At 41.7% G+C, this 41,909-nt stretch carries 39 protein-coding genes and 1 pseudogene (1 of these 40 only partly in view); 23 read left to right on the top strand and 17 right to left on the bottom strand.

Going from position 1 to position 41,909, the window contains the following annotated elements; genetic code table 11:
• Positions 1-266: 266 nt before the first annotated feature.
• From V7K61_RS18685 to thrB, 4 genes are all read right to left on the bottom strand, one after another.
• Entirely contained in the window at positions 267-632 is a 366-nt protein-coding gene (locus V7K61_RS18685; protein WP_335055442.1) for a DOPA 4,5-dioxygenase family protein, read from the bottom strand.
• Positions 633-921: 289 nt separating this feature from the next.
• The gene (locus tag V7K61_RS18680; RefSeq protein ID WP_335055458.1) at positions 922-1,461 is read right to left on the bottom strand and encodes a universal stress protein; all 540 of its coding nucleotides are present in this window, start codon (positions 1,459-1,461) and stop codon (positions 922-924) included.
• A 475-nt stretch (positions 1,462-1,936) separates the two neighbouring features.
• The gene (locus tag V7K61_RS18675) at positions 1,937-2,449 is read right to left on the bottom strand and encodes a hypothetical protein (protein WP_335055440.1); all 513 of its coding nucleotides are present in this window, start codon (positions 2,447-2,449) and stop codon (positions 1,937-1,939) included.
• Between the two features lie 29 nt (positions 2,450-2,478).
• Positions 2,479-3,393, bottom strand: a complete 915-nt coding sequence (thrB, locus tag V7K61_RS18670; protein ID WP_335055439.1) for a homoserine kinase — start codon at positions 3,391-3,393, stop codon at positions 2,479-2,481.
• A 308-nt stretch (positions 3,394-3,701) separates the two neighbouring features.
• On the opposite strand from thrB, the gene V7K61_RS18665 reads away from it, so the two are divergent.
• Entirely contained in the window at positions 3,702-4,478 is a 777-nt protein-coding gene (locus tag V7K61_RS18665; RefSeq protein WP_335055438.1) for a DUF5131 family protein, read from the top strand.
• Here V7K61_RS18665 and V7K61_RS18660 read toward each other — a convergent pair.
• The 3 genes from V7K61_RS18660 to V7K61_RS18650 form a co-directional block, all read right to left on the bottom strand.
• Positions 4,468-5,604, bottom strand: a complete 1,137-nt coding sequence (locus tag V7K61_RS18660) for a three-Cys-motif partner protein TcmP (protein ID WP_335055437.1) — start codon at positions 5,602-5,604, stop codon at positions 4,468-4,470. The two genes, V7K61_RS18665 and V7K61_RS18660, sit on opposite strands and share 11 nt — an antisense overlap.
• A 144-nt stretch (positions 5,605-5,748) precedes the next feature.
• Positions 5,749-7,437, bottom strand: coding sequence for an NAD(P)H-quinone oxidoreductase subunit 4 (locus tag V7K61_RS18655; RefSeq protein WP_335055435.1), 1,689 nt, complete (start codon positions 7,435-7,437; stop codon positions 5,749-5,751).
• 186 nt (positions 7,438-7,623) lie between these two features.
• Complete coding sequence (locus tag V7K61_RS18650; protein WP_335055433.1) at positions 7,624-8,343, bottom strand: response regulator transcription factor; 720 nt, start codon at positions 8,341-8,343, stop codon at positions 7,624-7,626.
• Between the two features lie 587 nt (positions 8,344-8,930).
• On the opposite strand from V7K61_RS18650, the gene V7K61_RS18645 reads away from it, so the two are divergent.
• Positions 8,931-10,025, top strand: a complete 1,095-nt coding sequence (locus tag V7K61_RS18645) for a hybrid sensor histidine kinase/response regulator (protein ID WP_335055431.1) — start codon at positions 8,931-8,933, stop codon at positions 10,023-10,025.
• A gap of 145 nt (positions 10,026-10,170) precedes the next feature.
• Here the strand turns inward: V7K61_RS18645 and V7K61_RS18640 are convergent, their stop codons facing one another.
• Entirely contained in the window at positions 10,171-10,353 is a 183-nt protein-coding gene (locus V7K61_RS18640) for a CsbD family protein (protein ID WP_292713664.1), read from the bottom strand.
• A 481-nt stretch (positions 10,354-10,834) separates the two neighbouring features.
• Here V7K61_RS18640 and V7K61_RS18635 point away from each other — a divergent pair, with 481 nt between their 5' ends.
• The 7 genes from V7K61_RS18635 to V7K61_RS18605 all read left to right on the top strand — a co-directional run bounded on the left by V7K61_RS18635 (position 10,835) and on the right by V7K61_RS18605 (position 18,892).
• The gene (locus V7K61_RS18635) at positions 10,835-11,458 is read left to right on the top strand and encodes an SMI1/KNR4 family protein (RefSeq protein WP_335055429.1); all 624 of its coding nucleotides are present in this window, start codon (positions 10,835-10,837) and stop codon (positions 11,456-11,458) included.
• A gap of 107 nt (positions 11,459-11,565) precedes the next feature.
• A complete protein-coding gene (locus V7K61_RS18630; RefSeq protein ID WP_335055427.1) occupies positions 11,566-13,224 on the top strand; it encodes a tetratricopeptide repeat protein in 1,659 nt (552 codons plus the stop codon).
• Positions 13,225-13,889: 665 nt separating this feature from the next.
• Entirely contained in the window at positions 13,890-14,222 is a 333-nt protein-coding gene (locus tag V7K61_RS18625) for an RNA recognition motif domain-containing protein (RefSeq protein ID WP_094351322.1), read from the top strand.
• A gap of 116 nt (positions 14,223-14,338) precedes the next feature.
• Positions 14,339-14,527, top strand: a complete 189-nt coding sequence (gene rpsU, locus V7K61_RS18620; protein WP_012407716.1) for a 30S ribosomal protein S21 — start codon at positions 14,339-14,341, stop codon at positions 14,525-14,527.
• A 242-nt stretch (positions 14,528-14,769) separates the two neighbouring features.
• The gene (locus tag V7K61_RS18615; RefSeq protein ID WP_335055425.1) at positions 14,770-16,530 is read left to right on the top strand and encodes a serine/threonine protein kinase; all 1,761 of its coding nucleotides are present in this window, start codon (positions 14,770-14,772) and stop codon (positions 16,528-16,530) included.
• 414 nt (positions 16,531-16,944) lie between these two features.
• On the top strand, positions 16,945-17,508 hold the full coding sequence (locus V7K61_RS18610; RefSeq protein WP_335055423.1) for a pentapeptide repeat-containing protein: 564 nt from the start codon (positions 16,945-16,947) through the stop codon (positions 17,506-17,508).
• Between the two features lie 199 nt (positions 17,509-17,707).
• Positions 17,708-18,892 (top strand): M20 family metallopeptidase, encoded by a 1,185-nt coding sequence (locus tag V7K61_RS18605; protein WP_335055456.1) that lies wholly within the window; start codon positions 17,708-17,710, stop codon positions 18,890-18,892.
• 81 nt (positions 18,893-18,973) lie between these two features.
• Here V7K61_RS18605 and V7K61_RS18600 read toward each other — a convergent pair whose 3' ends face one another.
• The 3 genes from V7K61_RS18600 to V7K61_RS18590 all read right to left on the bottom strand — a co-directional run bounded on the left by V7K61_RS18600 (position 18,974) and on the right by V7K61_RS18590 (position 23,199).
• Positions 18,974-20,026 (bottom strand): hemerythrin domain-containing protein, encoded by a 1,053-nt coding sequence (locus V7K61_RS18600; protein WP_335055421.1) that lies wholly within the window; start codon positions 20,024-20,026, stop codon positions 18,974-18,976.
• Positions 20,027-20,289: 263 nt separating this feature from the next.
• Positions 20,290-21,753, bottom strand: a complete 1,464-nt coding sequence (locus V7K61_RS18595) for an ABC transporter substrate-binding protein (protein WP_335055419.1) — start codon at positions 21,751-21,753, stop codon at positions 20,290-20,292.
• Between the two features lie 75 nt (positions 21,754-21,828).
• Positions 21,829-23,199, bottom strand: a complete 1,371-nt coding sequence (locus V7K61_RS18590) for a serine/threonine-protein kinase (RefSeq protein ID WP_335055417.1) — start codon at positions 23,197-23,199, stop codon at positions 21,829-21,831.
• A 635-nt stretch (positions 23,200-23,834) separates the two neighbouring features.
• On the opposite strand from V7K61_RS18590, the gene typA reads away from it, so the two are divergent.
• Both typA and V7K61_RS18580 read left to right on the top strand, forming a co-directional pair.
• Positions 23,835-25,625 carry a translational GTPase TypA gene (typA, locus tag V7K61_RS18585; protein WP_335055415.1) on the top strand — a complete coding sequence of 597 codons (1,791 nt, stop codon included), beginning with the start codon at positions 23,835-23,837 and terminating at the stop codon, positions 25,623-25,625.
• Positions 25,626-25,763: 138 nt separating this feature from the next.
• Positions 25,764-26,900, top strand: coding sequence for an AAA family ATPase (locus tag V7K61_RS18580; protein ID WP_335055413.1), 1,137 nt, complete (start codon positions 25,764-25,766; stop codon positions 26,898-26,900).
• A 296-nt stretch (positions 26,901-27,196) separates the two neighbouring features.
• Here V7K61_RS18580 and V7K61_RS18575 read toward each other — a convergent pair whose 3' ends face one another.
• Positions 27,197-27,640 carry a DUF29 domain-containing protein gene (locus tag V7K61_RS18575; protein ID WP_335055411.1) on the bottom strand — a complete coding sequence of 148 codons (444 nt, stop codon included), beginning with the start codon at positions 27,638-27,640 and terminating at the stop codon, positions 27,197-27,199.
• Positions 27,641-27,912: 272 nt separating this feature from the next.
• On the opposite strand from V7K61_RS18575, the gene V7K61_RS18570 reads away from it, so the two are divergent.
• The 8 genes from V7K61_RS18570 (at position 27,913) to V7K61_RS18535 (ending at position 34,071) form a co-directional block, all read left to right on the top strand.
• Complete coding sequence (locus tag V7K61_RS18570; protein WP_335055454.1) at positions 27,913-27,966, top strand: hypothetical protein; 54 nt, start codon at positions 27,913-27,915, stop codon at positions 27,964-27,966.
• A complete protein-coding gene (locus V7K61_RS18565; RefSeq protein ID WP_335055409.1) occupies positions 27,963-28,394 on the top strand; it encodes a type II toxin-antitoxin system VapC family toxin in 432 nt (143 codons plus the stop codon). The genes V7K61_RS18570 and V7K61_RS18565 overlap by 4 nt, the downstream gene beginning before the upstream one ends.
• Positions 28,395-28,482: 88 nt before the next feature.
• Entirely contained in the window at positions 28,483-29,643 is a 1,161-nt protein-coding gene (locus V7K61_RS18560) for a DUF58 domain-containing protein (RefSeq protein ID WP_335055407.1), read from the top strand.
• Between the two features lie 206 nt (positions 29,644-29,849).
• Complete coding sequence (locus tag V7K61_RS18555; RefSeq protein WP_099100573.1) at positions 29,850-30,215, top strand: ferredoxin thioredoxin reductase catalytic beta subunit; 366 nt, start codon at positions 29,850-29,852, stop codon at positions 30,213-30,215.
• Positions 30,212-30,604 (top strand): DUF309 domain-containing protein, encoded by a 393-nt coding sequence (locus V7K61_RS18550; RefSeq protein WP_335055405.1) that lies wholly within the window; start codon positions 30,212-30,214, stop codon positions 30,602-30,604. The genes V7K61_RS18555 and V7K61_RS18550 overlap by 4 nt, the downstream gene beginning before the upstream one ends.
• A gap of 867 nt (positions 30,605-31,471) precedes the next feature.
• Entirely contained in the window at positions 31,472-31,969 is a 498-nt protein-coding gene (locus V7K61_RS18545; protein ID WP_335055403.1) for an LptA/OstA family protein, read from the top strand.
• A 30-nt stretch (positions 31,970-31,999) separates the two neighbouring features.
• Complete coding sequence (gene lptB / locus V7K61_RS18540; protein ID WP_094351303.1) at positions 32,000-32,728, top strand: LPS export ABC transporter ATP-binding protein; 729 nt, start codon at positions 32,000-32,002, stop codon at positions 32,726-32,728.
• Between the two features lie 227 nt (positions 32,729-32,955).
• On the top strand, positions 32,956-34,071 hold the full coding sequence (locus V7K61_RS18535) for an LptF/LptG family permease (RefSeq protein WP_335055401.1): 1,116 nt from the start codon (positions 32,956-32,958) through the stop codon (positions 34,069-34,071).
• Positions 34,072-34,261: 190 nt separating this feature from the next.
• On the opposite strand, the gene V7K61_RS18530 is transcribed toward V7K61_RS18535, so the two are convergent.
• The 5 genes from V7K61_RS18530 to V7K61_RS18510 form a co-directional block, all read right to left on the bottom strand.
• Positions 34,262-34,882 carry a CP12 domain-containing protein gene (locus V7K61_RS18530; RefSeq protein ID WP_335055452.1) on the bottom strand — a complete coding sequence of 207 codons (621 nt, stop codon included), beginning with the start codon at positions 34,880-34,882 and terminating at the stop codon, positions 34,262-34,264.
• Positions 34,883-35,105: 223 nt separating this feature from the next.
• Complete coding sequence (locus V7K61_RS18525) at positions 35,106-35,702, bottom strand: CPBP family intramembrane glutamic endopeptidase (RefSeq protein WP_335055399.1); 597 nt, start codon at positions 35,700-35,702, stop codon at positions 35,106-35,108.
• A gap of 242 nt (positions 35,703-35,944) precedes the next feature.
• Positions 35,945-37,009 carry a DUF3326 domain-containing protein gene (locus V7K61_RS18520; RefSeq protein ID WP_335055397.1) on the bottom strand — a complete coding sequence of 355 codons (1,065 nt, stop codon included), beginning with the start codon at positions 37,007-37,009 and terminating at the stop codon, positions 35,945-35,947.
• Positions 37,010-37,154: 145 nt separating this feature from the next.
• Positions 37,155-37,334, bottom strand: a complete 180-nt coding sequence (locus V7K61_RS18515) for a hypothetical protein (RefSeq protein ID WP_323234590.1) — start codon at positions 37,332-37,334, stop codon at positions 37,155-37,157.
• Positions 37,335-37,481: 147 nt separating this feature from the next.
• On the bottom strand, positions 37,482-37,802 hold the full coding sequence (locus tag V7K61_RS18510) for a 2Fe-2S iron-sulfur cluster-binding protein (protein WP_334930887.1): 321 nt from the start codon (positions 37,800-37,802) through the stop codon (positions 37,482-37,484).
• 273 nt (positions 37,803-38,075) lie between these two features.
• On the opposite strand from V7K61_RS18510, the pseudogene V7K61_RS18505 reads away from it, so the two are divergent.
• The 4 genes and pseudogenes from V7K61_RS18505 to acnB form a co-directional block, all read left to right on the top strand.
• Positions 38,076-38,364 (top strand): annotated as a pseudogene (locus V7K61_RS18505) (hypothetical protein); the annotation flags it as partial.
• A gap of 688 nt (positions 38,365-39,052) precedes the next feature.
• Positions 39,053-39,448, top strand: coding sequence for a hypothetical protein (locus V7K61_RS18500; protein ID WP_335055394.1), 396 nt, complete (start codon positions 39,053-39,055; stop codon positions 39,446-39,448).
• A 380-nt stretch (positions 39,449-39,828) separates the two neighbouring features.
• On the top strand, positions 39,829-40,725 hold the full coding sequence (locus V7K61_RS18495) for a DUF4351 domain-containing protein (protein WP_335055392.1): 897 nt from the start codon (positions 39,829-39,831) through the stop codon (positions 40,723-40,725).
• A gap of 387 nt (positions 40,726-41,112) precedes the next feature.
• Positions 41,113-41,909, top strand: the 5' portion of a protein-coding gene (gene acnB / locus V7K61_RS18490; RefSeq protein WP_335055450.1) for a bifunctional aconitate hydratase 2/2-methylisocitrate dehydratase. 1,834 nt of this gene lie beyond the right edge of the window; 797 of the gene's 2,631 nt are visible here — the first part of the coding sequence; it begins with the start codon at positions 41,113-41,115; the stop codon falls past the right edge of the window.

Raw genomic sequence — 41,909 nt, 5'->3', positions numbered from 1 at the left:
CAAGCTGAGAACATCGGAAGCTGGGTGCGGTGAAAGTCGCACGCCCAGATTTAACTGAGAGATGCGGGGAATAATATCCCCCATCGACTCAACCTAATTTTTCCCTCAGCAATCAAGGGTTTAAAGCCCCTAAATTTATTTATGAAAAAAAGAAAAAATATGTATTTCGAGACGCACAGCGCATATTTACTGCGTCCCTATTGAATCCCCTAAATTTATTTATGGGGTTTCCTTTCTGCCTACTGCCTTCTGCCTTCTCAATTTCCTTAATTGGATAAAGTCGGACTAAGCTGTTGAAGAAACTCAATATTTAAATCTAGCTTTTCTCCTAACCATAGGGAATGAACTGCGTGGTCTGCCACAGCATTCCCTGTCTCAGGATGGACGAGAATATCCAATCCCTCACGATTGAGCATTAACCAAGGAACAACTTTATCAAACTGATTCGGTAAGAAAGCAACTTGATACATCGCTTTTGGATGGGGCCCGATGGGCTTGTCAAACCAGCGTCCGAGTTGCACGTCAAACCTAGCGCCTAATCCTTCGCGTACACGCGCAGCTGCATCCCGACTCGCAGGATCGAAGTAAACATGAGCATGAAAACCAGCGATCTCGATAGTATCTTCTTCCATAGATCCACTTTTCGCTCTCAACTCTAATTTTGGGTAGCGGACTTTTTATTTCTTACTAAAAAAGCCATATCTACGATGGGCTACGCCTACGCTCAATTTTAGCCCAATACAGTGTAGTTAGAGATCGGTTGTTGGAGATTCAATTTACAGAGATCATTGATTGAGATAACTAACTTTTATGGGGTAGGCAGCACACTGAGCGTTATCGTTAGCATAGCCTCTCGCACAGAAGTAGCGATCGCGCCGAAGTTTTGCCCACCCTAATTATGCAAGTTAAATGTGGAATAGCTTAGTGGTTAGTTGACGCTGAAAGCGCTTGTAGTTTGACAACTTCATCTATTTTAGGAGTAACTGAAAGATGCACAACATGCACTGAACAAGGAGCATGGTGAAGAACGTAGTTACTCACACTACCGAGAAATAGTTCCATCAGCCGAGAATGACCCCGACGCCCCATAACAATTAGGTCAGCGTTACAACTATGGGCTAAATCACAAATAATGCGACCAGGATTACCAACATTTTGTGTAAATTCCGTAGTCACACCTGCTGTGTTTGCTTGGGCACAGAAAGATTGCAACATCTGGATTCCTAAATTTTTAAAGGTATCCCACTGTTGTTGGTATAACTCAAAGCTTTGACTGGTCAATCCTGGATAGTAGTCCATATTAGACAGCATAGGAGCATAAGGACTACCCTCTTCTTCGGAAGATAGGACATGAAGTAACATTAAGCTAGCTTGTGTTAACTTTGCTAAATCTAATGCTTCCTCAAAAACCTGTTGCCCTATTTCCGAGCGATCTAATGCAACTAGAATCTTTTTAAACATCATAATAGACCTCCGATTTCATTGGTAATTGGTCTTTACGGTTTCGGTTTTCCAGATGCTGGATTGTCAAAAATGACTAATCCCTCAACTATGTTTAGCGACTTTTGAATTTTAAATCTCTTAAAGGTTTTCGCCCTATATTTATATTTATAGCAAAACAATTTGAGGAACTTGTGAGGAAAGCCAGCATTTATCTTTGAGGATCGGGGAGCATCTCATTTTAGAATAAATATCTTTGGGCCCTGAGCCTAAATCCCTTTCTCAAAGTTACTATGGGACTTCCAAATAAAAAAATGTCCTAAAAACTGACCCAAAAACCCTCTCTCTTTCTTCTCTCTCTGTGTTCTCTGCGCGGCAGCAGAGGACACAGAGAGAGAAGAAAGAGAAGAAAAAAATTGCTTAACTGAACTGTATTGATGGATAGCCTAAAAGGAGAGAAGTCAATATATTGCATACAAACGCAAAGGCTAAAGTATTAAACAATCCGGTTGACAATTGTCCACACTTCTCCATCAGAGCGGACATAGGGAACGGAGATTGTCTTAAAGCCAGTAATGAACGGCTTGTAATAAATCTGCCAATACATTGGACTCAGTTGATTGGCACAAGCCTTAAGAAAACGAACTTCTGCGGCCAGTTCACTTGCTAGTTGATTAATGCGTTCAGCATGAACCTGAGCCACTTCTTTGGCTTCCTCTAGCTGCTGCTGTTGGATAAGTTGTTTGGATTCACCTTGCGATCGCACTAACTTACCTTGTTTTTGTTTTATCTTGCCTTCCAAGGCGGTGATCGCTGCATCTATGCCCTGGAGTTCAACTGATAATTGGGCATTTTCTCTGGCTTGACGGCGGTAAGCTTCCACCATCGCCTGGGGTGAATCATTCTCGCCAGAGATGACATTATTTTTTATAGTGAGTGCAGCGCGTTCTTCTAAAAGAGCCTGAATTTGAGAGTTAAGTGCGGCTATTTCAGCCTGAGTTTGCTCCATAAATCGAGTTTTAAATGCTGAGTAAAATATTAAAAGCTTTTTGCGCCTTGGGTATCGAGAGAAAGCGATCGCACCTCGGCTGTAATTCCTTCTTCTTGCCAAGCAGCTAACATCGCCGCCTCCACAGCCTTTGAGTGTAACTGATCCGCCAAAGCTAACAGTGTCGGCCCCGCACCACTAATCACCATACCATAAGCACCAGCACTAACAGCTGCGATGTTGAGAGCATCATAACCAGGAATCAAAGCTTTGCGATAGGGCTGATGCAACTTATCTTGTAAAGCTGTCTTTAACCATTGTCCGTTACCAGTTTCCAAGCCACGCAACAATAAGCCTAAATGTGCCGTATTGAAAATCGCATCCGCACGACTCACCTCAGTGGGGAGAACGCCCCGCGCCTTGGAAGTAGAAAGTTCAAAATTAGGAATAGCCACAACTGGTACAACATCTTTATGCCAGGGAACATCACAAATTTCCCAACCTGCGCCACTGGTAGCAGCGAGACGACATCCTCCCAAGAAAGCTGGAACTACATTATCAGGATGTCCTTCCATTGCGATCGCTAACTCCATCACCTGCGACTGAGACAGAGTTGCACCCTCAAGTTGATTAGCTGCAACCAATCCACCAACAATTGCTGTCGCCGAACTACCCAAACCCCTGGACAACGGGACACCTAACTTAATCTCTATTTTCACAATCGGCGGTGTCTGCTCTATGTGTTGATAGAACTTGACAAACGCTTGGTAAAGGAGATTGCTCTCATCAGTTTGAACTCGTTCAGCTTCTGTACCAGTTACATGAATAGTTAGCCCACCCTCTTCTAGGCGAGTGAACTTGAACTCGTTGTACAGCTTTAATGCTGCACCGATGCAATCAAAACCTGGCCCCAAATTCGCAGTTGTGGCGGGAACGGTAACAGTGATGCTAGAAACAACAGACATTGGTAAAACTCAGTAATCATCAACTAGCATCCCATGTATTGGTAGCAGTTTGGGGCGAGTTTTTAAGCGTTACTGGGGATACTTTGATTTACTGTTCCTTAATCCATCCTCCGAGCCTTGAGTTTCAGTGCTTGTGGCTCTAGCAAAATTCTATTATGGGAATTTAAATGCTTGGATTGTGCGATCGCTCCACCCCATCTACATTGATGAGATTATCGTGAGTTCTGTTATAGTACAGATACACTATAAAAAACACAGATCCCAAAAAGTATAATTTGCAGAATTTGTAATTTACAAGGTTATGTAATATGTCTAGTGCGCACACAGGTATTGAGTGGACAGATAAAACTTGGAACCCAACTACTGGTTGTAACAAGATTAGTCCAGGTTGTTTGCATTGCTATGCAGAAGCTCTCACTAAACGTTTTCCTAATAACTTCAAGAATGGATTTGATTTAACTTTACACCCGGAAAGGTTAGCAGAACCTTTAAAGTGGCGTACTCCAAGTAGAATATTTGTGAATTCAATGAGCGACCTTTTTCATGAAGATGTACCTCTTGATTTCATTAAAAAGGTCTTTAAAGTTATTCATGAAACGCCTTGGCACATATATCAAATATTAACCAAACGACCGGAACGGTTAGTTGAGTTGGCTTCTGAACTAGAATTTCGTGAAAATATCTGGTTAGGTGTGTCAGTCGAAAATCAAAACTATGTTCATCGTGTTAACTTTCTTCGCCAAGTTCCCGCGACTGTCCGCTTTCTTTCGTGTGAACCACTTTTAGGTGAATTGAATCTTGAATTAACAGATATTCACTGGGTTATTGTTGGTGGAGAGTCTGGACAAAAACATCGCCCTCTAAAAACTGAGTGGGTAAAAGATATTCATGACCAGTGTCAAGCAGCACAAGTTGCATTCTTTTTCAAGCAGATTGGCGGCAGAACTTCTAAGGCTGGAGGTAGGTTGCTGGATGGTCAAATATGGGATGAAATGCCTGATGCTTGGAAGCAGCATCAAAAGGTATGGGGGAATACTCCACTGAAATTAGCAGGTAAAAAAGAAAGTTTGGTAATTACTGCTTAGATGGAAATGTAACTTTAACCGAATCTGCAAATTGATTCTTTCTTCTTTTATTAGCAGGTGGATCTGCTGTAATGTTACCCTTAGCTTCAAGATTATTAAGAGCAGCTTTATAGTTTTTGCTAATATAACGCCTGCCAACATGATGCTGATCGTAAATTTCTAGCATGGTTATTGTTTGACCTGCAAATGTATCCAAGAGCATTTCTTCTAAGTCATCAAGAGGACGATAAAATTCAAAAAGTAACGGTTGTCTACAGGTGGCTGGATTGTATTCAAAAGAAGGCACACCTTGATTTTGTTCAGAACTCTCTTTTGCCATTATGTCTTTCATGATTTTATAGCCTTTCACGTGCTTACTCACGAAGATTAAATGATGACTAGTTCGTTTCCCATTCTCATGTTTGAAGCGAAAAGGTAGAACATACTCTCCACCCATTTCTTTGAGAGCTTCACAAATTGCCTCTACAACTGTTAACTCTCGTTCTTCTGGTTTAAGTGTTTTTAGTTGTTGGCGTACTTGATCGGCTCGTATTTTTCCAAATAGCGCATTCATGTGTTCTTCAACAACTGCGTTCCCTAAACCCATATTGATGCGGTTGTAATTAAAAAAGAAAATACAATCACACCCCCAGTTCTTTACAACTGAGTTAATAAGTTTTAGCGATAATCCCTTATATCCCCACGGATCTACAAAAAACAATGTAGGGACTAACTTTCGCTCGTTAAATGTGTTGACAATATTTTCCCCAACTTCATGATTGATTACTTGAGGCTTATATTTAAAATCTTCAATACCAGGAATTAAATTTATAGCTTCATGAAGAGAACTGATATTTTCTGCATCAACATCATTAAATACTGTCACGAGCCTATTTTGCATATCTGGGTTAGAAATCCCAGTTTCTAAAACTTTTATTGGTGTTGATTTTGAACCATCTTTGTATCGACCTGGTCCTGCAAAAAGGTCTATGTAGGCAATTCTTGGATCAACTTCTCTACCTTCACTTTCAAGCTTTTTAATAGTTCCGATTATTACTTTTGCCCAAGCCCAAAAATATTTCTCAACAATTCTAGCTTTTATTAAAGATTGCTCTTTCTGTTCATCAAAGAAGGAAGTAGTACTCATACGCAACCTACGTGTATATAATCTAATACACTAATTGTAGGCTGCGTAAAGTGTTTGGTCAAAGTTATCTGCTAATAAAAGAGCTAGGCGCGTGGTGACTCTACTATATATCGCTCTTTTCGACAAGTTTAGTGGTCAAAAAGCTTACTTCAAAGTTCCCAAAACGGGCGCTACCTCAACCTCGGAAATTTGCGGAACCAAGAGTCCCTTAGCATAAATCTGAGGATTGCTTTGCGACACTATGGCATAAGACTGGCGAAGATTAGTATTGACTGCAACGGTCTTCACATCGTACATCTGCATCGCCATCTTGGGATAGAAACCAATACCAATAATCATCAACAGAAAACAGGCGGCGATAAATACCTCACGGGGTCTAGCATCCTCGTAGACTGCATCTTCTGGCACGAAGCAGTCTGTACCAAAACAAACTGTTCCGTCATCTTCTTGATTTTCCAAGCTTGCATTATTAATGTCGCATAGCAGTGCTGCATCTTTACCATAAAACACCTCTCGCAGCATGGAAAGTAGATAAATCGGTGTGAGGATAACTCCAACTGCGGCGAGAAAAACTGTGACGGTGCAGAAAGTTGAACTGTAAACGTCACTGCTTGTCATCCCAACAAATACCGAGAGTTCGCCAGCAAAGCCGCTCATACCGGGAAGTGCCAGAGATGCCATCGCGCCGATTGTAAACAGGGCAAAGACTTTGGGCATGGCTTGACCAATACCGCCCATATCTTTCATTACCATTGTGTGGGTGCGATCGTAAGTAACACCTGCTAAGAAGAACAGCACCGATGCAATTAAACCATGCGAAATCATCTGCAACATCGCGCCGTTGATTCCCAAATCAGTGAAGGAGGCAATCCCAAGCAATACAAACCCCATGTGAGAAATCGACGAATAAGCCAAACGCCGCTTCATATTGGTCTGAGCAAAGGAGTTCAATGCACCATAGATAATATTGACAACACCGAGAATGGCTAGAACCGGCGCAAAATAAATGTGTGCATCGGGAAGTAGTTCCAGATTCAGGCGAATCAGTCCATATCCGCCCATCTTCAGCAACACACCAGCTAATATCATCGATACAGGAGAGGATGCTTCGCCGTGGGCATCAGGCAACCAAGTATGCATGGGGAAAACAGCAAGCTTGACACCAAATGCAATCAACAATCCTGCATAAAGTAGCAATTGTAGACCAAGGGGATATTCTTTGCTGGCGAGGGCGGTGATGTCAAATGTCATATCACCGCCGCCGTATAGCCCCATTGCCAGGGCTGCCACTAAAATAAATATAGAAGCAGCTGCGGTATACAACAAAAATTTCGTAGCCGCATAACGACGCCTTTGCCCACCCCAAATGCAGACTAGTAGATAGACGGGAATCAGTTCTACTTCCCACATGATGAAAAATAGCAGCAAGTCTTTAGCAACAAACACCCCTACCTGTGCCGAATACAGCACTAGCATTAAAAAATAGAAGAGGCGGGGTCGGTGATCGACTTGCCAAGCTGAAAATATCGAGAGTGTGGTGACAAATCCGGCTAAAAGCACAAGTGGCGCTGAAAGCCCATCGACTGATACCGCCCAGTTAAAACCTAACTGAGGTATCCAGGCATAATTTTCCACCATTTGAAAACTAGCACTGCTGGCATCGTAATGCTTCCAAAACGCATAGCACATCAAGGCAAAATCTGCAATACCTACACCCAGTGCATACCACCGCACGCGCTTACCATCTTTATCAGGCAATACAGGGATGAGCAGGGAAGCAACAAGTGGCAGTAAGACAATCGCGGTAAGCCAGGGAAATTGATCCGCTATCATGTATGTATAGAAAAATACTTATTTAGTCAATTATGTCATTCTACTAAACTTTGTAACAATTTCTTAATAAATCTTTGTCCCAGTTAACTGCTTTGACCAAAAAACAATTCACTGGAGACTGGGAAAGAAATATTTTTATTTGTTAAGTGTTCTTGTGTACGCAGTTGATGATGGTTACTTACTTGCTCACGGTACTAATCCCGCCCGCAACGCACGGACAGCAGCTTGTGTCCTATCAGCGACACAGAGTTTATTGAGAATACCTCGAACATGAGTTTTGACAGTACCGACTGTTAAATAGAGCCTTTTCGCAATTTCTGCATTGTCGCAGCCAGCGACAATCAACTCTAAAACATCCATCTCTCTATGAGTTAAAGGATAGCTGACTATACTTTTCTCAGTATCTGCGTCAATACCTTCAATTAAGACTCTTTTTCCAGATGCGCCTCTGTTGCCATCGGGGAAATCTTGACGTATTTGTTGTAGTACAAGGTCTGCGATCGCTGGATCGATCCATGAGCTACCTGCATAAGTCGTTTGCACAGCCTCTACTAGTTTCTCAGTTTCTATATCCTTCATGCAATAAGAATCTGCACCTGCTGCAAATGCTGCTAAAACTGCTTGTTCGCTATTTTGCATCGTTAAAATTAGCAGCTTTGTTGTGTAGTCCTCATTCTCTGCCTGATATTGCCTAAATGTGCGTGTTAGCTCAATACCATCCATGTCAGGCAAACCAATGTCAATAGTAGCAACATCTGGCTTGAGAGTTTTCAGAAGCTTGATGCCGTCGGCTGCATTGGCTGCTTCACCAACAATGTTAAACTCTGGCTGAGTTTGTAAGGCAGACCGCAAGCCGATTCTTGTCAGGTTGTGATCTTCAATCACAAGGATCTTGATTTCACTCATAGTTGCTTAACTTTACTGTTATTTATCTAAAGTACAGATTAAAATAATCTCGTTCTTCTATTCGGGATCTTATACAAAAAGCAATGCGTTTGGTATTATTCCCTGAACTTCATCTACCATTAGACATAGATAACCTTATCTCGTAAGCTTTTCTAAGGCAAGAGTTTCGATATGACAATATAATTCAATCAAAAAATATTTTTATACATTAACCTGAAGCTCGATGTTTTATGCTAAAAAATTTTTCATGAACAATCTGGTAGCAAGTGAAAGTAGGTGATTATTAAGTAGTTATCCTTGCTTTGAGCGGTCTTATGCACATAAAAGCGACTAAAATAACTCACTCTACTACCCAGGCACTCATATTAATTGGATAATTTAGGCGGCTAATATACTTACAAAAAGAATACTCTGTCAAATAAATAGCACATACCACAAAGAAATAATCAGTTTGATTACGTAGATAAAAGGTATTTAACTCAGGAAACTCTAAAAGAAAATGTTAATCCTTAATAATCTCAGCGCTGGTGAAGTAAGCTATTACTAGATTTGCTAGGGATAGCCAAGCACATCTTTTTTATTTAGCCATGTCTTTACCTAAAACTGTCAAAAAAGATAAAATTCTCGTTGTCGATGATGTTTTTGACAATCTACTCGTCTTAGAAGCAGTCCTAGAAGATGAGGACTATGAAATTAGCTTAGTAGAAGATAGTAAGATTGCTCTGGCTATGGTTGAAGAGTCACCGCCAGACATAATTCTCTTAGATGTGATGATGCCGGAGCTAGATGGCTATGAATTTACTCGGCGCATCCGACAGAATCCGGCGTTGCCATTTATCCCGATTCTGCTGCTCACGGCTCACTATGAGTCTAGCGTTGTTGAAGGACTAGACGCTGGTGCAGATGACTTCATTCGCAAACCATTCGATCCTGATGAACTACATGCAAGGGTGCGATCGCTCCTGCGTCTCAAGCATAGTATCGACGAACGAGATCAGATGGCGAACCTCCGGGCAGATTTTGTCTCGCGTTTTACTCACGATTTACGTATACCCTTAGTAGCCTCCAACCGCGTATTAAAATTATTGCTAGAAGGCAGGTTTTGCGATGTTTCGCCACAATTGCAAGAGATAATTGATACCATGATTGGCAGCAATCAAGACCTGCTGGAAATGGTAAATACCTTGCTAGAAGTTTATCGTCATGAAGCGGGCTGTAAAACTTTAAAAATTTCTCCCTGCAATATTCAGGAATTAGTTAGTGAAGTTTCCCAAGAATTAACTCCCTTAGCTGAAGAGAAAGGATTAGCTGTAAATATTGATCGAGGTGAAACTGCAAGCACCATCATGGGCGATCGCATAGAACTGCGGCGAGTTTTGACAAATATTATCGGCAATGCCATCAAGTTTACAGACAAGGGTTCTGTAGATATTCACTGCTATCTAACTCCGGTAGCTGTGACTATTGATATCCAAGATACAGGGCCAGGAATTTCTAAACAAGATCAGGCAATATTATTCGAGCGATTTCGTCAAGGTAAACACCAGCGTTCTGGTAGTGGTTTGGGACTATATCTATCTCGCTGTATTATCGAAGCGCATCAAGGCACAATCGATGTGACATCTGAACCAGGGCAGGGTAGTACATTCACTATACGTCTACCTTTAGCTGGCGAAAACTAAAAGTAGACAGACAAAAATTATTACTTATCAATTTCTGGAACAACATGGGGACAGCTACTATCTCAATTAGTCAGACAAATAGAGGCAATTTATGAATTGCCTCTATTCGAGCAAATTATTAAAGGTAGGGAAATTTTTGCTTGTACTAATCTAAAGTCTTTTTAACTTCATCTTTGATATTCTCAGCAGTGTTGCGGACTTGAGCTTCAGCTTGTTTTGCTTTCCCTTCGGCTTTATCTTTAGGATCGCCAGTTACTTCGCCAATTGCTTCTTGTACTTTTCCTTCGATGTTTTTAGCAAAAGCTTTTGCTTTATCTTCAATACTCATTTTTTTGTTCCTAAAGGATGTTAAGTGGTGATTTGTTGTTGCTCGCTCGAAAAGCGCTGCAATATCTATAGATTACTTTTAGACAACTTTTAATTCTTCTATCTGACGATGTTTTTATGAAGAATATTTGTGTCCGTTGTACATAATTATTTAACCTTCAAATTCATCTTTAGGAATTCAAGTAATATCCAAAAGAAGGAAAGGTAACATTCTATTCTTCCATCTTGAGACAAAATAATTTATAACTTCAGATAGATAGCGATGATAAACCGCAACTTGGCTTATTACCACTGGATATGGTAAATATGTCAACGGGGTGCGGAGGCTTCCAAGTTGGTGATCGATAGTGCAGTATAAAGCCTTCTCTTCTCCCAAGGAGAGACGCGATCGCTTAGAGCGAGTCCGCGGACTCAATTCTGGGTAAATTAGACGAGATGGTTAAAAATACTTTCGTCTTTAATCACTGAATGAGGTTAGTTAGATGTCTGAACTTACGGACGAGCTTCAATATATTTTGAATTGGTTAAAATCTAGCAATCTTGATTTCTTTGATTGTTACAATCCAGGTTTAACTCGCCAGCAGATTGATGAAATTACTAAGGATTTACCATTCCGGTTATCCGAAGAATTATACGAACTTTATCAATGGCGCAATGGAACCGCCGATCTTGGTTATAACAATGGCTATCTACCACTCTATTTTTTGTTTCCTGAGCAATTAAAAGCCGATGTCATTTGTTCTTTTTGTTCCTTGCAAGATTCAGTTTATATTTATAAAAGTATAGGAGAAGCAACTAACTACGATGATGCATATTGGAACCAAAAATGGTTTCCTATTGCTGAATATGAGACTAAAAGAAGGCTTTATGTAGTCGGCGATCTCGATCCATCTCCGGTTTATCTTTGGGATGTTGGTTGCCTTGATGATTCAGTAATAACATATAAAAATCTCATCAGTATGATATCTGTAATTGCAGAGTGTTGTGAGTTTGGTTTATATCAACTTCTACCAGATAAAGATGGAGAAGACGATGACATGATAATCCGAATAGATGAAGAAAAGCTGGAACTTGAAAAAGAGATATATCGAAAATATAACTCATAATTACAGTAAAGATGAAGCTGGATAAAAACAAATTGCTTCCTTAGAGAAACTGTGGTATTTGAATATGAATAAGAAAAGTGCTGAACTTGAAAAAAAGAATATGGACAATGAAGTACTTATTTCTAGTTTGGGTGCTTATACTCTCTTTAGTCGCTCCTAATGCAGCGATGTCTGACAACAAGCCGCTTTCCGTCTACGCTGAAGTAAAACAGCCATACAACTTAATATCTGGACTTGGCACAATCCATCATCCAGTTTCTACTTCTAATCCCCAAGCCCAAGAGTTTTTCGATCAGGGATTAAATTTAATTTACGCTTTTAATCATGATGAGGCGGTGCGTTCTTTTGAATACGCTGCCAAACTCGATCCGCATTTAGCGATCGCATATTGGGGTGTTGCTTTAGCCTTGGGGCCCAACATTAATTCAGAAATAGACCCCAATCGGGAATTAGCTGCTTACCAAGCGGTACAGCAAGCTTTGGCCCTTTCTACTGAAGCTTCCACCCAAGAACGAGACTACATTACCGCCTTAGCAAAACGTTACTCTGAAGATGCCGATGCTGATTTGTATCAGCTAGCGCTTTACTACGCCAAAGCAATGGGAAACCTAGTCAAGCGCTATCCTGATGATTTGGATGCGGCGACACTTTACGCTGAAAGCCTGATGGATCTGCATCCTTGGCAGCACTGGGCTAAAGATGGTAAGCCACAGCCAGATACAGAAGAAATTGTAGCTGTTTTAGAATCAGTTCTCAAACGTAACCCGAATCATGCAGGAGCTAATCATTACTATATCCATGCAGTAGAAGCCTCACCTTCTCCAGAACGGGCCCTTGCCAGCGCTAACCGACTCGGAACTCTAGCGCCAGCGGCAGGACACTTGGTACATATGCCAAGTCATATTTATTTTCGTGTGGGAGATTATGAAGGAGCAATGCAGGCAAACAAGCAGGCGATCGCTCAAGATGATATTTACATCAAAAAATATCAAGTCCAGGGTACTTACCCCATGATGTATTACAACCACAACGTACATTTCCTCATGGTGGCTAGTAGCATGGCAGGAAGATATGAAGATGCTCTGAAATCCGCAGAAAAATTAGTTGCAAATGCTACTGCAATTGACCCGTATGCACCAATGCTTGAGGGATTCCTCGGCAGCAAAATGCTGATTCAGACACGCTTTAGTGATTGGGATGCCATCTTAAAAACTCCTGCTCCCGAAGCTAAATTGCCCACTACCTCAGCACTTTGGCATTTTGCTCGCGGGATGGCAAGCGCAGCCACAGGTAAACTTGAAGATGCAGCAAGTGAAAGTCGGGCATTACTGGCTGCCAAACAGGGAATTTCCACCGCGGCAACCATTGGATTCAGTCCAGCCAGTAGTATTTTAGACATTGCCTCAAAAGTTCTAGACGCCAAAATTGCTAGAGAAAAGCATGATTATGAATCTGCCATTTTATTGCTAGAAAAAGCGGTGGCAGCAGAAGATGCCCTCGATTACGTGGAACCACCAGACTGGTATTTTCCGACGCGGGAATCTTTGGGTGCTGTGCTTTTGGCTAAGGGTGACTATAGAGAAGCTGAGAAAGTCTTTCGTGCCGATTTAAAAAAATATCCCCATAATGGACGTTCTCTATTTGGCTTGCAGGCAAGTTTGCAGGCACTAGGCAAAGATGAGGCCGCTCAACTTGTCAAAGCTGAATTGGAGACAGCTTGGAAAGGTGATGTTCGGCAACTTAAGATTGCAACTTTGGTTAATTAGGGAACTCCAAGAAATAAATTATCCAATATTGTGGGGTGGGCAACATGAGCGCCATATAAACTGGGCGGGCGAGACGCCCACCCCACAAGAGTTAATTGGATATTTTTTTATTTGGAAATCCCTTAGCCGAACATGATGTTACGCCACTTACTCCCCTTTTCTAAAAGGAGGGGCTAGCGCCAAAGAAAAAGACTGCGATGCTTGCCGCTGTAAGCATCGCAGTTGGTTTTATAGCAGGTTCTCCAAAACAGGACAAGTCACAATAGTTTTATATTTGTTGCCTGACTCTGCCTTTCGTATTAAAATTTTGAAGTAATGCTTCATGGTGAATGCAGTCAAACGTTCAATTCGGATATTAAAGATGCGCCCCTGTATGTCTGATTTTCTATATCACCCTACAGAATTTATCTTATTCCATTTCCAACCCCTTTTTGCGGTGGATTGTACTTAGGGTATGTGGGGGCGGGCGATCGCTTAGGTGCGATCGCCTCACCGGTTAACTATCTACTGGGTGCAAAGAGTTGGCTCGTATGTCATCCTAGATTTATGAGAGTTAATTCGGTGATGTCTTTGGTTTTAGTATTGAAAGGCTTTTTCCTTTTAGTATTTACAGACTTCTGAGAGAAATTAAAATCTCTACACAGTGATGATTTTGGAGAGAATCGATGTCAATTTATGTAGGTAACCTCTCTTATGATGTTACACAAGAAGATTTAAGTGGTATTTTTGCAGAATATGGTACTGTAAAGCGCGTTCAAGTACCTACTGACCGTGAAACAGGTCGTCCGCGCGGCTTTGCTTTTGTGGAAATGGGAACTGAAGCTGAAGAAACTGCTGCCATTGAAGCTCTTGACGGTGCTGAGTGGATGGGTCGTGACCTGAAAGTGAATAAGGCTAAACCCAAGGAAGACAGAGGCGATAGAGGTTCCTTTGGTGGTGGTAACAGAGGAGGATACGGCAACCGCGGCGGTGGCGGTGGCGGTGGCGGACGATACTAACCTTGGAAACAAAAACTTACCAAGAGTCTTAAGGTCAGACAAACAAGAGTCTGTCTTTTTTTTGTAATGTTACCGCCTGCATAGCCATTGATGAAGTCAACTTAGTAGGAGAAATAATGACCCAAGTAATTGTAGGTGACAATGAACACATTGAATCAGCCTTACGACGATTTAAACGAGAAGTTTCCAAGGCGGGAATTTTCCCAGACATGAGAAAGCATCGTCATTTTGAAACACCCTTAGAAAAACGCAAGCGCAAAGAAGTTGCCAAGCACAGACAAAGTAAGAGAAGTTTTCGTAATTAAGGGTTGAGATACGGCAGAATTCAGGAGTCAGAATTCAAAATTCAGAATTCAGAATTCAGAAGTCAAACAGGCTTTATACCTTGCTTTGAGACTTAGCTTGTGTACTTTACCTTCCTGGAAATCCGCTGTAAATATGAATGAATTCCCTCATAGATTCTATGAGGGTTTTTCTTTTGTCTATTTTAAAATCAGGAAACCTAAAGAAACGCTAAAATCAAGTCAGCCTTTGTATTGTAGCGGTTGTGTCCCACATCACTCAGAGTGCGGTTCACTGCATAAATCCTGATTGTCAACGTCCTTATCCTCAGCCTTGGGGAAACAAATTTTGCAACAGCTGTGGCGCACCGCTAGAGTTGTTAGACCGCTATGTTCCACTTCAGCCATTAGGATCGGGAGGATTTGCTCAAATCTACACAGTTTGGGATGAAACAACTCAAACCGAGAAAGTATTGAAAGTATTGGTAGAAGATTCGCCCAAGGCACTGGAATTATTTACCCAAGAAGCGGCAGTTTTATCCAGTTTGCAGCATCCGGGTGTCCCCAGAGTCGATGCCGAAGGGTATTTTCAGGTACAACTGTTTAACCCCAAACCGCACCAACTGCCTTGTCTGGTAATGGAAAAAATCAATGGGCGGACTTTAGAGGAGATATTAAAAAAGTTTCCCCAAGGGTGTCCAGAGAGTTTGGTTTTAAACTGGTTTGCCCAAGCTGTGCAGATTTTACAAGAATTACACAAACGTCAGATTCTTCATCGGGATATCAAACCTTCTAATTTAATGCTGGGTACATCTTCACCATCTGTAACCCCGTCTCCAGGGCAAGCAGAGGGCGATCGCTTGGTGTTAATTGATTTTGGCGGGGCAAAACAATTTAGCGCCTCTAAGCTGCGTTCTAAGTCTAGTTCCACACGATTATTTTCTTCTGGCTACAGTCCGCCAGAACAAGTGATTGGAGGTATTGTTGGGCCAAGTGCCGATTTTTATGCCCTTGGTCGAACGGTGATCGAACTATTAACAGGCAAATACCCGCTAGAGTTGGAAGATCAGCAAACGGGTAAATTGCGCTGGCGAACTGCGGTGAATGTCAACCCGCAACTAGCCGATTTGCTGGATGAGATGGTGCAGGAGGATGTGCGATCGCGTCCAGCAAATGCAGCTATAATTCAAAAACGTTTGGCGAAGATTTCTCAACCATTACCGCCGCCAGGGTTATTTGCTCAACTGCAAGACAAGATTAAGCAAGCCTCAACGCAAGTTTCCCAGAGATTTACACTGACAACACAAGCTATTGAACAAGTTTTAGCTAACTTTAGCCTAGCTGTCACCAAAACCGTTATTTTTATCGCTCAGACAATCATTAAAATTTTCCGAGCTTGTTTGGCGACGATTTGGGCGATCGTACTGAGTAGTATCGGCGCTTGTTTTGGTGCGATCGCTGGTTTTATTTTGGCCTATCGTACCAGCTTGGGGCCTCAGATTGTGGAATTGATTGGGAGTCAGCTAAATCAATTAGTGCCAAATACTCAACCCGTCTTCGGGGCAGATATTTTGGTGTTCGTCGCCGCAGGCTGGGGAACCGCATGGGGACTGACTGTATCCGGGTGTTTTGGTCAACGGCGGCGGTTTTTAGTAGCTTCCCTGATGGGCATAATTAGCTATGGCTTCGGCTGGTTAATTTTGCAATTAATCACCCCAAAAGATAGCGGCGAGGGCTTAATGGCAGTGATTTTAGTGTCAGTTTGCCTACTCACCTTGAGTTTAGGACTTCGCAGCCATCATGTAGTGTACGCTGTGTTCGCGGCTTTTGGTAGTGCGATCGCCTATGCAGTTTTAATTCTTTTGAAGTTAGCACCTCCAATTTTCCAATTTACCAGTCAACCAGCCTGGTCAGAGTTATACTTGCCTCTGACTTTTTTTGGCTCTGTAGGCTTCTTTATCAGCTTCTGGTTAGGAGTGAGTTATTACCTAATTGTCCCTGGATTGCGCCTTTTAGGATGGCGATGAAGAAGGCAGGAGGCAGGGGAGCAGCACTTCTCTACGAGACGCTGCGCGAACGGCTACGTTCTGTTACCGAGGAGAAGTTGCAGTAAGTTTTTCCCCTCTGCCCCTCTGCTCCTCTGCCTCTTGTACCCAATGCCCCATTCCCAATCCATAAAAACAAGATCCCCCTAGTCGTATTTTTATCGAGCTAGGGGGATCACATATTTGGTAGTCTATAATTGGTTCGGTATAGTTCCTTACGATTTGATTCTATAGCCTATATTTCCGTTTGAGTAGTCTTACTATCAGAATTTATAGTATTTTTACAGCTTCTTAATCAATGCTTCATCCCTGTACTTCCTTAGAGAAGCAGTATATGTAAGGATGACAGTACGTGATGTTCGTAACTTGTCATTTTTGTAAATATCAGTAAAAAATATGAAACTTAAGATTGTTGCCACCGTCTCCCTGTTAGCTTGTTTAGGGTTTGCAGAGCAGGCTCTTGCGTTAAATCAGCTAGACTTGGATCAGTTGAAGGCAACAAGTGCCTGTCCTCGGTGTAATTTGAGTGGTGCTGACCTAAGTAAGCTGAATCTAACTGGAGCAAATTTGCGAGGGGCTGACTTGAGCGCCGCTACATTATCTCAAGCTAATCTCACAAATGCCGATCTCACCGGTGCAAATTTAGAAGGTGCGATTCTGAATTCGGCGAATCTCAATGGTGCTTCTTTAACAGGAGCAAATTTAAAATCAGCATCCCTGGAAAATGCCGATCTGTCTTTTGCTGGCTTTATCAGTGCCAATTTAGAAGCAGCAAACTTAAAAGATGCCAAATTGCAATTTACTAATTTTCGGGGTGCTAACTACCGATTAACAACTTTAAATAATGGTGTCGTCACCTCCGACAAACCTTATGGCTGGTCGTTAGAGCGTCAAAATCCCAGAGAATGCAATGAGTTCAAACCCGAAAATACTTTAGGCACAACCTGCTACTCAAAATAAACTGAGCATTAGGGACTGGGGACTGGGGACTGGGGACTGGGGACTGGGGACTGGGCAATAATCAATAGTTTTTCTTCCTCTGCTTCCCCTACTCCCCTGCTCCCCATGCTTCCCCTGCTACTCTGCTTGTATAGCAAAAGCATTTTGTTTGTTAACAGTTCTTTATCATGGGAAAAAAGCCTATAGATTAATTGAATCGATGCTTACCCATATAAAAGACTTAGCAGCAAAACTAGCGCCCCGCTTAATTGAAATTCGCCGCCACATCCACTCTCACCCAGAACTCAGCGGTCAGGAGTACCAAACAGCAGCTTTTGTAGCTGGTGTTTTGTCTTCCAGTGGACTGCACGTACAAGAGGGAGTTGGCAAAACAGGCGTGATTGGAGAACTTCAAGGCACTAGCCAAAATGGCCGTTTATTGGCAATTCGCACTGATATGGATGCCTTGCCCATTCAAGAGGGTACTAATTTAGAATATGCCTCTCGTGAAGATGGGATTATGCACGCTTGCGGTCACGATGTCCATACCACTGTGGGGTTAGGAACGGCAATGGTGCTGTCCCAAATGGCTGAGGAGTTGGGTGGGAAAGTGCGGTTTTTATTTCAGCCAGCCGAGGAAATTGCTCAAGGGGCAAGCTGGATGGTGAAAGATGGGGCGATGGAAAATGTCTCAGCTTTATTAGGGGTTCATGTTTTCCCTTCTATACCCGCAGGTTCTATTGGTGTGCGTTACGGGGCATTGACAGCCGCAGCTGATGATTTAGAGATTCTGATTATGGGAGAATCTGGACACGGGGCGCGTCCCCATGAGGCGATTGATGCGATTTGGATTGCTTGCCAAGTGATTACTGCACTGCAACAAGCCATCAGCCGAACGCAAAATCCTTTGCGTCCTGTAGTCTTGAGCATAGGGAAAATTAATGGTGGTAGAGCGCCGAATATAATTGCGGATAAAGTGCAATTATTGGGAACCGTGCGATCGCTCCATCCCGAAACCCGTGCCCATCTCCCAAACTGGATTGAAAACATTGTATCTAATGTTTGCCATACCTACGGAGCAAAATATCAAGTCCATTATCGCCAAGGTGTACCCAGCGTCCAAAATGATTACGCCCTGACGCAATTGTTACAATCAGCCGCAGAAGAAGCTTGGAGTAGCGATCGCGTTCAAGTCTTACCCGAACCCTCCCTTGGTGCTGAAGATTTTTCGATGTATTTGGAACACGTCCCCGGTTCCATGTTTCGCTTGGGTGTCGGCTACAAAGAAAGAATCATTAACCACCCTTTACACCATCCCCAATTTGAAGTCGATGAATCTGCTATTATCACTGGGGTTGTAACTATGGCATACACAGCTTATAAATACTGTCAGCAAAATTTGTAAATAAAAACTCCCAGCATTTATCTGCTGGGAGTTTTTATTTAACTAACCTTTTTTAGCGGATATAGAAAGCCCGAAAGCATCCTACACATTGGATTCGCTAACAACGCCCAATTTCTCTTGAATTTTGGTCTTAGCAGCTTTGAATTCAGTCGCCAGTTGTTCGGTTTGCTCAGTGCTTAAGTTGTTGCGAATGGCAGCAAACATTGTGCTTTCTTCTTGACGAATATGGTCGCCAATAGCATCCATCAACTGTTTAACTTTTTCTTTGAATTGAGGTGAAGATGGGCTAAGAGCCTTAATTTCTTCTAACGCCTGCTTGGCATGAGCTTGTTCATCAAACAATTCTTGGGTGTTATCTTGACCGTAGAAAGGACGTACTGTGGGGTAGACTACTTCCTCTTCAGCTTCAGCGTGGGCACTTAAATCCTTGTAAATTTGACCGAAGTACTCTTGGATCTTCTGTGGATCATTGCTTTGTAGTAGTTCGGTGAACAGGGTATTTACCTTGTTGTGATCGAGGCGGATGACATCTTGGATATTTAGATCCTTTTTGTCGCTGTTTTGGGTTACAGCACTACCTACCACACCACTGACTGCGGCCAAAGCGTCTTGAACACGTGCCCAAATTCCTTGATCTGCATCTTGTCCAGTGAGTTCGCGGACACCCAGAATTTCTAGAATGCCTTTGAGTTGCTCTTGGTGAGCGCGGTTCTCAAAGTTAATGGTATTCAAAGGTGCGATCGCTAGCAAGACATCAGCGCCAACTTTTTGAGCAGCTTTGTGAACTATCAAGCCACTCATTACTACTTGATGTTTCAACAATTCATGCTGGGAGACTTTTTCATAGAGGCTCAACTCAGAACCTTTGAACAATTCGCGAGCTTTTTCAATGAATTGTGTAACATTTTTTTTGGGTTCGGCTTGAATCCCATATTGACCAATTACGGTTTCCAAAATACCAAGGTTTTTTTGATCGTCATTTATGAAATTTCGGATGCGATCGGCAATTTCAGCATCAAGCCCTTGCGTCAAAAGCGATTGTTCATTTTCGATGACCAACTGTTGGAGAGCTTTAAGACTTGCAAGTTTTACGGCAATAGCATTGCGTTTCGTATCATCTAAAGTAGTTACCATCTGTGTTCTCCGTCGGCAAAGTGTTCGTAATTCTTACTGATATAACCTTGACACAGAGGTTAGGGAGATTCCATCTTTCTTTTGAGCGATCGCACTCACAACTATGGGTAGAGAAAAAAACTTTTCGTTAGATAAAAATTGGAGCGATCGGTTCTATTTTTGATTGCCATCAAATCAAGCAATTTAGTATTACATTAAAATTGAATAGATTACCTATTTGAAAGCAATCTATATCTTTAGAATGAAAATTAACATTAAAAAAACTACTTCTTATTCAAGAGGGCAAAATCGTAACCAGTCCCACTAGAGCAAGACTCACAACGCTCAATTTTGACTAGCATTGCTTCTCCTTGACGCTCCCCGGAGGGCGAAAACTGAATCATTCCGGTTGCTCCAGATGTTGAAAAATTGGGATTAGATAATACCCTTTGTAATCCTTCGCGGGTACTGTCTTCTTTTAAGCCAGCAATAATTGCTTGGAGTGCATCATAAGCTCCCGCCGTTCTCTGATTTACTTGGCCATTCCAAAGTTGAAAGGCATTTTTTGCAAATGGGTTATCTTTATTAGCATCACGATGCCAATATACAGGTAATACCATTCCTTCAAGATCCTTGCCATTTTGTAAAGTTGTAGCGCTGTACATAGTTTCAGAAGCAAACAGTGGCTTTCTCCCTTTAACCTCTTGTGCTACCTTGGTGGCAAAGTATATATTTCTGATTGAAGGCATTAGTAAAAAGCCACTTGCATTTTCTGTTTCTATGGCTTTATCCACAAAAGCTTTAGGGTCAAAATTCTTATCGGCTAAATTGCAAGGCGTACTAATAACGTTGCTGCCATATTTTTTGATAGCTTGAGTGTACTGTTCTACAAGTATCTGATTTGATGAAGAGGTTGAATTATCTCTTGAACTACGAATATCACCACAAACAGCAACATTTCTTGCTTGTCGAGCAATGTAGCGAGAATGAGTATCTACTAAATTATCATATAACGGATTTACGTGAAATAAGTAGTTACTTGTGGAATTATTAGGCTGACTATTTATTGTATTATTATCTAATTTTTCGGGATTTTCTGCTTGATTTGGTAGCTCGACGGGTAAGACTAAAACCAAACCTTTCTCTTTATATATTTCTGCTTTACGTCTAACACCCACAGCAGCTACAAGGCTTTTATCTTGAGCTAATTCATTATCTAAGCGTGCAGAATCTTCTCTATTATCAGCACTTGCAATTACAATTTGCAATTTTTTACCATTAATTCCTCCTTGGTTATTAACTTCATTTTGAGCTTGAGCGACACCGCGTAAAATCTCTTCTGCTAAACTAGGATCGAAGCTAATTGGTGCGACAATCGCAACTTTTATTGCTTCTAAATTATCTCGTGCTATTTTGGCATTGTTTAAATAAATTAAAGTTTCTGGATCGTTGGGATTATTTTTCAGAGAATCAGTAAATTTATTAACGGCAGTACTAAAATCTTTATCAGCAAAAGCTTTAACTCCATCTATTTTTTCAGGGGATGTTTGCACTTTCACCAAAATCCTTGTACCCAAATTCATTAATGACGACTTATTTGTAAATGAAGATGAAGTTTGTGTGGGGTCTGATGATGTTGTTACGATAGTAGAAGAAACTTTGCTAATTAACCATAAAATAGCTGCTACCATTACCCCAGCTATACCAAGAGAAATAAGCAGTCTCAAGTTTTCTTTTTTATTTGTCATGAATAATGATTATCCAAATTTTACAAAATTTATCTGTAATAAAGAGATTTATGACGATTGAGTAAAACCAAAAAATTAAAGATATTTAGCAATCAGTTTGTTAATTATTTCAGACACCCCGACAATAATAACTGTAAATAAACCTGCCAAAATAACTAGCAATCCTACGAGTAGCAGCCCATTTAAACCAGCTTTGAGAAGATTATTGGTTAGGAGATTTCTGAAAGTAAAGACAACGAGTAAATTTGCAATGATAGCAATAAGAATTAAATAAGCTTTGTCCAGAAGTGGGCGAGATTGAATAAAGACTAATCCTCCTAAAATTAGTAGCCACAATGCAGAGCTAATCCAAGTAGTTCCGAGAAAACTTATAAGTGCGATCGCTAAAAATGAACTACCCGATCCAGCTATTATTGCTCCAGACAATAATTTGCTGTTAGAGAATTGTGGTAAATATCGAGTTGATTGATGTTGATTTTGTGGTTGCGATCTCGATCGCATAGTAGGTGGAATAACTGTAGGAGCCGATGTATACCTTAGCGGTGGCAACTTATTCAAATCTTGTAAAACAGCCTGTGCAGATTGATAACGCTGTTCGTGATTTTCTTGTAGTGACTTATTAAGAATCATCTCTAATTCTTGACTTATGGGTTGCGTTAAATGCTGCCGCCAATTAGAAGTCCAACCATAGCCTTGTTTCATCCACAAACTCGAAGGAGAGATATTAGTCAGCAACTGAAAGCAAGTTATTCCTAAACTGTAGATATCACTAGACAGAAAAACTTTACCCGCTTGCATTTGCTCAATTGGTGCATAACCTAATGAACCAATAATTGTCCCTATCGTAGTATTTGTAGGTTCCGTCTTTTGCTTTGCCACACCAAAATCAATTAGTACTAATTTTCCATCATTTTGACGGCGAATAATATTTTCTGGCTTAAGATCGCGGTGAATTACTTGTTGTTGATGTATGTCTACCAGTACAGATAATAAGTCTTTTAAAAAATCTCGAATCTTGGCTTCATTAAAAACCCCCTGCTGTTTTAACTCTTGCAATAGATTTTGTCCTTCGATAAACTGCTGCACTAAATACAAATATTCAGCTTCCTTAAAATATGCATACAAATTGGGAATTTGGAGATGTTCTCCTAATTCTTTGAGACGTTTGGCCTCTCGTTCAAACAACTCAGTCGCTTTTTTATGTGCCTGACTACCCTGACTGCCATAAAATTGACTTAGAACCAATTGCTTAACAACACATCGTTCATTGAGCTTGTCTATATCTTCGGCGATATATGTGCGTGCAAACCCTCCTCTCCCTAATGGTGAGATGATTCGGTAACGATTTCTCAATAGCGATACCAACTCTGTGCCACAACTGAGGCAGAAATTTGCCCCGTCAGGATTTTGGGGATTCTCGCAATTAGGATTTAGGCAGCAGACCATATAATTATCGCTGTCATTTTATTAGTTTTTAGAATATACCTTAAATTCCCTAGAGGCGTTACATTGTAAAGTCTCTACATAGACAATGACGTAGGCGTAGCCCGCACTTCGGCAAGCTCAGTGACCATCGTAGACATCGCTTCTTACTCTGTTAAACAATTAACCTCGCTCTACATTGTGAGAATTCTGTGTAAGTTGAATATTTTTGTAGAGATACCCACCCCATTCTAGTCAAGAAAAACCAGACTTGGCGATCGCTTCTCTTCCATCCCAAACACGAAATAACCTGACTTTTAGCAGCCAGCAACTTCATTTCTCTGGGATAAAGATCGCACTTTTCACCAAAGCATTTCAATGACTAAATTCCTCTATGCGAATCAACCGCAATTCTCAAAAGCAATACTGCCCTTCAGGTAACACCTGTTTGTCACAGACGCTTTTTTTATGCCACCAATGCCGTAATTACCACACATCATCATTGTCGGGTTTACAAAACTCACCGCAATTGTGACGATTACGCTAGAATTATTAAAGGTTCTTTACAGAGTTTGCCGATCGTTCCCAATTCTGTTAAAACAGCCTAGCATTCAAATGTAAATCTTATAAACACCCTCTAGAGTTCACCAAAAGCTTCTATGACGCTCCCAATTCGCAACGTCGCCATTATCGCCCACGTTGACCACGGCAAAACCACCCTGGTTGACGCACTCCTCAAACAATCCGGCATTTTCCGCGAAGGCGAAGACGTTCCGGATTGCGTTATGGACTCCAACGCCCTAGAACGGGAACGGGGTATTACTATCCTGTCCAAAAATACAGCAGTTCGCTACAAAGAAACACTAATTAATATTGTTGATACTCCTGGACACGCTGACTTTGGTGGCGAAGTTGAACGCGTACTCGGCATGGTTGACGGATGTCTTCTGATTGTCGATGCCAATGAAGGCCCCATGCCCCAAACACGCTTTGTTCTGAAAAAAGCCTTAGAAAAAGGGCTGCGCCCCATCGTTATCATCAACAAAATTGATCGTGGTCAAACTGACCCTCACGTTGCTGTCGATAAAGTTTTGGATCTGTTCTTGGAATTAGGGGCAGATGAAGACCAGTGTGATTTTACCTATCTGTTTGCCTCCGGTATGGCAGGTTTCGCCAAAGAAAGCTTGGAAGCAGAATCGGTAGATATGCAACCCCTCTTTAACGCGATTCTGCAACACGTTCCACCACCAGTAGGTGACAGCAAGAAACCTCTGCAATTGCAAGTTACAACCCTAGATTATTCTGAATATCTGGGACGGATTGTGATTGGCAGAATTCACAACGGTACTATCCGCGCAGGACAGCAAGCCGCTTTAGTAACAGAAGATGGTACTATTGTCAAGGGTAAAATTACCAAATTGATGGGCTTTGATGGACTGAAGCGCATAGAGATGGAAGAAGCAACCGCAGGTTATATTGTTGCGGTGGCTGGTTTCGCTGATGCTTATATTGGGGAAACGATTACTGACCCCAATGATCCGCAAGCTTTACCACTAATTAAAGTGGATGAACCAACCTTGCAAATGGCCTTCTGGGTGAATGATTCGCCCTTTGCTGGTCAAGAAGGCAAGTTGGTGACATCAAGACAAATACGCGATCGCCTATTCCGCGAACTTGAAACCAACGTTGCTTTGCGTGTCGAAGAAACCGATTCTCCCGATAAATTCCTCGTTTCCGGTCGTGGAGAACTCCACCTGGGTATCTTAATTGAAACCATGCGGCGGGAAGGCTTCGAGTTTCAGGTATCTCAGCCACAGGTAATTTACCGCGAAATCAACGGTCAACCTTGCGAACCTTTTGAACTCTTGGTGTTAGACGTTCCTGCTGATGGTGTGGGTAGCTGTATTGAACGCCTGGGACAACGCAAAGGCGAAATGCAAGATATGCAACCAGGTAGTGGCGATCGCACCCAGTTAGAGTTTGTCATTCCCGCCCGTGGTTTGATTGGTTTCCGGGGTGAATTCATGCGGATGACTCGTGGCGAAGGCATCATGAACCACAGCTTCTTAGACTACCGTCAGATCAGTGGTGATATTGAAGCTCGTAACAAAGGCGTTTTAATCTCCTTTGAAGAAGGCGTTTCTACCTTCTACGCCATGAGAAATGCCGAAGATAGAGGAGCATTCTTTATTACTCCCGGCACAAAGGTTTACAGAGGCATGATTGTGGGAGAACACAATCGTTCCCAAGATTTGGAATTGAATATCTGTAAAACCAAGCAGTTAACTAACCACCGGGCTGCTGGTGGCGATGAACTAGTACAACTGCAAGCACCAATAGACATGAGCCTAGAGCGTGCTTTGGAATACATCGGCCCCGATGAATTGGTGGAAGTTACACCCCAATCGATTCGTCTAAGAAAGATGTCGAAGAAGTTGGCGAAACGGTAAGTAAAGCTATAACTTAATTGATTTAAAAAGCCCGCATCTGCGGGCTTTTTATTTTGTTGTATTAGAAACATGAGTATCCTGATAGTTAAGTGGGTAACATAGCACTAAATAACTTGTTGTGTTCACAGCCTAATGTCTATGTCGTGGAATTCTACAGTTTTTAGTGTCTGTGCTTCAGGCAATTCTTGGTTCTGGGCTGCTTGGAGTAATATCGATGATGCGTATAATTTTCTAGACAAGCCTAAAAAGCAATTGGAGATGGATTGCTTATTCTTTGCTGAAGCTCCTTCTAAAGAAGATGCAATTAAAACAGCCCGTAAGCTATTAGGTACTGAAATTAAACAAATAGGCAATGGATGGGCAGCAGAAGTTTGCAAAGAGATTGACAAAAAACCTCACATTGATACTGATGAACCTAAAGTAGTCACTAAAGTAGTCACTAATGAGCTTCAGGAATCTCTAGAGCAACTTCACTCATTGACTGGATTGAGTGCTGTGAAGTCTACCGTTCAGGAGTTGGTAAATATTGCAAAAGTAGCCCAGATGCAAGCTCAAGCAGGTATAAAAGCTCCTTTAATCACCAGACATCTTGTATTCACGGGAAATCCCGGAACAGGTAAAACTACAGTAGCTAGGATTCTAGGTGAAATATACAAAAATCTTGGTGTTCTATCAAAAGGACATTTTCTTGAGGTAGACCGGACTGATTTAGTTGCAGAATACTTGGGACAAACAGCGCCCAAAACAGCAAAAGTAGTTGAATCTTCTCTAGGTGGTGTACTTTTTATTGATGAAGCCTACTCTCTTGTTCCAGATGGACATGGCGATATGTTTGGACAAGAGGCAATTAATACTCTCTTAAAAATGATGGAAGACCACAGAGAGGATCTAGTGGTTATCGTTGCAGGATATAAGGGGGAAATGTCTCGATTTATTGAATCTAATCCTGGTCTAAAGTCCAGATTTGCGAGGTCAATTAATTTTGAAGACTTTTCTCCGCCTGAGTTAGCCGAGATTTTTAAAGTCAGGTGTGAACAGCACGGCTATCTGTTCTCAAAGAAAACTCTGGAAGCAGTGCGTCATTTAGTCAATCAATTTGAACGTCAAATCGGAGAACTTGGAAATGGTAGATTTGTGAGAAATATCTTTGATCGTTGTGTGGCTATTCAATGTAACCGTTTAGCAGCATTAGCCAAACCATCAAAGGAAGAACTGAAAACTTTCTTACCTGCTGACGTTCCTACTCATGAGCAACTAGCGCAGTATCTTCTTTAAGAGTGTCAGTGTAGCCCATATTAACTTATTAATTTATACGATATTTTAGCCCATGTAATGGAAGAAATGGCTGAGGATATGCTGAGGATTTTAGATATGGAAGAGGCGATCCTCAAGTTGTTGGTAAAGGTAGATCGCCAGCCAGCAGGTATTCTTACAAAAAGCGATCGCCCTTAGTCAAATCTTTGAGTAACAATGAAGAGGACTGAAAAAGGCAATTATCATGACTATTCGTGAAACTGCGATCGCTTTTGGTGCTGCTTTGATTTCACAGAAATCAGATAAGACTGATATATTTAAGGTAAATAATTGTCATCTAATAATTGAACAAGAGTGTAAGGACACTTTTCTAGAAAAATAGTTAAATCGGTTTTAATTTTCACAAAATCAACCGCACTTTGATAAATATTCTCCAAATCATCCTGTAACTTATTTATTAAATTCGTCGTTAAATGATTATTTAAGTCATATCTAAAGGTTTTAATTTCTCCAATCCAATGACGATAGTTTCTCTCATATTCCATCTGCCAATATTGGAGTAATAATATATGAATAATAATTTGCCTTAAAAGACCTTTGGCTTTAGCTAAATCTCTTTTACCCAAACTGATTAATTCCTCAATTAAGTTTTCTAAATCAAGTTGGTTAAACTGTTTGTGTTTTAATAATTCAATAGTTTCTTCTAACCATAAATTCTCATCGGTTTTATAAAGTTGATTTAATTTGGTAGTAATTGTCATATTTTTACCTTCTACCTACATTCGATAATGTAATCATATACAATTATAAATTGATAAATGCAAACCACCAAAATCCAGAGAACTGGTAAAGACTATCAATGCACCAAGTTAATTTGAAAGAAGCTGAGACTCGCCTAGCAGAATTAATTGAATAGGCGGCTGGTGGAGAAGAAGTCATCATCACGCGTAACGATGGGGCATCTTTCAGAATTGTGCCGCTTGGTGGAGTAGAAGCACGCCCCAAGTTTGGTAGTGCTAGGGGTTTAGTAAAAATGTCAGATGATTTTGATGAGCCGTTGGCAGATTTTGAGGAATACACTCAATGAGGCTTCTGCTCGACACTCATACGTTTTTATGGTTTATTGAGGGCAGTTTCAACCTCAGTGACACAGCAAAAAAATTGATTGAAGATCGGGGAAATCAAAGATTTTTGAGCATTGCAAGTCTTTGGGAAATTTCTATCAAAGTCAGTATCGACAAGCTAAAACTGGAAATGACTTTTACTGAGTTGGTCAAACAACAAGTTTATGGTAACGCTATTGAATTGCTCGAAATACGACCAGAACATTTAGATGAGTTAGCAAAGCTGCCTTTTTACCATAAAGATCCATTTGATCGGCTCATAATTTCTCAAAGTTTAGTGGATAGCATACCTATAATTACTAGAGTGTGTTTGAAAGTTATCCTGTGCAGATATTCTGGTGAATCGTACCACATTTCGCCACCTATTGATGGAGAGACATTCGTAAACTAAATTAATTCTAGAGCGGTTTCGATAAGGACATCAGGCACAACCCCTGAGACACTGTGAATTTGGGGTGGTGTTGGGTTAAAAAAGAAACATGAAAATCATCAAACCCATCACCAATTGGTTAGAAACCCGTGCCAGTGCCCCTGCTTATGGCGGTTGGGTGCTAGCATTAACCGCTATTTGTTTTTTTGGCGCAGGTATCAATACGATGGCTGGTTGGCTATATGCCATTAGCGGCATTAGTTTTGCCCTTTTGGGTGTAGCAGCCATCTTACCGCCGCGATCGCTCACAGGTCTATCCATCACCCGTCGTCCCATGCGGCCAGTGTCAGCAGGTGACGATCTAACGGTGGAATTAGAAATCTGCAATCAGACACAACAGCCTGTCAGCTTATTACAAGTCGAAGATATATTACCCTTCGTCTTAGGGAAACCAGTACAAAAGGCAATCGAAACAATTCCTAGCCAAGGTAGTTACCGTTGGGTATATTACCACCCGACTCAGCGCCGGGGTGTTTATCGCTGGCACACAGTAGAACTGGGTTCTGGTGCGCCTTTGGGATTGTTCTGGTGTCGCCGTCAGCGTGATTGTGCTGCCACAGCGATCGTTTATCCTACAGTGTTACCTCTGGCTACCTGCCCTCTAATAGATGAAATGGGACAAGAAGAGAGCAAAAGGGGCGATCCTCGTGGTAGACCCTTGCAGACAGCGACAACGGGGCTGGTGCGATCGCTCCGTCCTTATCGTGTAGGAGATCCCACCCGTCTGATTCACTGGCGAACTAGCGCCCGCTATGGTGAATTAAGGGTGCGGGAGTTAGAAATGGTAACAGGTGGACAAGAAATAGTTATTGCCCTTGACAGTGCTAGCAATTGGGAAGAAGAAAACTTTGAACAAGCAGTAATTGCCGCAGCTTCACTGTATTTTTATGCACAGCAACAACAATTAGAGGTGCAGTTATGGACAGCATCAACAAGTTTAATTAAAGGCGATCGCTTTGTTCTAGAAACCTTAGCAGCAACCACAGCCTTAGAAGATGTCAGTTCAGTTGTTCCTAAAAGCTATCCTTTGATTTGGCTGACTCAAAACCCCCTGAGCCTTGCTAAACTTCCTCAAGGTAGTCGCTGGGTTTTGTGGCCAAATATCTCCTCAGCAGCAGCACCAGAGGTAATTAATTGGGAACACCCTGGTATAGTTTTGCAAAGCGATGGGCCACTGCAACCCCAGCTACAAAAAACATTACATTCATAAATCAATTCAAATTTTATAATTTCAAAGACTGCTGACAAGTTCAGCTTCTGTAATTTCTGGGATTTTCTCCGATCCCAGCACACCGGATATATCAGCCTTTGAGCAAAGGGAAGATAATTTGAGCAGGTAAGGTTGGGGAAATACACCCAGTAATCCCTTAGTGAGGCTGAGGTACAATGCAAAGAAATATTTAAATTATGAACGACATGATCGCATCAGAACATAACACAAAATCCAGCGATAAAAGCCTAGAGGCAATGCGGCATTTTTCCGAACAATACGCCAAGCGTACTGGAACATACTTCTGTTCTGAACCTTCTGTCACCGCAGTTGTGATTGAAGGACTAGCCAAACATAAAGACGACCTGGGTGCGCCTTTATGTCCTTGTCGCCATTACGAAGACAAAGAAGCTGAGATTCACGCCACATATTGGAACTGTCCTTGTGTGCCAATGAGAGAACGCAAAGAGTGCCATTGCATGTTATTCCTCACCCCTGACAACGAGTTTGCTGGAGACAAACAAGAAATCTCTCTGGAAACAATCAAAGAAGTACGAGACAGCATGGGATGAGCGAAATCATCCCCCAAGAGTTTTGGCAAGGCGTAGAACAGTTCAATTCTGGAGAGTTCTACGCTTGTCATGACACTTTAGAGGCTTTGTGGATTGAAGCTGGCGAACCGGAAAAAAGCTTTTATCAAGGCATTCTCCAAATTGCAGTAGCACTATATCATTTGGAAAATCGGAACTGGCGAGGTGCTGTAATTCTATTGGGAGAAGGCAGCAATCGCCTACGCCGTTACCCATCTACTTACAGCGGCGTTGACGTAGATGAGCTATTGAGTCAGAGCGCAGTGTTGTTGACGAATTTACAACAAATAGGGCCAGATAAAATTGCTGCTGGCAATCTGGGCGAAAATCAAATCTTATCTTTGCCTAGAATTGTGCTGTCTACTGATTAGACATCTGGTAAATTAATTATGCGTTGCCCGAAATCCTCGGTAGGCACAATTCATGTAGATGCAAAACGGCTTAAGGCAGGCTATTGTGCCTATGGCGTTGCTGATTCCATGTATGAAAATGATTTTGCATAATACCAAAATCCTTGTAGAGACGAAGTAGTGCTACGTCTCTACATCCAGATTCATACTTCAATTCAGCAACGCCGTGCCTACGTTATTTTCACTTAAGTAATTCGGCGTGAATATTTATCATTGGGATTAGGCAGGAGGCAGAAGGGAAGAGGGTTTGAGCTTTGTTCGTATTTCTTTACATAGTTTGGTTTTATTGTGCCAACCTACTTAGATGTCAATTTCCTGAAACCTTGAGGTTGGGGCTAGCGTCACTATTTCAGCCAGTAGTTATCGGAAATCACTCTAGATTGTATATTTTATATCTGGATAAAGTACTTGAGTTGACACTCCTCGCGCCTATTGGTACGAGGATTCTTGGTTCAGCGAGTCCACTTAGTCTAGACTCCTTGCGGTATCTAGACCATAGGTGGTTCTCTCCCCAAGCGTTAACTTTTGGTCTGCCCGACCATAGTTGCTCATAGTGCAAAATTTGTTTGAAGTTTAATGCTGTTCGTCTAGTACCTGTAAATCTTTTAACTACTTCCAGGTGATACTAGAACTACGAAGTAGAACCAGCAAGATTTACTTATCAAGGTGCAGCGTCTGCGTATTAGGCAGCAATTGGGTTTTTAAAGTGGTTAATTACCCTTCCACAAACTCCATTGTACCAAACAAAGCCGTCCTTATAGGACGGGGTTTTAGACCCAAATTTTCGATAATTAGAATGCAAGCTGAAATCCTAAATCCCCAATTGCTATGATGCCCTGCTATCAATTGCCCATATCCCAGATACGTCGCTTTGGATTAGCTTTAATGCTGCCAGCTGCACTCTTAGGCGCTTTTGCTTTCCCTACCCAAGTGCAAACCGCTACTGCACAAACATCTGAGGCAAATCGCCCCCTCACTATCCGCGCTGATGTGCAAGAATATGACGCTAAAAATCAAGTAATCACTGCTCGCGGTAACGTGCAAATGTTGTATCCGGCTCGTCAGCTTCAGGCAACATCTGCCCAAGCACAGTATTTTAGTAAAGAACGCCGAATTGATTTCAGTGGTAACGTCTATATTTTGCAACAGGGCGGTAACAGTATCCGAGCAGAGAAAGTAACCTATTTAATTGATGAAGGGCGATTTGTTGCTTTACCGCAATCCAACCGTCAGGTAGAGTCCATCTACATGATTGAGGAATCAAATAATAGCGGACAAACTGCGACACCTGCCCCACAAACACCACCTTTGAAGCCTTCTAATTAGCATTTACCACCAAGAAAGGGTGCTTCCAGCGTGAAAATTGTTTTAGAGAATATTCACAAATCTTACGGTAAGCGAGTAATTGTCAATCGTGTCAATCTTTCTGTTGCTCAGGGCGAAATCGTTGGTTTACTAGGCCCCAATGGGGCTGGTAAAACGACGACTTTTTACATTGCCACAGGTTTAGAAAAACCCAATCAAGGAAAAGTTTGGCTCGGTAATGTAGATGTGACGGGAATGCCAATGCATCAAAGGGCACGACTGGGTATTGGTTATCTAGCACAAGAAGCAAGTGTTTTTCGCCAACTCTCGGTAGAGGATAATATTCTGCTGGTGCTAGAGCAAACTCATGTGCCACGATGGGAGTGGTCAATCCGACTTAGAACTTTACTGCGGGAGTTTCGGTTGGAAAAATTAGCTAAAAGTAAAGGAATTCAACTTTCTGGTGGTGAGCGACGACGGACGGAATTAGCAAGGTCTTTAGCTGCTGGACGAGAAGGGCCCAAATTTTTGCTTTTGGATGAACCTTTTGCGGGAGTCGATCCGATCGCAGTCTCAGAAATTCAGCAAATCGTAGCACAATTGCGCGATCGCGGCATGGGAATCTTAATTACAGATCATAATGTCCGCGAAACCCTAGCCATCACCGATCGCGCCTACATCATGCGTGAGGGACAAATCCTCGCTTTTGGCGCTGCTGACGAACTCTACAGCAATCCCCTCGTGCGGCAATATTATTTAGGGGATAATTTTCAAGTTTAAATTAATAATAATTTAGTTAATAATTTCAAAGGAAATTTTGATTTTTGATTCTTCAGCATGAATTTATTAGTTTATTTTTAGCCATTAAGTATTTAATTTTGATCTTAAATACACTAGAGATGTTTTGCTTTGCCAGGGTTGACAATATCTAAATTTTCAAGTTGCTTATGATATCAAAGAAGCTCACGTCTTTTAATAGTCTTTATTCGCTGCTGCCTTTTACGATCATGGATCGCTACCTTGCCAGCGAATTGTTAGCGCCGTTTTTCTTTGGTGTCGGAGCTTTTTCATCAATTGGCGTCACCATTGATGCTGTATTCGATCTCGTCAGAAAAATTGTCGAATCTGGGCTACCTATAGACATTGCTATTCAAGTTTTTTTGTTAAAATTTCCCAATTTTATCGTTTTAGCCTTTCCCATGTCTACGCTGCTGGCTACTTTGATGACCTACAGTCGTCTTTCTAGCGAGAGCGAACTAATTGCTTTGCGTGGTTGTGGCGTCAGTGTCTATCGCATGGTGCTAACTGCTGTGATGTTAAGTCTTGTGGTTACAGGAATGACATTTGTGTTTAACGAAGAAATTGCACCAGCAGCAAATTATCAAGCGGCGATGACTCTGGATAAAGCACTCAAATCAGACAAGCCAACTTTTAAACAACAAAATATTTTCTATCCTGAATACCAGGATGTTGTCCAGCCGGATGGCTCTAAGAATCGGATATTGACACGCTTGTTTTACGCCGACCAATTTGATGGTAAGCGGATGAAAGGGTTGACAATTATAGATCGCTCAACAAAAAATCTGAATCAAATTGTGGTATCAGAATCTGCTCAGTGGAATCCTTCTCAAAATGTCTGGGATTTTTACAACGGTACAATCTATTTTGTTGCTGCCGATCGCTCTTATCGTAATATCGTCAAATTTGAACAACAACAACTGCAACTACCGCGCACGCCATTAAGTTTGGCAGAAAAAAGCCGGGATTATGGTGAGATGAATATTTCTGAAGCACTACAGCAACTAGATGTGGAAAATCTTGGTGGCGATCGCCAAAAAATTCGTAAACTTGAAGTGCGGATTCAACAAAAAATCTCTTTGCCCTTTGTATGCGTGGTTTTTGGCTTGGTAGGTGCAGCGATGGGAAGCATACCGCAACGGACGGGGAGAGGTACCAGCTTTGGGATTAGTGTCGTAGTTATATTTTCCTACTACTTAATTTTCTTTGTTAGTGGGGCGATCGCACAAGCAGGTGTCCTCTCTCCCTTTATGGGGGCTTGGTTGCCCAACTTTCTTTTTTTGGGAATAGGTTTATTCTTATTGATGCGAGTTGCCAGACGTTAAATTGAGGTGGATGCGGAAGTATACAAACAATTATTAAACATCTGGTGAAATTAAATTTAGTCATTAGTCATTAGTCATTTGTCATTTGTCATTTGTGTTGACCAAGGACAAAGGACAAAGGACAAATGACAACCTCACCAGTTGATGTGCAATCTTATTTGCGTAACAGCTTATTATTCTCCCACTTCAATTACGGGTGATAATTTCGACATTGTGGTGCATCGGGGTTTTCCTTGCAGTATTCTTCAAAAGAGACTTTAGCTGATATCATACCCTCAGCTTTTTGATGAGCTGCTTCTGCCTGAAGTTCTTCTACCTCATCCCAGGCAGCAGCACAGGGTTTAGAATAAGCACCTTGTTCAGTGCAAATAGCACGAGCTTGGCCAATTGCTTTTTGAATTCTCTCCTCCAGCAGTAGCGCTTTTGGCGCTTCCACAAAGTCGCTTTTAGTCAAAATGTCGGTAATCGAGATGATGCCCAACAACTTGCCTTGAATCACAGGTGCGCGATGAATCCCAGTATTAGCAAATAACCGCGCTACATATTCCACACCCAAATCAGGATTGACCACAATGCAGGGCTTGCTCATAATTTCATAAACCCGCACTTGCTTTGGATCTTTCCCGTAGGCTGTTATCTTATAAACAATATCTGTTTCTGTAACAATGCCATAAGCATCATTGTCATAGCGACGATCCACAACCAGCGCTCGCAATCCTTTATCCTTCATCAGCCCCACCGCTTCAGCAACAGTTGCCGAACCGCGAATGGTAACTACGTCTTTGGTCATGATATCTTCAGCTTTCATCATTGCTGTAGTCTCCTGGTTAATAGTCCGGTGCAGCACTGCGCCCTCATGGACGTATTGAAGCGTTGCAGCGCACAGTTGGCTAACTAGAAAGTAAAAAAAGTTGAACTTTTGCCCAGCTACAACAATAAATTAGACCAGTTGTCAACTTATGATGTTATCCAATGTAACCAATGCCCAAAAACCAAGCATAAATTGTGATAATATTTTGCCGATTAACAAATATTTATTTTTTCATTGCCGAAAATTGCCGCATTTTCCAGAAATAGCTAGAAATCCAATTGGTAATAATATGAGCAACAATCGGCACTAACAAGTTGCCCGTGAGTAGGGCGCTATATGCCAATATCATCCCGACAATTGTTGCCCAAATTACATAAGGCCATTGTTGGGAACCGCTAAAATGCAAGATGCCAAAGCAAAGACTGGATACAATTACAGCTGTCACATCGGAGCCTAAAGCTGGTAGCATCACACCCCTAAATAACAATTCTTCACTCAATCCTGGTAGCAACCCCAGCCAAATTAAATCTGGTAAAGCTAAAGGCTTCAATACTACTTCTAGGTAATAATCTGCACTTTTACGATAGGCAGTCCATAGGCGGTAAGTTAAGCCACTCAACGCGGTGAGTACAAACCCCAACCCTACACCGAAGAGCAGCTCTCTTAGATTCAAGTCCCAAGAAAATAGCAAAAAGTTGCCAAAGTATAACGAAAGTTTGGCGACTATCAACAAAATGATTGCAGTCGCTCCCATCGCCCCAAGTACTTGGATGCGCGTCAGGTATGGAATTTCTGGCTCTTGCTTTTGTTGTTCAATCACGGGTTTTTTAGGGGAGAGGGGCAGGGGGAGCAGGGGAGCAGGGGAGCAGGGGAGCAGGGGAGCAGGGGAGCAGGGGAGCAGGGGAGCAGGGGAGAATAATTTTTAGCTGTAATTCAGGGAATTAATATGAATTCTAACTTCATACTCCTGCCTCCTGCCTTCTCCCTTGGCGCTAGCCTCTCCCTTTGGGAGAAGGGGAGACGCTAAAAGCGATCTGCCTCCTGCCTCCTGCCTCCTGCCTCCTAGCTCCTAACTACTGGCTGCAAAGGTAATAATTTGGGACGGAGAGCGGAGGGATTGATGCCTGCTTTGTGTGCTACCAATACACCTACTGCTTCTAAATATGAGTTTACCTGTATAGATTTGATCCCCAAAGGTTGGGCAGGAACTTTTATCAGAGTTTTATTTTCTTCTACTGTAATTATTTGGCATCGTCTTTGGCTTAAACTCAGTAAGGCACTGCTACCACAAGCATTTGCCGGTGCGATCGCAGCATCCACTTCATCTGCCCAAATATCTCCTTTCTCTGATGCAATCGCTGCTTTATCTATTATAAATTGTGGGGCACGACTTAATCCGACAAGCACACACGGCAAAAAGGTATAGCCCAATTCTTCGGCGGCAGAACGGGGTGATAAATCAGGTTGTGGAGGTTCGCTTAAAAGGGCGGGAGAATGAGCGCAAGGAATTTGAAAGGTTCGCACTAGCAAATGACTAATTACGGCTTCTGCACCCGCTAGGGGATCGACACCTTCACCCTGGCGATATTTTTGTACTGCTTCCTCATCCATATCATCGGGGAAACGGGCAACAACTGCGATCGCTTCTGCCCCCGCTTTTTTGATTAATATCTCAGCTGCCCTTAACAAGCTATCTGGGTTGCCAATTGTTCCCCAACTAGCTCCCGATGCTGTAGTCCGTAATTCTACATTTAATGGTGCATCAGTGATTACATAATCTGTTAAGGTCAATCCGAGAGTTGCTCTAACTGCATCTGCGGCTTGTATATGTCGTAGCCGTAACTCTGGCTCAATGGCTTGGTCTAAAAGCAAACCTACTTTATTACTGCGGACTGGACGCAAACCCCAGCATCCAGAAGCGAATTTGTCAAGACCATAACCTTCAACATAGAAAGCGTTAGGGAGATTCCAATACAAACTTGCGCCATTAAGGACATTGGGGTGAGTAATTAGGCGATCGCAAACCTGTGCTATAACTTTGGCAACAGGCAAAGCATCTCCTGCATAACCCCCAATGGCAGCCCCAACGCCAGTTGGTACGATTAAGATAGCTGTGTATGGACGCATATTGAGTGCTGAGTGCTGAGTTATGAGTTTATGAATCAAAAGCCATTAAATACTAACTCCCAATTCCCAATTCTCAACTTTACAACTTCCATCTCTCAACTCTCAACTTCTAACTCAGCACTCACTACTCAGCACTCAGCACTCACTACTCAGCACTCTTTGTCACCACAGCTTCAACTGTAGCTTTTTGTTCGTCAGTATCTACAGAAGTAACTGCCCAACGCAGAGGTTCGCCTTGTTTCTTCAACTCTGTTTCAATTACTTCTAGTAACTCTGCGGGAGTTTCTTGTAAATCAATTTCTGCGGTAATAAAATGAGTCGTCATTTTGGTAAATCCTGTTGATTTGTAGTTTCTATAATAGCTGACTTCATCTGCAATGAAATACTTCTGTAATTTATCAGATTTGGTAATCTCAATGAACAGTTATTCAGTTATGAATAATCATCCGATATACTGATAACTGTTCGCTGATTATTTGCCTTTGCCAAATTGTAACTGATAAACTACATCTTCTTTTTCCGTCTGAATTTTCAAATCAGAAAGGGGTTTGGCAACACAAAGCAATACGTAACCTTGCTTTTGCAAATCTGGACTAACGCCCATACCATCAGCTTGATCCACAGTTCCCTCGCTTATTTGACCGGCGCAAGTTGTGCAGACACCTGCATTACAAGAACTCGGCAGTTCCAAACCAGCAGCATCGGCAACTGATAAGATCGTTTCATTTTCAGGAACTTGCAAGGTATGAATTTTGCCTTGGTGATCAATTTCTACGGTGTAAGTTTTGGGCATATACAAAAGAAGGTCATGCTACGGACAAATTTATTAGTTTATCTGAATTAGTTAAAAATATCCAGATGTTACTATAAAAATTTAGGTAAAAAATTGATAATCATAGCAACTAATTCTGAACAATTTTTAGATTAGTAACATTATTTACTATACAATACACAAATAAATTAGTTAAATTTGCTTACTATAAATATGCGCGTAGGCGTAGCCCAACCTAGGCATCGCGTTTCTTTATAGACTGTATCTGTAAGTCTGCCTTTTGGCATTGGTTCGATGTCTTGGAAAGTTGACACCACACAAAAGAAGGCGGCTTGGTCGCTGTATGTGGAATTGGTGACACGCATTGCTGTACAACCTTTGGAAGTTGACCAGGGTTTGGTACGAGAAGCGATGAACTCTCTTTATAGTTTATTTGGTACAACCCGCGAAGTTCTCAAAGCCGCCGAGTCGGATGTAGGTGCTTCTCGTAATTCTGTGGGGGGAATTGCGATGGCGTACCCGCTCACCGTAGGCGATCGCAGTGTTGAATAATAGGTTAAGGCCGTTTTTGGCTAAATGGCATCGTAAATCAACAATATACACTATGTAGCGATGGTTGCACTCACCAACAAACTTTAGTCATCAATATTATAAGGTTGACTCTTAAGGTTACAGCATTAAGCCTTAGAGCTAGAACATAAAGCCTTAAGGTGATAACATTAAGGCTTCAGGCTAGAACATAAAGCCTTAAAGTTACAACATTAAGGCTTAGAGCTAGAACATAAAGCCTTAAAGTTACAACATTAAGGCTTAAAGTTAGAGCGATCGCTGTTGACATAGAATACAGACCATTTGTAGGGGCACAGCAATGCTCATAAGTGTCAACTTAACGTAAAAACCATGTTCCGCAAGGAACTTTAGTTCCTTGCTAATAGCTCAAGTCATCTTAAAGATGACTAAATAATCCGAAAAGTCTTTAGTCTACTTCAGTAGACTTTAGCTATTAGCCTTGAACTTTAGTTCCAGGCGGGTGAGGAAGCTAACAGTTAAGCTACTTTTGCTTATTTGGACACCAATCAGCAATGCTGTGCCCTATTGTCTATTGCTTAAACATAATATTATTTTGCTGAAAATCAACCTTTGATGATCAAATTCCGAGAAATCACGGGCATAAATAAAAACTTTTACTAAAAAAATGCGCTTTTTGCTGAACCAAAATCCAGGTTAATTGAGAGAAAATAGCTCTGTAAAGCTTTTAAAAGTGTAAAATTATGACTCGAAGAAAACGTAGTTCCCGAATTCTAGAAAAAGCCGAGTTTAGAGTTGCCGGACTGAAAGCTATCGATCCAAAGATAAATTTTGATGATACTTACAACTTGCAAAACCTGACTCAATTAATAGACAATTTTCACAATATGCTTGATGAGTATAACGCTGCTATAGCTATGATTGACTCTTCTAGAAAAAAGCTGGATGAGATGGAAAAAACCTTAAGTCAGGTTTCAGACAAAATGCTGATGGGTGTTGGTTTCAAATACGGCAAAAACAGCAATGAATATGAACTTGCAGGTGGCGTTAGAGACAGCGAACGTATCCGTAAAAGCAGATTGACACGCTTGAAAGCTAACACAGATAAAACATTAAATGAAAATGCAATAACCGCCTAGTACCGCAAGGCGGAAGTCAAAAGTTAACACTGAGCGGAGTCAAAAGTCAAAAGTTAAAAGGCTTATAGAATCTGCTTTTAACTTTTTTAGAATGGTATCTGTGAAAATTAAAGGTGTCTATAGGAATCCGGTTTGATTTCTGAAAAAAATTAAGTATTTGTAGGGTGCGTTAGACTAAAGTCATAACGCACCAAACCCTTGAAAATGGTGCGTTACGCTTCGCGATAACACACCCTATGTGTTGTTCAAAAATCAAATAGTAATCCTATAGAACCCCGACTTCTCAAAGAAGTCGGGGTTCTATTTCATCACAAATAATTCAGGACTGCTATATAATAAGACTTTGCATTAACCCAGAACTTCCGAAATCTTAAAATTGAATGACCAGGTTTATCCATGATAAATTCGCCAAAGACTATCTAGAAGAATTATTAAAAGATTACGGAGAAGTCAAGGCATCAGAAAAAGTCTCAGGAGAGATCAAAGAAATAGATGTTTTATTCACTCCTGCTAAACAGCAAAGTTCTAATATACAAATACTGGGTTTGCTAGGAAGATTTGCTGAACATCCTGCGATTATAGAACCCTTCCGAAATCCAGCTTCTACCGATGAAATCTGCGACTGTATTCTAAAATTATTAGAAATCAAGGCTCTCCTGCGACGAGAAGCTAAAGCCAATAAAACCAAACTTCAAGACGCAGAAATTCCCAAATTGTGGGTTTTTACACCAACTATATCTGAAACTAGATTGTCTAGCTTTGGAACTATGCAAAAAGCAGGTTGGTTATCAGGAGTGCATTTTTTGCCAGATGCCTTACGAACAGCAATTGTGGCAATACACCAACTACCCCAAACACCAGAGACATTATGGTTGAGGCTTCTAGGTAGGGGAAATGTGCAGTCACAAGCGATTATCGAGTTGCAAGCGTTACCATTAGATCATCCATACCAAAAAGCAACTCTTGAATTAGTTTACAACTTGCGCGAAAACTTGAGAGTAAATCAAGAATTAGAAGCAGATGATAGGGAGTTAATTATGCGACTAGAACCACTTTATCAAAGAGACAGAGAACAAGCCAAAGAAGAGGGAAGGCAAGAGGGAGAACAAGACTTAATACTGCGTCTACTAAATCGCCGTATTGGTGAAATTGATGCATCATTAATCGGGCAAATTAAAGGTTTATCGATTGAACAATTAGAGAATTTAGGAGAAGCATTACTAGACTTTTCTAACGTCGCTGATTTAGAAACTTGGTTAAACCAACAATCAATCTAATTCATTATTACTACACTTGGCGACTAGAAGTCGCAGCTATACAGACTTGTGTTGAGCATCTCGACTTACTTCGACTACGCTCAGTACAAGTCGCTCGTTGGCGTAGCCTCTCGTAGAGATGGAACCGGAGTCGAAATACAAAACCCACCGACCTGGGTTAAAAATCCTTAATTTACTCTTAGTCCACGGAGGTGGACAATGTTAGTGTAGTATCGAATTCTATTCGCTTCATACTTTTCAAAGTATACCTTCAGTATAAAAAAAATTGCTAATAACCGATTACCAGTAAGGCTTTTAGTAATAAAAGTAAGCTAAACTTTTATAGCCAAGTATTGCCTAAAAATATTTCATAATTGAAGGGAGAAAATCCCAATGGAGAACATAAAAATGCTAGAACAATATCGTAAACACCTTGCCGAAAGAGCAGCACTGGGAATTCCCCCCTTACCATTGGATGCAAAGCAGACATCTGAACTGTGCGAATTACTGAAAAATCCGCCCAAGGGTCAAGAGGATATATTATTGCATTTATTGAGCGATCGCGTTTCTCCTGGTGTCGATCCAGCAGCTTATGTCAAAGCCGGATTTCTCACCGCCATTGCCAAGGAAGAAATCACCAGTCCGTTGATTGCGCCCATCGAAGCAGTGCAATTGCTGGGCACAATGATCGGTGGTTACAATGTGCAATCTTTAATCGATTTGCTGCAATTGCCCACCGTATCCCTTTCCGACTCATCCGAAACACCTCTGGTAATGGGCGGACAAGGAAAGGAACCCATCGCCGCCTACGCCGCCAACGCCTTAAGCAAAATCCTCTTGGTATATGACGCTTACCACGATGTTTTAGAGTTATCTAAAACTAATCCTTTCGCCAAGCGGGTGGTTGACTCTTGGGCGGAAGCTGAATGGTTTACCAGTCGCCCCACAGTACCAGAAGCGATTAATGTCACCGTTTTTAAAGTTCCTGGCGAAACCAATACCGACGATTTATCGCCCGCCCAAAGTGCCACAACTCGCCCAGATATTCCCTTACACGCCTTAGTGATGTTAGAGTCACGGCAACCGGGAAGCTTACAAACTATTGCCGAGTTGAAGGAAAAAGGGCATCCTGTAGCTTATGTAGGGGATGTAGTTGGTACTGGTTCCTCGCGTAAATCTGCCATCAACTCCGTATTGTGGCATAC

The organism is Nostoc sp., assembly GCF_036918015.1.
GTDB lineage: Bacteria > Cyanobacteriota > Cyanobacteriia > Cyanobacteriales > Nostocaceae > Nostoc.
Note: the sequence above shows the minus strand (reverse complement) of the source record. Positions and strands in the feature narration are given on the sequence as shown.

Bases quoted from the DNA above. Each gene is read 5' to 3' on its own strand.
- V7K61_RS18510 (WP_334930887.1), bottom strand. From the start codon at position 37,802: ATGCCCAAAACTTACACCGTAGAAATTGATCACCAAGGCAAAATTCAT.
- V7K61_RS18605 (WP_335055456.1), top strand. From the start codon at position 17,708: ATGCTTACCCATATAAAAGACTTAGCAGCAAAACTAGCGCCCCGCTTA.
- V7K61_RS18500 (WP_335055394.1), top strand. From the start codon at position 39,053: ATGACTCGAAGAAAACGTAGTTCCCGAATTCTAGAAAAAGCCGAGTTT.
- V7K61_RS18580 (WP_335055413.1), top strand. From the start codon at position 25,764: ATGTCGTGGAATTCTACAGTTTTTAGTGTCTGTGCTTCAGGCAATTCT.
- V7K61_RS18555 (WP_099100573.1), top strand. From the start codon at position 29,850: ATGATCGCATCAGAACATAACACAAAATCCAGCGATAAAAGCCTAGAG.
- V7K61_RS18520 (WP_335055397.1), bottom strand. From the start codon at position 37,009: ATGCGTCCATACACAGCTATCTTAATCGTACCAACTGGCGTTGGGGCT.
- V7K61_RS18640 (WP_292713664.1), bottom strand. From the start codon at position 10,353: ATGAGTATTGAAGATAAAGCAAAAGCTTTTGCTAAAAACATCGAAGGA.
- V7K61_RS18600 (WP_335055421.1), bottom strand. From the start codon at position 20,026: ATGGTAACTACTTTAGATGATACGAAACGCAATGCTATTGCCGTAAAA.
- V7K61_RS18590 (WP_335055417.1), bottom strand. From the start codon at position 23,199: ATGGTCTGCTGCCTAAATCCTAATTGCGAGAATCCCCAAAATCCTGAC.
- V7K61_RS18655 (WP_335055435.1), bottom strand. From the start codon at position 7,437: ATGATAGCGGATCAATTTCCCTGGCTTACCGCGATTGTCTTACTGCCA.
- V7K61_RS18685 (WP_335055442.1), bottom strand. From the start codon at position 632: ATGGAAGAAGATACTATCGAGATCGCTGGTTTTCATGCTCATGTTTAC.
- V7K61_RS18645 (WP_335055431.1), top strand. From the start codon at position 8,931: ATGTCTTTACCTAAAACTGTCAAAAAAGATAAAATTCTCGTTGTCGAT.
- V7K61_RS18665 (WP_335055438.1), top strand. From the start codon at position 3,702: ATGTCTAGTGCGCACACAGGTATTGAGTGGACAGATAAAACTTGGAAC.
- V7K61_RS18650 (WP_335055433.1), bottom strand. From the start codon at position 8,343: ATGAGTGAAATCAAGATCCTTGTGATTGAAGATCACAACCTGACAAGA.
- V7K61_RS18530 (WP_335055452.1), bottom strand. From the start codon at position 34,882: ATGATGAAAGCTGAAGATATCATGACCAAAGACGTAGTTACCATTCGC.
- V7K61_RS18560 (WP_335055407.1), top strand. From the start codon at position 28,483: ATGAAAATCATCAAACCCATCACCAATTGGTTAGAAACCCGTGCCAGT.
- V7K61_RS18660 (WP_335055437.1), bottom strand. From the start codon at position 5,604: ATGAGTACTACTTCCTTCTTTGATGAACAGAAAGAGCAATCTTTAATA.
- V7K61_RS18565 (WP_335055409.1), top strand. From the start codon at position 27,963: ATGAGGCTTCTGCTCGACACTCATACGTTTTTATGGTTTATTGAGGGC.
- V7K61_RS18635 (WP_335055429.1), top strand. From the start codon at position 10,835: ATGTCTGAACTTACGGACGAGCTTCAATATATTTTGAATTGGTTAAAA.
- V7K61_RS18675 (WP_335055440.1), bottom strand. From the start codon at position 2,449: ATGGAGCAAACTCAGGCTGAAATAGCCGCACTTAACTCTCAAATTCAG.
- V7K61_RS18535 (WP_335055401.1), top strand. From the start codon at position 32,956: ATGGATCGCTACCTTGCCAGCGAATTGTTAGCGCCGTTTTTCTTTGGT.
- V7K61_RS18680 (WP_335055458.1), bottom strand. From the start codon at position 1,461: ATGTTTAAAAAGATTCTAGTTGCATTAGATCGCTCGGAAATAGGGCAA.
- rpsU (WP_012407716.1), top strand. From the start codon at position 14,339: ATGACCCAAGTAATTGTAGGTGACAATGAACACATTGAATCAGCCTTA.
- V7K61_RS18545 (WP_335055403.1), top strand. From the start codon at position 31,472: ATGATGCCCTGCTATCAATTGCCCATATCCCAGATACGTCGCTTTGGA.
- V7K61_RS18575 (WP_335055411.1), bottom strand. From the start codon at position 27,640: ATGACAATTACTACCAAATTAAATCAACTTTATAAAACCGATGAGAAT.
- V7K61_RS18595 (WP_335055419.1), bottom strand. From the start codon at position 21,753: ATGACAAATAAAAAAGAAAACTTGAGACTGCTTATTTCTCTTGGTATA.
- V7K61_RS18610 (WP_335055423.1), top strand. From the start codon at position 16,945: ATGAAACTTAAGATTGTTGCCACCGTCTCCCTGTTAGCTTGTTTAGGG.
- thrB (WP_335055439.1), bottom strand. From the start codon at position 3,393: ATGTCTGTTGTTTCTAGCATCACTGTTACCGTTCCCGCCACAACTGCG.
- typA (WP_335055415.1), top strand. From the start codon at position 23,835: ATGACGCTCCCAATTCGCAACGTCGCCATTATCGCCCACGTTGACCAC.
- V7K61_RS18630 (WP_335055427.1), top strand. From the start codon at position 11,566: ATGAAGTACTTATTTCTAGTTTGGGTGCTTATACTCTCTTTAGTCGCT.
- V7K61_RS18550 (WP_335055405.1), top strand. From the start codon at position 30,212: ATGAGCGAAATCATCCCCCAAGAGTTTTGGCAAGGCGTAGAACAGTTC.
- V7K61_RS18495 (WP_335055392.1), top strand. From the start codon at position 39,829: ATGACCAGGTTTATCCATGATAAATTCGCCAAAGACTATCTAGAAGAA.
- V7K61_RS18515 (WP_323234590.1), bottom strand. From the start codon at position 37,334: ATGACGACTCATTTTATTACCGCAGAAATTGATTTACAAGAAACTCCC.
- V7K61_RS18625 (WP_094351322.1), top strand. From the start codon at position 13,890: ATGTCAATTTATGTAGGTAACCTCTCTTATGATGTTACACAAGAAGAT.